Consider the following 53,417-nt stretch of genomic DNA (forward strand, 5'->3'; position numbering starts at 1 on the left):
CTCCCAGGGCGAACTGTTCGCGCAAACCCCGGAGATTGAGATGACTGCCCTGAACGTGCTGGGCACTGAGCTGGTGGCCTGCTCCTATGACCCGTTGACCGGATTTTTCCGCGACGGCTGCTGCCACACCGACGAACAGGACCACGGTACCCACGTCGTGTGCGCGCGCATGACAGCCGACTTCCTGGCCTATTCGCGCAGCCGGGGCAACGACCTTGTGACGGCACGGCCGGAGTACCGCTTTGCCGGTCTGCGTCCCGGTGACCGCTGGTGCCTGTGCGCCCTGCGCTGGAAGGAGGCCCTCGCCGCCGGCGTCGCGCCGCCGGTCCACCTGGAGGCCACGCACGCCAAGGCCCTGGAGATCGTCACGCTGGCGCAGTTGCAGGCCCACGCGATCGCCCCGGGGACCGCGGCGCGATGAACCCGCTGCACCCCAAGAAGCTGCTCCTGACGAAGTGGACCGCCGTCCAACCGCAGGCCAAGGACAAGCACTTCCTGGTGACCCGCGTGATCACGCCGGAGCTGCCCGAGGTGGCGATCCAATGGGTGGAGATCGAAGCCCTGTTTTCGAAAGCCACCCGGCGCATCGATTGGCGGGAGCTGAGGGATGAAGGGCTGTGGCGGCAGGGGTGGGTGTGACCGGCGTCAGTTGGTACTGACGAAGCACCGAGCGGGCTGGGCACAGCGTTGGCACGGCATGGGCAAAAAGCAAAACGCCCACTGTGAAGTGGGCGTCAGGCTGAGAGCGGAAATCGCTCTGCTGTTGGTTGCGCGGGCAAGATTTGAACTTGCGACCTTTGGGTTATGAGCCCAACGAGCTACCAGGCTGCTCCACCGCGCGTCAAGACTTAAATTATAGCAGCTTATTCAGCCGCGCCTTCGGCTTCGCCGGTGTTTTCTGCGGGACGGTCCACCAGCTCGACGAGCGCCATCGGGGCGTTGTCGCCCACGCGGAAGCCCATCTTCAGGATGCGGGTGTAGCCGCCCGGGCGCGCCTTGAAGCGCGGGCCGAGTTCGTTGAACAGCTTGGTCACGCTGTCGCGGTCGCGCAGGCGGTCGAAGGCCAGGCGCTTGTTCGCGAGCGTGGGTTCCTTGCTGAGCGTGATCATCGGCTCGACGACGCGGCGCAGTTCCTTCGCCTTGGGGACGGTGGTCTTGATGACTTCGTGCTCGATGAGCGAGTTCATCATGTTGCGCAGCATCGCGAGGCGGTGCTCGCTGGTGCGGTTGAGTTTACGGAGGCCGTGGCCGTGACGCATGGTGATTTCCTTTCAATTATTTAGCCGCCAGCCGGATCAGGTACTGGCGGGTCACCGATGAAAAACAAAGACGAGGCTGCACGCAGCCCCGTCATCTCTCGATTATCGCTTGTCCAGGCCGGCGGGCGGCCAGGACTCCAGCTTCATGCCGAGCGTGAGCCCGCGCGAAGCCAGCACTTCCTTGATTTCGTTGAGCGACTTGCGGCCCAGGTTCGGGGTCTTGAGCAGCTCGTTCTCGGTGCGCTGGATCAGGTCACCGATGTAGTAGATGTTCTCGGCCTTCAGGCAGTTCGCCGAACGCACGGTGAGCTCGAGCTCGTCGACCGGACGCAGCAGGATCGGGTCGAACTGCTGCGAGCTGCGCTGCACCGGCTGGTCGAAGGCGGCGAGTTCGCTGCCCTCGAGCTGCGCGAACACGGCCAGCTGTTCCACCAGGATCTTGGCCGAAGCGCGCACCGCGTCTTCGGCGGTGATGGCGCCGTTGGTCTCGATCTCGACGACCAGCTTGTCCAGGTCGGTACGCTGCTCGACGCGGGCGCTCTCGACGGTGTAGCTCACGCGCTTGACCGGGGAGAAGGAGGCGTCCAGCACGATGCGGCCGATGGACTTGGTCGGCTCGTCGGCATAGCGGCGCATGGTGCCGGGCACGTAGCCGCGGCCCTTCTCGACCTTGATCTGCATGTCGATCTTGCCGCCCTGCGACAGGTGGGCGATGACATGGTCGGGATTGATGATCTCGACGTCGTGCGGGGTCTGGATGTCGGCGGCGGTGACCACGCCTTCACCGTCCTTGCGCAGCGACAGGGTGACCTCGTCGCGGTTGTGGAGCTTGAACACCACGCCCTTGAGGTTCAGCAGGATGCTGACCACGTCTTCCTGGACGCCGTCGATGGACGAGTACTCGTGCAGGACACCGGCGATGGTGACTTCGGTCGCCGCGTAACCCACCATCGACGAGAGCAGCACACGGCGCAGGGCGTTGCCCAGGGTGTGACCGTAGCCGCGCTCGAAAGGCTCGAGCGTGACCTTCGCCCGGTTGTGGCCGAGCTGCTCCACGTTGATGGCTTTGGGTTTCAGCAGGTTGGTTTGCATGCAGGACTTCCTCTCAATACCCCCGGCTCGTTACACCGGTAAGGCTGGTGAAGCGCCCGGCGCGCGGTGCCCCACGCGCAGGGAACGGGTAATTCACTCCAGGCCGGCCCCGCACGACGCGGGGCCAGGCGCCCGCATCAGCGGGAATACAGTTCGACGATCAGCGATTCGTTGATGTCCGAGCCGAATTCGTCGCGGTCCGGAACCTTCTTGAAGGTGCCTTCGGCCTTGTCGGCGTTCACTTCCACCCAGGCCGGGATGCCGACCTGCTGGGCCAGCTGCAGGGCCTCGACGACGCGGTTCTGCTTCTTGGACTTTTCGCGCACCGCGATCACGTCACCGGTCTTGACCAGGTAGGACGGGATGTTGACGGGGTTGCCGTTCACGGTGATGGCCTTGTGGCTGACCAGCTGGCGCGCTTCGGCGCGGGTCGAGCCGAAACCCATGCGGTAGACCACGTTGTCCAGGCGGGACTCGAGCAGGAACAGCAGGTTCGCGCCGGAGTTGCCCTTGCGGCGGGAAGCCTCTTCGAAGTAACGGCGGAACTGGCGCTCCAGGATGCCGTACATGCGCTTGACCTTCTGCTTTTCGCGCAGCTGCAGGCCGAAGTCGGAGGTGCGCTGGCCCGAGGTGCGGCCGTGCTGGCCGGGCTTGGAGTCGAACTTCGCCTTGTCGCTGATGGAGCGGCGGGCGCTCTTCAGGAACAGGTCGGTGCCTTCACGGCGGGAGAGTTTGGCCTTGGGGCCGAGGTAACGTGCCACGTTGGTTTCCTTCTAGATTGCACTGCCGCGGGCTATTCCCGCGGGAGCCGCCCTGCAGGCAGGGACGGCGGTGGGCTTGGTTGAATCGGTCGCGTCGCGCCCGATCGCCGGCAAGGCGATCAGATGCGGCGGCGCTTCTGCGGGCGGCAGCCGTTGTGCGGCACAGGCGTCACGTCGGCGATGGACGTGATGCGGATGCCCAGGGCGGCCAGGGCGCGGACGGAGGACTCACGGCCAGGGCCGGGACCCTTGATCTCGACGTCCAGGTTCTTGATGCCCTGCTCGATCGCGGCGCGGCCGGCCACTTCCGAGGCAACCTGGGCGGCGAAGGGCGTCGACTTGCGCGAACCCTTGAAGCCCTGGCCACCGGAGGAGGCCCAGCTCAGGGCATTGCCCTGGCGGTCGGTGATCGTGATGATCGTGTTGTTGAAGGACGCGTGCACGTGGCAGACGCCATCGGACACGTTCTTGCGGACCTTCTTGCGCACACGCTGCGCGGCGTTGTTGACGGGAGCCTTGGCCATTTGTCTTTACTCTTTCCCGGTTTATTTCTTCAGCGACTGCGCAGCCTTGCGCGGACCCTTGCGGGTGCGGGCATTGGTGCGCGTGCGCTGGCCGCGCATGGGCAGGCCACGACGGTGGCGGAAGCCCCGGTAGCAGCCGATGTCCATCAGGCGCTTGATGTTCATCGTGGTTTCGCGGCGCAGGTCACCTTCGATGGTGTACTGGGCGATCTGGTCGCGGATCTTCTCGAGGTCGGCGTCGGACAGGTCCTTCACCTTCTTCGAGTAGGCGATGCCGCAGGCTTCGCAGATCTTGCGTGCGCGGGTGCGGCCAATGCCGAAGATTGCCGTCAGGCCGATTTCGGCGTGCTGGTGCGGCGGAATGTTGATGCCGGCGATACGTGCCATGTTCGTCCTCTAGAACTCTGAATCAGCCTTGGCGCTGCTTGTGACGCGGATCCGTGCAGATCACGCGAACGACGCCCTTGCGGCGGATGATCTTGCAGTTGCGGCAGATCTTCTTGACGGAAGCCGAAACTCTCATTTGCTTTCTCCTAATCTCTACCAATCGAGGTGCCCGAGCACCGGTTTCACTTGTGGTCCGCAACCTTGCAAATCACTTTGCTCGGAACACGATCCGCGCCCGGGACAGGTCGTAGGGCGTCAACTCAACGGTGACCTTGTCACCTGGAAGGATGCGGATGTAATGCATCCTCATCTTTCCCGAAATATGGCCGAGCACTTCGTGCCCGTTGTCCAGCTTCACCCGGAATGTGGCGTTGGGGAGGTTTTCCACCACTGCGCCTTGCATCTGGATGACGTCGTCCTTGGCCATGTCCTTTGTCGTTACGGTCAACCGCCCAGCGAGGTCTTGAAGTTCGCTTTCTTGAGCAGTGACTCGTACTGCTGGCTCATCAGGTAGTTCTGTACCTGGGCCATGAAGTCCATGGTCACGACCACGATGATCATCAGCGACGTCCCACCGAAGTAGAACGGCACGTTGTATTTCAGGATCAGGAACTCCGGCAGCAGGCAGACGAAGGTGATGTACACCGCGCCCGCCAGCGTGAGGCGAACCAGGATCTTGTCGATGTAGCGCGCCGTCTGCTCGCCCGGGCGGATGCCCGGCACGAAGGCGCCGCTCTTCTTCAGGTTGTCGGCGGTCTCGCGGCTGTTGAACACGAGCGCCGTGTAGAAGAAGCAGAAGAACACGATCGCGCTGGCGTACAGGATCACGTAGATCGGCTGGCCGGGCGTCAGCGAGGACGCGATGTCCTTGAGCCAGCGCAGGCTGTCACCGGTCGCGAACCAGCTCACCACCGTAGTGGGCAGCAGGATGATCGACGAGGCGAAAATCGGCGGGATCACGCCGGCCATGTTCAGCTTCAGCGGCAGGTGCGAGGACTGGCCCCCGTACACCTTGTTGCCGACCTGGCGCCGCGCATAGTTCACGAGGATCTTGCGCTGGCCACGTTCGATGAACACGACGAACCAGGTGACCACCGCCACCAGGGCGACGACGAAGATCGCGACCAGGATGCTCATGGCGCCGGTGCGCACCAGTTCCAGCAGGCCGCCCAGGGCGTTGGGCAGGCCGGCGGCGATGCCGGCGAATATCAGGATCGAGATCCCGTTGCCCAGGCCGCGCTCGGTGATCTGCTCGCCCAGCCACATGAGGAACATGGTGCCGGCCGTGAGGCTGAACACCGCGGTCATGCGGAAGCCGAAGCCCGGGTTCAGCACCAGGCCGGCCGTGCCTTCCAGGGCCAGGGCGATGCCCATGGACTGGAAGATGGCCAGGCCCAGCGTGCCGTAGCGGGTGTACTGCGTGATCTTGCGGCGGCCGGACTCGCCCTCCTTCTTCAGCTGCTCGAACGTCGGCAGGACGTAGGTGAGCAGCTGCATGATGATGGAGGCCGAGATGTACGGCATGATGCCCAGCGCGAACACCGTGAAGCGCGACAGCGCCCCGCCCGAGAACATGTTGAACAGGTTCAGGATGCCGCCCTGCTGGCCCTTGAACAGCTGCGCGAGCTGGTCCGGGTTGATGCCGGGCACGGGAATGTGCGCGCCGACGCGGTAGACCACGAGCGCGAGCAGCAGAAACACCAACCGCCGGCGCAGGTCGCCGAACTTGCCGGTCTTCGCGATTTGTGCAGCGTTAGTGGCCACCGTGGTCCTCAGCGATCGTTTCTGTCACGCGGTCGCGTTCAGGCCAGGCTGCCGCCGGCTGCCTCGATGGCGGCCTTGGCACCCACGGTCGCGGCGATACCGTTCAGCTTGACAGCCTTGGTGATCTCGCCGGCCTTGATGACCTTGACGTTGCGGGCCAGTTCGGGAACCAGGCCAGCCTTCTTCAGGGAGACCAGGTCCACCTCGGCGGCGCCCAGGCGCTCCAGGGCGGCCAGGCTCACCTCGGCGTTGTACTTGGCCGACTGCGACTTGAAGCCACGCTTGGGCAGGCGCCGCTGCAGCGGCATCTGGCCGCCTTCGAAGCCGACCTTGTGGTAGCCACCGGCACGGGACTTCTGGCCCTTGTGGCCACGGCCCGCGGTCTTGCCCAGGCCGGAACCGATGCCGCGGCCGACGCGGCGGCGGTCCTTGCGGCTGCCTTCCGCAGGCTTGAGGTTGTTCAGTTCCATCAGAGCACCTTCACCAGGTAGTCGATCTTGTTGATCATGCCGCGCACTGCCGGGGTGTCCTGCAGTTCGCTGACGCTGTTCAGCTTGCGCAGGCCCAGGCCGCGCACGGTGTCGCGGTGGGATTGCTTGGTGCCGATCGGGCTGCGCACCAGCTGGACCTTGACGGTCTTGGTTTCTTGGTTCGCCATTGCGAAATCTCCGGTCAGGCGGTGAACAGGTCTTCGACCGACTTGCCGCGCTTGGCAGCCACTTCGGACGGGGTCGTGGAACGGCGCAGGGCGTCGAACGTGGCACGGACCATGTTGTAGGGGTTGGTCGAACCGTGGCTCTTGGCCACGATGTCGGTGATGCCCATCACTTCGAACACGGCGCGCATCGGGCCGCCGGCGATGATGCCGGTACCCTTGGGGGCCGGGGCCATCATCACGTGCGCGGCGCCATGGTGGCCCATGACGTTGTGGTGGATGGTGCCGTTCTTGAGCGACACCTTGGTCATGTTGCGGCGGGCTTCTTCCATCGCCTTCTGCACGGCAGCGGGCACTTCCTTGGACTTGCCCTTGCCCATGCCGACGCGGCCATCACCGTCGCCGACCACGGTCAGTGCGGCGAAACCGAGGATACGGCCGCCCTTCACCACCTTGGTCACGCGGTTGACCGCGATCATCTTCTCGCGCATCCCGTCTTCGGGACCGTCACCTTGCGTCTTCGCTTGAACTCGTGCCATGACTCAAATCCTTTAGAACTGGAGGCCGGCGGCGCGGGCCGCTTCCGCCAGGGCCTTCACGCGGCCGTGGTACTGGAAACCGGCGCGGTCGAAGGCGACCTTCTCGACGCCGGCAGCCTTGGCCTTCTCGGCGATCAGCTTGCCCACCTGCTCGGCAGCGGCGACGTTGCCGCCCTTGCCCGAGCCACCCAGCGACTTGCGCAGGTCGGCCTGGGCCGTGGAGGCCGTGGCCAGCACCTTGCTGCCGTCGCCGGAGATCAGGCTGGCGTAGATGTGAAGGTTGGTGCGGTTCACCGTCAGGCGCGGCACACCCTGCGTCGCGATGCGGATGCGGGTCTGACGCGCGCGGCGCAGGCGTTGCTCTTTTTTGCTCAGCATGTTCGCCCCTTACTTCTTCTTGGTTTCCTTGATCGTGATCTTCTCATCCGCATAGCGGATGCCCTTGCCCTTGTAGGGCTCGGGAGGGCGGACCGCGCGGATTTCCGCGGCGATCTGGCCGACGCGCTGGCGGTCGGCACCCTTGATCACGATTTCGGTGGGAGCCGGCGTGGCGACCGTGATGCCGGCAGGCATCTCGATGTTCACCGGGTGCGAATAGCCGACCGTGAGGTTCAGCTTGGCGCCCTGGGCGGCGGCCTTGTAGCCCACGCCGACCAGGTTCAGCTTCTTCTCGAAGCCCTTGGTCACGCCGACCACCATGTTGTTCACCAGCTGGCGCATGGTGCCGCTCATGGCGTTCGCTTCACGCGACTCGTTCGCCGGCTCGAAGGACAGCTTGCCGTCCTTGCTGACGATCTTGACCAGGGCGTTCTGGGCCAGCGACAGCGTGCCGCCGGTGCCCTTGACGCTGATCTGGTCTTCCTTGACTTGCACGTCGACGCCCTGGGGGACGGCGACCGGCATCTTTCCGACTCGGGACATGTTCTGTTCCTTCCCGTTCAGGCCACGTAGCAGAGGACTTCGCCGCCGACGCCGCTCGCGCGGGCCTTGCGGTCGGTCATCACGCCACGGGGGGTGGTGACGATGGCCACGCCCAGGCCGTTCTGGACCTGGGGAATGTCGGTGGCGCCCTTGTAGACACGCAGGCCGGGACGGCTCACGCGCTCGATGCGCTCGATGACGGGGCGGCCGGCGTAGTACTTGAGGGCAATCTCGAGCTCGCTCTTGTTGCCGTCTTTCTTGACCTGGAAGCCGTCGATGTAGCCCTCGTCCTTCAGGACCTGGGCGATGGCGACCTTGATGTTGGAAGCCGGGACCGAGACGGTCGGCTTGGCCACCATCTGCGCATTGCGGATGCGCGTCAGCAGGTCGGCGATGGGATCACTCATGCTCATGTGTCTTCTCCTCGCTTACCAGCTGGCCTTGGTGATGCCGGGGATGTCGCCTGCGAAGGCCATCTCACGGATCTTGGCGCGGGCCAGGCCGAACTGGCGGAACGTGCCGCGCGGGCGGCCCGTGATCTCGCAGCGGTTGCGCTGGCGCGTCGGGTTCGCGTTGCGGGGGAGCTTCTGCAGGGCGAGGCGGGCGAGCATGCGCTCGTCGTCGCTCTTCTTGGCATCGTTGGCGATGGACTTCAGCTCGGCGTACTTGGCGGCGTACTTGGCAGCCAGCTTGTCGCGCTTCAGCTCACGTTGGATCAGTGCTTGTTTAGCCACGATGCACCCTCAGTTCTTGAACGGGAAACGGAAGCCCGCGAGCAGCGCCTTGCACTCTTCGTCGGTCTTGGCCGTGGTCGTGATCGAGATGTTCAGGCCGCGCAGCGCGTCGACCTTGTCGTACTCGATCTCGGGGAAAATGATCTGTTCCTTGACGCCGATGTTGTAGTTGCCACGGCCGTCGAACGCGCGGCCGGAAATGCCGCGGAAGTCGCGCACGCGGGGCAGGGCCACGGTGACGAAACGGTCCAGGAACTCATACATGCGCACGCCACGCAGCGTGACCATCGTGCCGATGGCCTGGCCTTCGCGGATCTTGAAACCGGCGATGGCTTTCTTGGCCTTGGTCACGACCGGCTTCTGGCCGGCGATCTTGGTCAGGTCGCCCACGGCGTTGTCCATGACCTTCTTGTCGGCGACGGCTTCGGAGACACCCATGTTCAGGGTGATCTTCGTCAGGCGCGGCACCTGCATCGGCGACTTGTAGCCGAACTTCTCGGTCAGCTCGGGAACGATCTTTTCCCGGTAGTGTTGTTGCAGTCGTGCCATGGTCATGCCGCCTTGATTTCTTCGCCGTTGGACTTGAAGACGCGCACGCGCTTCTCGCCCTCGACCTTGATGCCCACGCGGTCGGCCTTGCCGGTCGCGGGGTTGAAGATCGCCACGTTGGACTGGTGGATCGGCATGGCCTTTTCCACGATGCCGCCGGTGGTGCCCTTCATGGGGTTCGGCTTGGTGTGCTTCTTCACCAGGTTGATGCCGTCGACGACCACATGCGTGTCGTCCTTGCGCAGGCTCACCTTGCCGCGCTTGCCCTTGTCGCGGCCAGCGAGGACGATGACTTCGTCGCCTTTGCGGATCTTGTTCATGCTGTGCCTCGCTTAGAGAACTTCGGGCGCCAGCGACACGATCTTCATGAAGCGCTCGGTACGCAGTTCACGCGTCACGGGGCCGAAGATGCGGGTGCCGATGGGCTCCAGCTTGTTGTTGAGCAGCACGGCGGCATTGCCGTCGAACTTGACGAGGGAGCCGTCGCCGCGACGGATGCCCTTGGCGGTGCGAACGACGACGGCACTGTAGACCTCGCCCTTCTTGACGCGGCCACGGGGCGCAGCTTCCTTGACGCTCACCTTGATGATGTCGCCCACGCTGGCGTAGCGACGCTTGGAACCGCCGAGCACCTTGATGCAAAGAACGGACTTCGCACCGGTGTTGTCGGCGACTTCGAGCCGAGATTCTGTCTGGATCATTTCAAATATTTCCCAACTTGCACCCGTTGCACCCCATGGGGCACGCTCAGGTCAGTCTTGGGCCCGTCGTCGGCGCCGGCAACCGCTGGGCCTGCAGCTTGTGGGCTGCGCGGCCTGAACGCCTGTGAGCATGCGCTTTCGAATGGGGCGGAATTGCACCTGAGAAAAGCCGCTTTCCTTCGCGCATGGGCCCTGTCGACCACCAGCCAACCAGCCATGCAAAAAGCAGCCCTTTCAAAGGGCAGCCCGCGATTATTGCAAAGTGCCTGGCGGCTGTCAACTGCCCCGCATCAGCCGGGCAGCGTGAGGTAGGCCTGCGCCAGGGCCTGGGCCGCCTCCACCGCCGGGTCGCAGCCGGTTTCATCGGCCAGCACGCCGCCGACGGCGGGCGCGGCCCGGCCGGCGGCGGCGGCGTCCAGGAAGAGCAGCCGGGATCGGCGGCCCAGCACGTCGGCGGCCGTGCGCGCATATTCATGACGGGCCGCGAAGCGCACCATGGCCTCGGTCAGGCCGGGGGCGAGCTCCCGGCCGGCCCCGGGCAGGGCCTGCACGGCCGCGGCGTCGGTGCCGTACAGGTGCAGGCCGGGCGGCTCGGACAGGGGCACGCCGGGGACGGAAGGCGCCGGTGCGCCCATCAGCCGAAGGTGAGCAGTCACTTCCTTGGGGCGCGCCTCCAGCCGGCCTGCCGCCATGCAGGCGTCCAGCGTGTCCTCGGCCATGGCCCGGTAGGTGGTCCATTTGCCGCCGGTGACGGTGACCAGGCCGGTCGGGCTGGTCAGCACGGTGTGCTCGCGGCTGAGGCCCCCGGTGTTGCCGGCGTCGGCGCCGTCCGGGCGGACCAGCGGACGCAGGCCCACCCACAGGCTGCGAATGTCCGCGCGGCCGGGTGCACGGGCCAGGTAGTTGCCGGCCTCGCGCAGGATGAAATCCACTTCTTCGGGGAAGGGGCGGGGCTCGGCGGCCAGGTCCTCGCGCGGGGTGTCCGTGGTTCCCAGCACCAGCTTGCCCAGCCAGGGCACGGCGAAGAGCACCCGGCCGTCGGCGGTGCGCGGCACGATCAGGGCCTCGCGCCCGGGCAGGAACTCGCGGTCCACCACCACGTGCACGCCCTGGCTGGGGGCCACCAGGGGCGTCGCGGCCCGGCCGGCGGCGGCGCCGTCCCAGGCCCGCAGGGTGTCGACCCAGACCCCGGCGGCGTTCACCACGCAGCCCGCCCGCAGCGTGAACTCGCGCCCGCTCTCGGCATCGCGGCAGCGCAGCCCGGCCACCCGGCCGCCTTCGTGCAGCAGCGCCGTGGCCGGGCAGTAATTGACGAGCAGGGCGCCGCGGCTTTGCGCCGTGCGCGCCAGGGCCACCGCCAGGCGGGCATCGTCGAACTGCCCGTCCCAGTAGCGCACGCCCCCGCGCAGGCCGCCGGGCCGGGCGTTGGGCAGCCGGGCCAGCACGCCGCCGCGGCCCAGGAAGCGGGTGCGGCCCAGGCCGGCGCGCCCGGCCATCAGGTCGTAGAGCACCAGCCCGGCGCCGTAGAACGGCAGCTCCCACCAGCGGTAGGCCGGCATCACGAAGGGCAGCGGCTGCGCCAGGTGCGGCGCGTTGGCCAGCAGGGTGCTGCGCTCGTGCAGGGCCTCGCGCACCAGGCCCAGGTTGCCCTGTGCGAGGTAGCGCACGCCGCCGTGCACCAGCTTGGTGGCACGCGAGGAAGTGCCGCAGGCGAAGTCCCCCGCCTCCACCAGCACCACCGAAAAGCCGCGCGCGGCCGCATCCAGGGCCACGCCCAGCCCGGTGGCACCGCCGCCGACCACGGCGAGGTCCCAGGTGCGCGGGCTGGCCAGGCGGTCCAGCAATTCCTGTCGCTGCATGCCCGGATTCTGGGGCAGGTGGGCGATAGACTGCCGGGCCATGGAATCCACGATCGCATTCATCGGGGGCGGCAACATGGCCAGCGCCATCATCGGCGGCCTGCGCGGCCAGGGCCTGCCCGCTGCCCAGGTCGAGGTGGTCGAGCCCTGGGACGAGGCCCGCGCCCGGCTCGCCCAGCAGTTCGGCGTGCAGGCCCAGGCGGCGCCGGGCGAGGCGCTGCGGCGTGCCGGCGTGGTGGTCTGGGCGGTGAAGCCGCAGACCTTCCGCGAGGCCGCACAGGCCGCGGCGCCCTTCTGCGCGGACGCCCTGCACCTGAGCGTGGCGGCCGGCATCCGCTCGGACAGCATCGCGGCCTGGCTGGGCAGCGAGCGCATCGTGCGCGCGATGCCCAACACCCCGGCCCTGGTGGGCCTGGGCATGACGGGCCTGTACGCGCGGCCTTCGGTGGGCGACGCCGACCGCGCCCAGGTAGAGCGCATCGTGGCGACCACCGGCGAGTCGGTCTGGGTGGACGCCGAGCCCCTGCTGGATGGCGTCACGGCGCTGTCCGGCTCCGGCCCGGCCTATGTGTTCTTCTTCATCGAGGCCATGACCCGCGCCGGCATCGAGATGGGCCTCACGGCGGCGCAGGCGCAACGCCTCGCGGTGGGCACCTTCCGCGGCGCTGCCGAACTGGCGCACCGCTCGGACGAGCCGCCCGAGCTGCTGCGCCAGCGCGTCACCTCCAAGGGCGGCACGACCTACGCCGCCATCACCGCCCTGCAGGCCGACGGCGTGGATGCGTTGCTGGTGAAGGCGATACGCGCCGCCCAGGCGCGCGCGGCCGAACTGGGCGACGAGTTCGGGCGCTGAAGCGGGCCCGGCGGCGCCGGCCGCTTCAGCCCAGGGCGTAGCCGGCCACCACGCCGGCAAACACGGTGAAGCCCAGCCAGTGGTTGAGCCGGAAGGCCTTGAAGCAGCCCTCGCGGCTGCGCTCGCGGATCAGGGTGTAGTGCCACAGCGCCTGGGCCGCGGCCACCAGCACCGCCGCGCCCACGGCGAGCGGCGGGATGTGCGCCGAGAGCACGTCGGCCCAGACCGCCAGGTAGGCGCCATAGCAGGCCATCACCACCGGCACGTCGGCGCGGCCCAGGGTGATGGCCGAGGTCTTCATGCCGATGCGAAGGTCGTCGTCACGGTCCACCATGGCGTACTCGGTGTCATAGGCCAGCACCCAGAACAGGTTGCCCAGCAGCAGCACCCAGGCCTCCACCGGCACGTGGCCCTGCACCGCGGCATAGGCCATGGGGATGCCGAAGCTGAAGGCCACGCCCAGCACCGCCTGCGGCATGGCGAAGAAGCGCTTGGCGAAGGGGTACACCAGGCTCACCGCCAGCGCCGCGAACGACCAGGCGATGGCCGCCGCGTTGGTGGTCAGCACCAGGCCGAAGGCCAGCAGGGCCAGCAGCGCGCCCAGCACCAGCGCTTCGCGGGTGGACACGGCGCCCGAGGTGACGGGCCGGCCCGCGGTGCGCTTCACGTGGCGGTCGAAGTCGCGGTCGGCGACGTCGTTGACGCAGCAGCCGGCGCTGCGCATGAGGACGGTGCCGGCCGTGAACACCGCCAGCAGGTGCCAGCCGGGAAAGCCCCGCGCCGCGACCCACAGGGCCGAAAGCGTGGGCCAGAGCAGCAGCAGCCAGCCCGCCGGGCGGTCCCAGCGGATGAGGTCCAGGTAGAGCCGCAGGCGGCCGGGCGCAGCCATCAGAGCCCGAGCGCGCGCAGGTCGAGCCGGCCGTCCTTCAGGGGCGGGCACCAGTAGTACGCACCGTTGACCGGCCGGCTGATGCGAAAGAGGGCGTCCGTGATGCCGTCGTCCTGGCCGGCCATGCGGCGCATCTGCTGCTCGAAGGCCTGCAGCGAGCGGCCGAAGGCGACGAACTGCAGGCCGGCCTGCAGGCCCGCCATCCAGGGCATGGAGCGGCGCAGCACGAAGGCCTCGGGCTCGAAGCTCTCCTGCGCGGTGCGCTTGACATGCGCGGACTCGGGCGCATCGTCCAGTTCCTCGTTGTCGGCCAGGCGGCGGCCGATGTGATGGTCACGCGCCTCGTCCTCCAGCGCCTCGAAGGCGTCCATGTCGTGCACCCACTGCTGCACGGCGACGAAGCTGCCGCCGTCCAGGCCCGCGCCCGCGCCCTGGGTGAAGGCGGCGGCGACCGCCGCATCGCCCTCGGGGTTCTCGGTGCCGTCCTCGAAGCCGGTCAGGTCGTGGCCGTGGCCGCCGTCCCTGGCGGCGTGGCGGAAGCCGTCGAGCACCTGGCGTGCCACGAACACGGGCGCCAGCGCCTTCTGCACCTTGCGCGTGACGTGCAGCAGCTCGCCCAGGTCGTCGCCGCGCAGCCAGCACCACAGCGTGCCGGGGGTCGAGGGCACCTTCACCCCGTGGCCCGAGAAATCCGGGAACTCGTGCAGGCCCGGCACCTCGGCGCCCAGCGCCGCCACCAGCGAGGGCCCCAGGCCCACCACCACGTCGCTGCCGTCGGCCAGCGGCGACAGGCGCTGCAGCGCGGCGCGGATCGCGCCAGCGTCCGCGCCCTCGGGGCGCAGCACGAAGTGGACGTAGCGGGCGACGGCGGGAACGCCATCCAGGATGCCGGGCTGGAACTGCATGGGGGTCATCGAAGAAGGATCAGGACAGTCGTTTCACGCCGGGGAGCTCGCAGGCGTAGATCGCATTGCGCAGCGCGGCGATGGCTTCGTAGCGGGTGAAGCTGCGGCGCCAGGCCAGCACCACGCGGCGGCTGGGCGGCTCGCCCTCGAAGGGGATGTAGCGCACGAAGGACAGGTCGTCCTTGCGCCGGCGCGGCTTGCCCTCCAGGGCCTCGCGCGGCACCGACAGGCGCGGCACCAGGGTCACGCCCATGCCGGCGGCCACCATGTGCTTGATGGTCTCCAGCGAGGAGCCCTCGAAGCTCTTGCGTATGCCCTCGGCGTCGCTGGAGAAGCGCGCGAACTCGGGGCACACCTCCAGCACGTGGTCGCGGAAGCAGTGGCCGGTGCCCAGCAGCAGCATGGTCTCGGCCTTCAGCTCCTCGGCGGTGATGGTCTTGCGCACGGACAGCGCGTGGGTGCTGGGCACGGCGGCCATGAAGGGCTCGTCGTAGAGCGGCGCGATGGCCAGGCCCGTGTCCGGAAAGGGCTCGGCCATGATGGCGCAGTCGATCTCGCCGGTGCGCAGCATCTCCAGCAGCTTGACGGTGAAGTTCTCCTGCAGCATCAGCGGCATCTGCGGCGTGCGGTCGATCGCCTGGCGCACCAGGTCGGGCAGCAGGTAGGGGCCGATGGTGTAGATCACGCCCAGCTTCAGGGGGCCCGAGAGCGGGTCCTTGCCACGCTTGGCGATCTCCTTGATGGCGGCCGCCTGCTCCAGCACGCTCTGCGCCTGGCGCACGATCTCCTCGCCCAGGGGCGTCACGGTGACTTCGTTGGCGCTGCGTTCGAACAGCTTGACCTCCAGCTCATCCTCGAGCTTCTTGATCGCCACCGAAAGCGTGGGCTGCGAGACGAAGCAGGCTTCGGCGGCCTTGCCGAAATGCTTCTCGCGCGCCACGGCGACGATGTACTTGAGCTCGGTCAGTGTCATGGCGTGTGTCAGGCCTTCAGGAATTCGGATTTTCCACCCAACCAGCGTTCCACGTGGCGGCGTGCCAGCGCGGGATGGCGATCGAGCATCAGCGGCGCCAGGGCGCGCGCCCACGCCAGCAGGTCGGCGTCGGCCTCCAGGTCGGCGAAGCGCAGCAAGGGCGCGCCCGACTGGCGCGCGCCCAGGAACTCGCCCGGGCCGCGGATCTCGAGGTCGCGGCGGGCGATCTCGAAGCCGTCGTTGGTTTCGGCCATGGCCTTGAGGCGGGCCTTGGCGGTCTCGCTCACGCGGCCGTTCTCGTTGGGCGAGAACACCAGCACGCAGGCCGAGGCCGCGGCGCCGCGTCCGACCCGGCCCCGCAGCTGGTGCAGCTGCGACAGCCCGAAGCGCTCCGCATGCTCGATCACCATCAGCGAGGCGTTGGGCACGTCCACGCCGACCTCGATCACGGTGGTGGACACCAGCACGCCCATCTGTCCGCCCGAGAACAGCGCCATCACCGCCTTCTTCTCGGCCGGTGGCATGCGCGAATGCAGCAGGCCGACCATCACGCCCGGCAGCGCCTCGCTCAGGTCCTGGTGGGTCTGGGTGGCATTCGACAGGTCCAGGGCCTCGCTCTCCTCGATCAGCGGGCAGACCCAGTACACCTGCCGCCCCTCGGCCAGCTGGCTGCGTATGCGTTCTATGAGCTGCTCGCGCCGGCTGTCGGCCACCAGCCGGGTGACGATGGGCGTGCGCCCGGGGGGCAGCTCGTCGATGGTGGAGACGTCCAGGTCGGCGTAATAGCTCATGGCCAGGGTGCGCGGGATGGGCGTGGCCGACATCATCAACAGGTGCGGCTCCTGCGCCGTGTCCTTCATCTTGGCCCGCAGTGCCAGGCGCTGCGCCACGCCGAAGCGGTGCTGCTCGTCGATCACGGCCAGCGCCAGGGCCTTGAACTGCACCTGGTCCTGGATGACGGCATGGGTGCCGACCACCAGGGCGGCCTCCCCGCTTTCGACCAGCGCCAGCATCTCGCCGCGCTCCTTCTTCTTCTGGCTGCCGGTGAGCCAGGCCACGCGGCGGCCCAGCGGCGCCAGCAGCGGCTCCAGCCAGCCGATCAGCTTGCGGAAGTGCTGCTCGGCGAGGATCTCGGTGGGCGCCATCAGCGCGCACTGCCAGCCGGCGTCGATCGCCACCGCCGCCGCCAGCGCGGCCACCACCGTCTTGCCCGAGCCCACGTCGCCCTGCAGCAGGCGGTGCATGGGCACCTCGCGCGCCAGGTCGCGGGCGATCTCCTCCACCACGCGGCGCTGGGCGCCGGTGAGCGCGAAGGGCAGCTGCGCCAGCAGCGTCTCCTGCAGGCCGCCGCGCCGGGTCGCCAGGGCCGGCGAGCGCAGGGCATCGCGCTCGCGCTTGCTTTCCAGCTGCGAGAGCTGCTGCGCGAGCAGCTCCTCGGCCTTGAGCCGCTGCCAGGCGGGGTGGCTGCGGTCCTCCAGCGCGGCCAGGGCGACGTCCGGCGTGGGGTGGTGCAAGAACGCCAGCGCCTCGCGCAGGCCCCAGACCTGCGGCTGCAGCGTCTCGCTCACCCCGGGCGGGAAGGTGTCGGACAGGTCGGCCCGCGCCAGCCCGGAGAGCACGGCCTTGCGCAGGTAGGCCTGCGGCAGCGTGGCCACGGTGGGGTAGACCGGCGTCAGCGCCGTGGGCAGCGCGGCGCCGGCAGGCTTGACCACCGGGTGCACCATCTGCCAGCCCAGGAAACCGCCGCGCAACTCGCCGCGGAAGCGGTGCCGCGTGCCCACGGCCAGCGCCTTCTGCTGCGAGGGGTAGAAGCTGAAGAAGCGCATCTGGCAGCTGCCGCTGCCGTCCTCCACCGTCACCACCAGCTGGCGGCGCGGCCGGTAGGCGATCTCGCAGGCGGTCACCTCCGCCTCGATCTGCACCGATTCGCCCTCGCGCGCGTCGGCCAGGCGCAGCACGCGCGTCTCGTCCTCCCAGCGCAGGGGCAGGTGGAGGGCCAGGTCGATGTCGCGCGTGAGGCCCAGCTTGTGCAAGGCTTTCTGGGGCGCGGACAGGGCCTGTTTCTCGGGCATGGGACAATTCTGCCTTCCCCACTTGGAACGGGTCCGTCCGGCCCTCAAGCCATGCGCGAATTCACGCTGGTCGATTTCGACTTCGCCCTCCCCCCCGAACTGATTGCACAGCACCCCGCCGCGGAGCGCAGCGCCTCGCGCCTGCTCGACGGCCGCGGCGAGACGCCGGTGGACCGCATCTTCCGCGAGCTGCCCGGCCTGCTGGCGCCTGGCGACCTGCTGGTCTTCAACGACACCCAGGTGGTCAAGGCCCGCCTCTTCGGCGAAAAGCCGACCGGCGGCAAGCTGGAACTGCTGGTCGAGCGCGTCATCGGCCCGCACGAGGTCGTGGCCCACATGAAGGTGAGCAAGAAGCCGCCTGTGGGCACCGTGCTGGCCATGGCCGGCGGCTTCACGGCCACCCTGCTGGGCCGCTGGCCGGATGAAGACGGCCCGCTGTTCCGCTTCGCGTTCTCCGGCGACCCCTACACGCTGATGGAGCAGCACGGCCACGTGCCACTGCCGCCCTACATCGAGCACGAGGACACGGCCGAGGACGCCAGCCGCTACCAGACCGTGTTCGCCAAGAACCCCGGCGCCGTGGCCGCGCCCACGGCAGCCCTGCACTTCGACGAGGGCGTGCTGGCCGCCCTGGCCGACCGGGGCGTGCAGCGCGCCAGCGTCACCCTGCACGTGGGTGCCGGCACCTTCCAGCCGGTGAAGGTGGACAACATCGCCGAGCACCGCATGCACAGCGAGTGGTACCAGGTGCCCGAGGCCACCCAGGCCGCCATCGCGGCCGCCCGCGCACGCGGCGGCCGCGTGGTGGCCGTGGGCACCACCACCGTGCGCACGCTGGAGTCCTGGGCCAAGACCGGCCTGGCCAGCGGCGACACCGACATCTTCATCACCCCCGGCTTCCGCTTCCAGGTGGTGGACCGCCTCATCACCAACTTCCACCTGCCCAAGTCGACGCTGATGATGCTGGTCAGTGCCTTCGCGGGCTACGGGCCCATCATGGCGCTGTACCGCCATGCGATCGCCCATCGCTACCGCTTCTTCAGCTACGGCGACTGCATGCTGCTCGCCCGCCGCGAGGAGGACTGACCCCATGCTGCAATTCGAACTGCTCAAGACCGAAGGCCTCGCGCGCCGCGGCCGCCTCACGCTCAACCACGGCGTGGTGCAGACCCCCATCTTCATGCCCGTGGGCACCTACGGCACCGTCAAGGGCGTGACGCCGCGCTCGCTGGAGGAGATGCAGGCCCAGATCATCCTGGGCAACACCTTCCACCTGTGGATGCGCCCGGGCCTGGACGTGATCCGCCAGTTCGGCGGCCTGCACCGCTTCGAGCGCTGGGACCGCCCCATCCTCACCGACTCCGGCGGCTTCCAGGTCTGGAGCCTGGGCGAGATGCGCAAGATCAGCGAGGAGGGCGTGCGCTTCGCCTCGCCGGTGAACGGCGACAAGCTGTTCCTCACGCCCGAGATCTCCATGCAGATCCAGACCGTGCTGGACAGCGACATCGTGATGCAGTTCGACGAGTGCACGCCGTACGAGGTCAAGGGCCACCTCACCACGGACGCCGAGGCGCGCGCCTCCATGGAACTCAGCCTGCGCTGGGCGCAGCGTTGTCGCGCCGAGTTCGCGCGGCTGGAAAACCGCAACGCCCTGTTCGGCATCGTGCAGGGCGGCATGTTCGAACACCTGCGCGAGGAATCGCTCGCGGCCCTGGTGGACATGGATTTCCCCGGCTATGCCATCGGCGGCGTGAGCGTGGGCGAGCCCAAGGAAGAGATGCTGCGCATCATGGCGCACACCCCGCACAGGCTGCCGGCGCACAAGCCGCGCTACCTGATGGGTGTGGGCACGCCAGAGGACCTGGTGGCGGGCGTGGCCGCGGGCGTGGACATGTTCGACTGCGTGATGCCCACGCGCAATGCGCGCAACGGCCACCTGTTCACCCGCTTTGGCGACCTCAAGCTGCGCAACGCGCGGCACCGCGCCGACGAGCGCCCGCTGGACGAGACCTGCAGCTGCTACGCCTGCCGCGGCACCACGGCGCCCGACGGCAGCGTGGCCGGCGGTTTCTCGCGCGCCTACCTGCACCACCTGGAGCGCTGCGGCGAGATGCTGGGCCCCATGCTCTGCACCATCCACAACCTGCACTACTACCTGAACCTGATGCGGGAGATCCGCGAGTCGCTGGAGGCCGGCCGCTTCGAGGCGTTCCGCGTGCAGTTCGCGAAGGACAGGGCCCGCGGCGTCTGAGGCGGCCGGGGGGTCAGGCGGGCGCCGGGTCGCCCGGTGGACGCCCCAGGGCGCCCGCCGCGCCGTCCGCAGGGCCGGCAGCGGGGCGGACCCGGCCTGCGGGCAAGGGCGCCTGCGCGGGCGGCGGCACCGCCCCGACCCCATGGGCCTGCGCGCCGCAGCGCATGCAGTAGCGCGCGAACGCGTTCTTGCGGCTGGCGCACTGCGTGCAGCGGTCGTGCAGGCCGATGCCGCAGTGCGGGCAGTAGTCCAGCCGCTCGTCGCGCATGTCCACCGGCCGCTCGCAGCCCGGGCACACGCCCTTGGCCAGGCGCGCCAGCGCCGTGTCGTAGGCCAGCGCTTCGCGCCGCTGCGAATCGGGCAGGGCCTCGGCCGCGCGCTGGCGTTCCAGCCAGGTGTTGAGCGCGCGCATCGCCCAGCGGCCCGCCACCACCGTGAGCAGCACGCCCACGCCGTTGCGCACATAGCCGCCATAGCTGGGCAGGTAGGGCACCAGCTCGACGAAGAAGGTGAACACCGAGAAGAGCACGAAGCCCCAGGCGAAGGGCCACCAGGACCCCTTGCGCCAGCGCCGGAAGACCCACACGCCCGCCAGCAGCAAGGGCAAGGTGAACGCAAGCCGGTACAGGAACACGGTCAGCTCGACGCGCCGCGCGTCGGACTGCTGCGCCTCGCGGGCCAGGCGCTCGGCCTCGCGCTGCTCACGCTCGGCCGCCTGCCGCGCCTGCTGCGCGTCCAGCAGCGCCTGCTCGCGCTGCTGGACCCGGGCCTGGGCCTCGCGCTCGGCCTGGCGAAGGCCGTCCAGGGCGCGCGTGCGGGCCACCAGCTCCGGGTCCTGGGTGGCGAGCTGGGTGGCCTGCCGCGTGGCCAGCCAGCGGTTCAGCGAATCGCTGGCGGCCTGCGTGTCGGCGTGGGCCACGCGCAGCTGGAGCCGGGCCTGCTCGGCGGCGGCCTGCGCCTGGTCGACGGCGGTGGCGTTGGCGCGGATGCGGTCGGCGAAGGCCTTGCTGCGCGCCGGGTCCATGTAGTGCGCCCAGTCGCGGCCGGGCTCGGCCTTGGGCAGGTCGCGCATCACGGCGCTGCCCAGGCCGGACAGGAAGCCCGCGAACACCAGGGCCACGACCCACAGGCCGCGCCGGTACCAGGCCTCGGACAGGCGAAGTGTCTTGTCCATCAGGAAGTCCCTCCCTCGGGTTGGAAATCGATGCCACGCGGCGGGCCCCCGTGCCTGCCGACGTGGACGCGTGGACGCCGGGTGCTGTGCATGCAAGCTCCGCGAGCCGGCACGGTCAGCGGGCGGCAGCGGATCCCATCAGGGCCAGCACACGCTCGCGAAGCCCCTGGGGGTCCACCTGCGCGGCCTCCAGCGGCGCGCCCACGTTCAGCCCGACGCGGTTGAACATGCCGCGGCGGAAGGGCCGCACCATGGCGCCGCCGCGCTCGATGCGGCTGAAGAAGGACCCCCACAGGTCCGTGAGCGCCATGGGGACCACGGGTGCGGGCTGCTTCTCGAGGATCTTCACGATGCCGCCCTTGAAGGCCTGCAGCGTGCCGTCGCGGGTGATCGCACCCTCGGGGAAGATGCCCAGCAGGTCGCCCTCGCGCAGCACGCCCGCAGCGGCTTCGATGGCGGCCTCGTAGGCGGCCGCGTCCTCGCTGCGCGGGGCGATCGGAATCGCCTTGGCCAGCCGGAACAGCGCGCCCAGCACCGGCACGCGGAAGATTCGGTGGTCCATCACGAAGCGGATCGGGCGCGGGCTGGCGGCCATCAGCAGCACCGCGTCGACGAAGCTCACGTGGTTGCAGGCCAGCACGGCCGCGCCGTGCACGGGGATGTGCGCGGCGCCGCGCACCCGGAAGCGGTAGACCAGGCGCGAGAGCACCCAGGCGATGAAGCGCAGCAGGTACTCGGGCACCAGCAGGAAGATGTAGCCGGCGACCACCGCGTTGGCCACCGCAATGCCCAGGAACACCTGAGGGATGGTCCAGCCGGCCTTGAGCAGCGCGCCCACGATCAGCGCGCTGGCGATCATGAAGAGCGCGTTCAGGATGTTGTTGGCCGCGATGATGCGGGCCCGGTGCGTGGGCTGGCTGCGCATCTGCACCAGGGCGTACATGGGCACGCTGTACAGCCCGGCGAAGAGGGAGAGCAGCGCCAGGTCGGCCACCACCCGCCAGTGCGCGGCCACGGCGAGGAACGCGCCCACGCCCAGGGCCGCCTGCGGGGCGGCGAGGCCGCGCGAGGCGAAGTACAGGTCGGCCGCGAACACGCTCATGCCGATCGCACCCAGCGGCACCAGGCCGATCTCCACATGGCGTCGCGAGAGCACCTCGCACAGCAGCGAGCCGGTGCCTATGCCGATGGAGAACACCACCAGCAGCAGCGAGGCCACGTGCTCGTCGCCGTGCAGCACCTCCTTGGCGAAGCTGGGGAACTGGCTGAGGAACACGGCGCCGAAGAACCACATCCAGCTGATGCCCAGCAGCGATCGGAACACCACCACGTTGCCGCGGGCGAGCTGCAGGTTGCGCCAGGTCTCGGCCACCGGGTTCCAGTGGATGCGCAGGCCCGGGTCGGTGGCGGGCAGCGAGGGGATGGCCTGCGCCACGGCGCGGCCGGCCAGCGCCATCGCCACGCAGGCGACGGCAACCAGGTCGCGGCCCACGCCCGGCAGCGCCACCAGCAGGCCGCCGGCCACGTTGCCCAGCAGGATCGCCACGAAGGTGCCCATCTCCACCATGCCGTTGCCGCCGGTGAGCTCGCGCTCGTCCAGCACCTGCGGCAGGTAGGCGTACTTCACCGGGCCGAACAGCGTGGAGTGCAGGCCCATGAGGAACACGCAGGTGAGCAGCACCGGCACGCTGGCGGCCCAGAAGCCGAAGGCCGCGAGCCCCATGATGCCGATCTCCAGGTTCTTGACCAGGCGGATCATGCTGCGCTTGTCGAACTTGTCCGTCAGCTGACCGCTGGTGGCCGAGAACAGCAGGAAGGGCAGGATGAACAGGGCGCCGATCACCAGGCCCGCCAGCGAGGGCGGCAGCCAGTCCACCTGCAGCTGGTAGGTGACCATGACGGTGAAGGCGAACTTGAACAGGTTGTCGTTCGCGGCGCCGGAGAACTGGGTCCAGAAGAAAGGCGCGAAGCGCCGCTGGCGCAGGAGGGCGAACTGGTTGGGATGCGGCGCCGGCGCGGCGGCTGCGGCGCTGGCGGGAACGGGCGCGGAGGCGAGTTCGGTGTCCATGGATGCATCATGCCCGGCCGCGCGCCCTGCGCAAGAGGCGGATGAACTTGCAGCACTTTTTCGGCCCTTCGGTATCATCAGGCGATACCATGGCTTCCAGCGCCGACCTGGTCCTGGCCCTGAAGAAGGAGCTCAAGGCCGCCCGCATCACCTACGCCGCGCTCGGCGACGCGCTGGGGCTGGCCGAATCCAGCGTCAAGCGCATGTTCGCGCGCGGCGAGATGCCGCTGTCGCGCGTGGACGCGATCTGCCGCGTGCTGCGGCTGGACTTCGCCGACCTGGCGCGCCAGGTGGCCGACGCCCAGCCCCTGCTGCGCGAGCTCAGCCTCGCGCAGGAGCAGGCCGTGGTGGCCGACCGCAAGCTGCTTCTGTGCGCCATCAGCGTGCTCAGCCAGTGGACGCTGGAACAGGTGGTGGCGACCTACCGCATCAGCAACGCCGAGGCCGTGCGCTGCTTCGTGCAGCTGGACCGGCTGGGCGTGATCGAGCTGCGGCCGCAGAACCGCTACCGCCTGCGCCTGGCGAAGACCTTCCGCTGGCGGCCCAACGGCCCGGTGATGGGCTACTTCCGCGAGCACGTGCTGCAGGACTACTTCGGCGGCGGCTTCGACGGCGAGGGCGAGGCGGTGATGCTGGTCCATGGCGCGATCGGCCGCGCGCTCGCGCCCGCCTTCGTGGACCGGCTGCAGCGGGTGGCGCAGGATTTCGCCCAGCAGCACCAGACCGACCAGCGGCTGGCCGACAAGGACCGCGAGGGCTACACCCTGGTGCTGGCGATGCGCAGCTGGGAGTTCGGCGCCTTCCAGGCGCTGCGCCGCTGAAGCCCGCCCGGGCGCCCGGCCCCGGCCGCGGGGCCGCGTTCAGCCGCGGAAGACCGTGAGCACGCCGGTGTACCCGTAGAGATGGTCGCGCGCGATCTCCCCGCCGGCGAAGAAGCCCGCCAGCGGCACGTCGCCGAGCACGCGGCGGATCAGCTGCAGCTCGGCGCTGGGGCCGCCGAAGTGCGGGCCGCCGCGGCCCGCGCAGCTCACGTACACCGCCCCCAGGATGCGCCGCTCCGGCGCCGGCAGGGCGTCGGCCGCCGGTGCGGCCAGGGCCGCGGCCACGGATTCGCTGACCTCCTCGGGCTCCAGCTCCTCGCGGATCTCGGCGCAGATGCGGATCAGGTCGGCCCGCGCGGCCTGCACGTTGCGCTGGCAGAACGCCATGCGCATGCCGGCCTCGGGCCGGTCGGCGATGGCCACCGCGCGGCGGTTCGGGTCCAGGCCGATGAGGTGGCGCACCAGCACGTCGGGGCCGAAGTTGCCGGTGCGGCCGATCGCGTCGCTGCCCGGGGGCGTCAGGCCCACCAGGGTCGCACGCAGGGTGCGCAAGGCGGGCTCGGGGTCGTCCAGGGTGATGCGCAGGTCTTCCAGCAGCACGTCCAGGGCCGGCCGGCCGTCGATCTTCAGGAGGACGTTGCCGTCCACCGCATCCACCGTGCGCTGCGGCGCGACCGGCTGGCAGCCCTGGGTGACGCGCGACACCAGGGCCACCTGCTCGCCGAAGGCCACGCCCGACAGGCCGCCGTGGAAGACGCCGCGAGCGCCGCCCTGGCCGCGCATGTTGCCGTTGCCGCTGACCGCGAACTGCACCGATTCGCCCCGGCTGGAGGCCAGGCCGCCGAACAGGTAGCCGGTGGTGGTGCGGCCGGCCATCTCGGTGACCAGGTCGGCCAGCTCGGGGGTCTGCGCGTCCGCGTGCACCAGCGCGGTGAAGGGCTCGAAGCCCATGCCCTCGCCGGTGCCCAGCGGCGCCACGCCCGAGAACACGCGGTACTGGTCGCTGGGCAGTTCGCAGAGCATGACGACCAGGCCGGGCTCGTCGAAGTACTCCACGCCCGAGGAGCACACGCCCACGCCCACGGTCCCCGCCCAGTCCGTCACCTCCGGCAGTTCGGCCGAGAGGTGATCCAGCAGGTCCTGCGCTTGCGCAGCGTAGTGGTCGGTGATGTAGACCAGGCCCAGGGTGGGCGCGCTGGCATAGCCGTGCAGGGCCATCTGCGCGCGCAGCTGCGCCAGCACCAGGTTGGCGGCCATGGGCCACTGCGGGTGCGTGGCGTGGCCGAAGGGAAAGAGCTTCATGGCCGCCCGGTCCGGGCCGCGGGCCGGCGGCGGGCCGGTGCCTTCGCCGCCTTGGCGGCCGCCCGTTTCTTGGGCGCTGGCGCCGCGCGGCCCGTTGCCGCCTTGGCCATGCCCGTGGCGGCCTTGACCGCTTCCCGGGCCATGCCGCCGGCGACGTTGCGCGCCGTGTCCAGCGCGGTCTGCGCGGCGGCGTCCTTCATCGCGTCGGTGGCGATCTGCTGGAACTGCTGCGTCAGCGCGCCCCACCATTGCAGCGGGTCCACCACGCCGGTGCCGCCCGCGCCTGCGGATGCTGCGGCTGCGTCCCGGTCGGCGGATTTTCTGCGCGAAGCCGGTCGCCGGGGCGCCGGCGCTTCCTCCGGCGCCGGGTCCGCGGCCTCTGGCGCGGGCGTGTCGTCCGCCGCCGGGCGCGCCGCGGCACCGGCCGCCATCTCGCCCGCCTTCTGCAGGGTCTCGGCCGTCTTCATGCGCAGGGCGTCCGCCACCTCGGCCATGTTGAAGTTCATGCCGCGCAGCGTGGCCAGGGTCATCTTCTGGACCTCCAGCGCCTGGATGGTGGCGCCCAGGGCCTTGGAGTTCTGGTCCAGCCAGAAGTGCACGGCCTTGAGCTCGCCGATGCGCTTGTCCAGCTCCTCGACGTTGAGCGTGGGGGCGACCCAGCTGGAGAGGTTGGGCACCTGGGGCAGGCCCTGGGTGGCGCCCTTGGCCAGGTTCTGCAGGAAATCGAATCCCGGCACGAATTTTCCGAAGCCGAAGTTGTGGTTCTCGCTCATGGCCGTGCCTCCGTCGTCAACGGCGCCAGCTTACCGCAAGGCCGCCCGGGCGGGCGGCGGTTCTTCAGTGCGGCTGCGTGGGCAGGCCCTGCGGCGCCATGACGGCGACCGGCAGCTGCAGCGCGACGGTGCGCTCCACGCCCTGGGCATCCTTGAGCACCAGGGTGACCGGCACCTGCGACCCGGCCGGCAGCGGGCGCTTCAGGTCCATCAGCATCAGGTGCAGACCGCCGGGCTTGAGCTCCAGCGGCTGGCCGGGCTGCAGCGCAATGGCACCGGCTGGGCGCATGCGCATGACGCCGCCTTCCATCTTCATCTCGTGCACCTCGGCCTCGCCCGCCACCGGCGTGCGAACCGCCAGCAGCTGCATGGGCTCGCGCGTGGTGATGCGCATGAAGGCGCCCGTGCCCTGCTGGCCGGCCACCGTGGCGCGCACCCAGCCGCCCTCGACCTGCGCGGCCGCGGCCTTCGCGTTGCTGGCGGCGGACGCGGCGGGTGCGGAGGTGCCCTGGGCCGACGCGGCCGTGGCGCCGGACGCCCACAGCACGGCGGCCAGGGCAGGAAGAGCGAGGCGGGACAGGGCGGAGCGGCGCGGGATGTGCATGGGCCGGATTATCCCCGGCGGCCCCGGCCCCTGTGCGTGCGGGGGCAGGCCTCAGTAGCGCGGCGGCCGCCGCTCGCGCAGCGAGGCGATGCCTTCGGCCACATCCGGGCCGGCAAAGCCCATGAACTCCAGCGCCAGCGAGGTGTCGAAGGCCGGCCCGGCCTGGCGCAGCCAGTTGTTGAGCGAGTACTTGGTCCAGCGGATCGCGCTTTGCGCACCGCTGGCCAGGCGGTCCGCGATCTCGTAGGCGCGCGGCAGCAGTTCCGCGTCCTCCACCGCGAGCGAGACCAGGCCGATGCGCTCGGCCTCGGCGCCGCTCACCGGCTCGCACAGCATGAGGTAGTACTTGGCCTTGGCCATGCCACACAGCAGCGGCCAGACAATGGCCGCGTGGTCGCCGGCGGCCACGCCCAGCCGGGTGTGGCCGTCCACGATGCGCGCGGTCTTCGCCGCCACCGAGATGTCCGCCAGCAGGCCGGCGACCAGCCCCGCGCCCACGGCGGGCCCGTGCAGCGCGCTGACGATGGGCTTGTCGCAATTGATGACGTTGTAGACCAGGTCGCGAGCCTCCTTCCAGACCCGCGAACGGACCTCGAAGTCCTGCGCCATGTCCTGCACCAGGGCGAGGTCGCCGCCGCCCGAGAAGCCCTGGCCTTCGCCGCGCAGCACGGCGCAGCGCACGCTGTCGTCGGCACTGACGTCGCGCCAGATCTCGGCCAGCTCGCGGTGCCCCTCGTGCCCGGCCGTGGGCAGCTTGCCGTTGGCCGCACGCATCTGGATGTCGAGCACGGTGTTGCCGGGACCCCGGCGCGTGATCGACAGCGTCTGGTAGCGGGAATAGTCCATGGTCTCCAGGTCCTCGGTTACGCTTGTGTGATGCGGAGCTTATTCCACCTCTCCTTCAACGTGACCGACCTGGACCAGGCACGCCGCTTCTATGCCGGCGTGCTGGGCTGCCGCGAGGGCCGCAGCGCCGCGACCTGGGTGGATTTCGACTTCGCCGGCCACCAGCTCTCGCTGCACCTGGGCGAGCCCTTCCGCACCCAGCCGACCGGCCAGGTCGATGGCAAGGCCGTGCCCATGCCGCACTTCGGCCTGGCGCTGGAAGCGCCGGCGTGGCACGCGATGGCGCAGCGCCTGCGCGAGGCCGGGACGTCTTTCATCCTCGAGCCTCACCTGCGCTACCCGGGGCTGCCCGGCGAGCAATGGACCATGTTCTTCTGCGACCCCTTCGGCAACCCCATCGAGGTCAAGGGCTTCCGTTCGCTGGACACCGTCTTCGACACCTGAGTCCGCGGCCCTGTAGGACGGCGCCTACAGGCCTTGGGGTCGGCCCCCGCTGTGCAGGCCGCCCCGGCCCTGCTAGGGTTGAATCGCATGAACCTGGCGGACATGCTGGCGCCCTCGTGCGCGCTCTTCCTCGACTTCGACGGCACCCTGGTGGATCTGGCACCCCAGCCCGAAGACGTTCTGGTGCCGGACGGCCTCGTCGATGCGCTGCAGGCACTGCATCGCGCCCTGGGCGGCGCCCTGGCGATGGTGTCCGGCCGCCCCATCGCCGAGATGGACGCCTTCCTGCACCCCCTGCGGCTGCCCGCGGCCGGGGTGCACGGCGCCCAGCGCCGCGGCGCCGACGGCGTGCTGCACCAGGCGGAGCCTCCCCCCCTGGACGAGGCCCTGGCGGCAGCCCATGCGCTGGCCGCGCGGGACGAGCGCCTGCGCGTCGAACTCAAGCCCGGCTCCATCGCCCTGCATTACCGCCAGGCGCCCGAGCGCGAAGCCGAGTGCGTGGCCGTGATGCAGGCGGCGGTGGCTCGCTCGCGCGGGCTGGCCTTGCTGCGCGGCAAGATGGTGGTCGAGGCCAAGCCCGGCGGTGCCACCAAGGGCCGGGCCATCGAGGCCTTCCTGCATGAGCCGCCCTTCGCCGGCCGCGTGCCGGTCTTCGTGGGCGACGACGTCACCGACGAGGCCGGCTTTTCCGCCGTGCAGCGCCTGCGCGGGCTGGGCGTGAAGGTGGGCGAAGGCGACACCGTGGCCTCGCGCCGCATCGCCTCGCCGGCCGACTTCCGCGCACAGCTGGCGCAGGCCGCCGCCGCGCTGGGCACGGGAGCCCCGGCATGAATGCCGCGGCGCCGGCGGCCAGCCCGTCCCTCAACCTCGGCCTGATCGGCAACTGCGCGTACAGCGCGCTGGTGGACGCGCGCGGCAGCATCGTCTGGTGCTGCCTGCCGCGCTTCGACGGCGACCCGGTGTTCAACGCCCTGCTGGACCCCGGCGAGGACGGCGGGGTGTGGTCCATCGAGCTGGAGGACTTCGCCCGCAGCGAGCAGGCCTACGAGCCCAACACCGCGGTGCTGCGCACGCGCCTGTACGACAGCCGCGGCCAGGGCATCGAGCTGACCGATTTCGCGCCGCGCTTCTGGAACCGGGGCCGCACCTTCCGCCCCCTGACGCTGGTGCGGCGGCTGCGCGTGCTGGCTGGCTCGCCGCGCATCCGGGTGCGCATGCGGCCGCGCTTCGACTGGGGGCGGGCGAAGCCGCAGATGACGCAGGGCTCGACCCACGTGCGCTACATCGGCCCGGCGCAGACGCTGCGCATGAACACCGACGCGCCCATCAACTACATGCTGGCGGAGACCTTCTTCGTCGCCGACCGGCCGCTGAACTTCATCCTCGGCCCGGACGAGACCCTGCAGGGCGGCATCGAGGACACGGCGCGCGGCTTCGAGCAGGAGACGGCCGCCTACTGGCGCCACTGGACGCGCGCGCTGGCCTTGCCGCTGGAGTGGCAGGACGCGGTGATCCGCTCGGCGATCACGCTCAAGCTCTCGCTCTACGAGGACACGGGGGCGATCGTCGCCGCCATGACCACCAGCATCCCCGAGGCGCCGGGCAGCCAGCGCAACTGGGACTACCGCTACTGCTGGCTGCGCGACGCCTTCTTCGTGGTGCGCGCGCTCAACAGCATCTCCGAAGTGGCGACCATGGAGGAGTACCTGCGCTGGCTCAACAACGTGGTGGTGCGATCGGCGGGCGGCCATATCCAGCCGCTCTACGGCATCGGCCAGGAGGAGCAGCTGCCCGAGCAGGTGCTGGACCACCTGCCGGGCTACCGCGGCATGGGCCCGGTGCGGGTGGGCAACCAGGCGCAGGAGCATTTCCAGCACGACGTGTACGGCAACGTGGTGCTGGCGGCGGCGCAGGCCTTCCACGACCACCGCCTGCTGCGCCGGCCCGGCAAGGCCGAGTTCGGCCACCTGGAGGCGGTGGGCGAGCAGGCCTTCCGCGTCTACGACACGCCCGACGCCGGCATGTGGGAGCTGCGCACACGCGCCCGCATCCACACCTCGTCCGCGCTCATGGGCTGGGTGGCCTGCGACCGCCTGGCCAAGGTGGCGGCCACGCTGCGCCTGCCCGACCGGGTGCAGTTCTGGCGCCAGCGGGCGGAGGTGATCCGCGAACGCATCCTGCGCGAGAGCTGGTGCGAAGCGCGGGGCGCCTTCGCCGAGAGCTTCGGCGGCCGCGACCTGGACGCCAGCGCGCTGCTGATGGCCGAGGTCGGCTTCCTGGAACCCTCCGACCCGCGCTTCATCGGCACGCTGCAGGCCCTGGAGACGCACCTGTGCGACGGCCCGTACATGCGCCGCTACGAGGCGGCGGACGACTTCGGCAAGCCCGAGACCTCCTTCAACATCTGCACCTTCTGGCGCATCGACGCGCTGGCGCGCATCGGCCGGCGCCAGGAGGCGCGCGAGATCTTCGAGGTGATGCTGAAGAACCGCAATCCGCTAGGCCTGCTGTCGGAGGACACGCACCCGGTGACGGGCGAGATGTGGGGCAACTTCCCGCAGACCTATTCCATGGTCGGCGTGATCAACGCCGCGGTGCGGCTGTCGGCGCCCTGGGACAGCGTGATATGAGCCGCCTGGTGGTGGTCTCCAACCGCGTCGCCGACCCGCGCAAGACGGCGGCGGGCGGCCTCGCCGTGGCGCTGGCCGAGGTGCTGAACAACACCGGCGGCCTGTGGTTCGGCTGGAGCGGGCGCATCGTGGAGGACGGCGGACAGCCCTCGCTGCACACCCAGCACGCGGGCCCGGTGACGCTGGTGACGGCCGACCTGGGCCAGTCCGACCACGCGGCCTATTACGTGGGCTATTCCAACGGCGTGCTGTGGCCGGTCTTCCACTACCGGCTGGACCTGGCCGACTTCGACGACGGCTACATCGCCGGCTACCGTCGCGTGAACCAGCAGTTCGCGCGCCAGCTCGCGCCGCTGCTGCGCGAGGACGACATCATCTGGGTCCACGACTACCACCTGATCCCGCTGGCGGCCGAGCTGCGCGCCCTGGGCTGCACGCAACGCATCGGCTTCTTCCTGCACATCCCGCTGCCGCCGCCGCTGATCCTGGCCGCGATCCCCGGCCACGACTGGCTGATCCGCGCCCTGTTCGCCTATGACGTGGTCGGCTTCCAGGCCGAGGCCGACCTGCTGCACTTCGACAACTACGTGGCGGCCGAGGCGCACGCCCAGCCGGTGGGCGAGCACCGCTGGCGCGCCTTCAACCGCACTGTGCAGGCGGGCGCCTACCCGATTGGCATCGACGTGGACGAGTTCCAGGGCCTGGCGCAGGCGCACGAGGGCCGCGAGATGTTCGAGCGCATGCGGCGCGAGTACTCGCGCCGCAAGCTGCTGGTGGGCGTGGACCGGCTGGACTACTCCAAGGGCCTGCCCCAGCGGCTGAAGGCCTTCCGCGCGCTGCTCACCCGCTACCCCGAGACGCACCGCAGCGCGACCCTGATCCAGATCGCCTCACCGAGCCGGGAAGACGTGAGCGCGTACACGGACATCCTGCACGAGCTGGAGAGCCTGTGCGGCTCCATCAACGGCAACTTCGGCGAGCTGGACTGGATGCCGGTGCGCTACATGCACCGCACCGTGGCGCGGCCGCGCCTGCCCGGGCTGTACCGCGCGAGCCGCGTCGCCCTGGTGACGCCACTGCGCGACGGCATGAACCTGGTGGCCAAGGAATTCATCGCCGCGCAGGACCCGGCCGATCCGGGCGTGCTCGTGCTCTCGCGCTTCGCCGGCGCGGCCGAGCAGTTGAAGGAAGCGCTGATGGTGAACCCCTACGACGTGGAGGGCACCGCCAACGCGATACACCTGGCGCTGCAGATGCCGGTGGAAGAGCGGCGCGTGCGGCACGAGTCGCTCATGGCCACCATCCGCCAGTACGACGTGCACTGGTGGTGCAACGCCTTCCTGGACACCCTGGCGCAGGCCGAATCGGCCGAGAGCGGCACGCCCTGGCTGCGGCTCTAGGGTCGGCCGTCACGCGGGCGGCGCGGCCAGGACAGGCCGGCCCGGCCACGGCGATACTTCGGCCATGAACAAGCCCCTCACGCGCGCCGAGGTCGCCCCCGAGCAGACCTGGAACCTGCAAGACCTGTACGCCACCCGCGAGGCCTGGCTGGCCGAGATGGCGGCCCTCGAGGCCGACCTGTCCACCGTCACGCGCCACCAGGGGCGGCTGGCGAGCGCCGCCGCCACCCTGCTGGCCTGCCTGGACGCACGCGACCGACTGCTCGCCCGGCTGCAGCGGGCCACCACCTTCGCCGCCCTGCGCAACGCGCAGGACGGCGGCGACCCGCAGGGCCAGGCCGACCTGGCCCACGCCGCGGCCGTGGAGGCGCGGGTGCGGGCGGCCCTGAAGTTCGTCGACACCGAGATCCTCGCCATGCCCGAGGCCGACCTGCAGGGCCTGCGCGCGGCAGAGCCGGGCCTGGCGGTGCACCGCACCGAGCTCGACGAACTGGCCCGCCTGCGGCCGCACATGCTGTCGGCCGAGACCGAGCGCGTGCTGGCCGCCCTGGGCGAGGTGCTGCACGCACCCCTCATGACCTACGAGCGCAGCAAGAGCGGCGACCTGCGCTTCGAGCCCTTCACGGCGGCCGGCCGCGAGCACCCGAACTCCTTCAACCTGTACGAGTGGAGCTATGAGGGCAGCGCGGACGTGCAGGTGCGCCGGGCGGCCTGGGCCTCGTTCTGCAAGGGGCTGGTGCCCTACCAGAACACCTACGCGGCCACCTTCGCCACCGAGATCAGCAAGAACATCGTGCTGGCACGCGCCCGCGGCTACGACAGCACCGAGCAGTTCCTGCTGCACGGGCACCAGGTGCCCTTCGCGCTGTACAGCAACGTGCTGGACACCATCCAGGCCGAGCTCGCGCCGCACATGCGCCGCTACGCCCGGCTGCGACAGCGCGTGCTGGGCCTGGACCGCCTGCTCTACTGCGACATCAAGGCACCCCTCGACGCGGACTACGCCCCGGCGCTGGACTTCACGCAGGCCGCCGGGCTCATCCAGGCCGCGCTCGCCCCCATGGGCGAGGACTACCAGGCCCTGGTGCGCGAGGCCTTCGAGCGGCGCTGGATCGACCGCGCCGACAACCTGGGCAAGTCCTCGGGCGCCTTCTGCGCCTCGCCCTACGGCGTCCATCCCTACATCCTCATGACCTGGACCGGCACCATGCGCGACGCCTTCGTGCTGGTGCACGAGCTGGGCCATGCCGGGCATTTCCTGAATGCGCAGCGCCACCAGCGCTTCGTCAACACGCGGCCGTCCATGCCCTTCGTGGAGGCGCCGTCCATCATGAACGAGGTGCTGCTCGCGCGGCACATCCTGCAGGACGAGCGCGACGCGCGCATGCGCCGCTGGGTGCTGATGCAGGTGCTGGGCACCTACCACCACAACTTCGTCACCCACCTGCTGGAGGCCGAGTTGCAACGCCAGGTCTACCGGCTGGCCGAGGGCGGCCAGTCCGTCACGGCGGCGATGCTGAACGAGCGCAAGGCGGCCATCCTGCGCGGCTTCTGGGGCGACGCGGTGGTGATCGACGAGGGCGCGGCCATGACCTGGATGCGCCAGCCGCACTACTACCTCGGCCTGTACCCGTACACCTACTCGGTCGGGCTGGTCGCTGCCACGGCGCTGGCCGAGAAGGCCAGGCTGGAGGGAGACGGCGTGTTCGCGGGCTGGCTGCAGGTGCTGCGCGCGGGCGGCACCCTGCCGCCGCTGGACCTGATGCGCCAGGTGGGCATCGACCTCGCGTCGCCCGAGCCGGTGCGGGCGGCCGTGGCCCACGTGGGGCGCATGGTCGACGAGCTCGAAGCGAGCTTCTGAGGGCAGGCCGCGCCGCGGCCGCCTTCAGCGGGGAAGCCGGCTGACAGCCTGGTCGATCGCGCCGAACACGCTCTGGCCGTCACGGCCCTTCATCTCGATGCGCACCGTGTCGCCGAACTTCATGTAGTCGGTGGCGGGCTGGCCGTCCAGGATGGTCTCGATGGCCCGCTTCTCGGCGATGCAGCTGTAGCCCTTGACCCATTCCTTCTTGCCATCCTTCTCGACGGCCTTGTTGCTCACGGTGCCGCTGCCGACGATGGAGCCGGCACGCACGTTGCGGGTCTTGCAGATGTGGGCGATGAGCTGGCCGAAGTGGAAGGTGACGTCCTGGCCCGCGTCGCACAGGCCCACGGTGCGGCCGTTCCACTGCACCTGCATGGGCAGGTGCAGCTTGCCGCCCTGCCAGGCCTCGCCGAGTTCGTCCGGGGTCACGGCCACGGGGCTGAAGGCGGTGGCGGGCTTGCTCTGGAAGAAGCCGAAGCCCTTGGCCAGCTCGTCCGGGATCAGGTGGCGCAGGCTCCAGTCGTTGGCCAGCATCACCAGGCGGATGGACTCCACGGCCTCGTCGGGGCCGGTGGCCATGGGCACGTCGCCCGTCACCACCGCCACCTCGGCCTCGAAGTCGATGCCCCAGTCCTCGCTGACGAAGTGCGGCGTGTCGCAGGGGCCCAGGAAGTCGTCGCTGCCGCCCTGGTACATCAGCGGCTCGCTGTAGTAGTTGTCCGGCACCTTGGAGTTGCGCGCCAGGCGCACCAGCTCCACGTGGTTGATGTAGGCCGAGCCGTCCGCCCACTGGTAGGCACGCGGCAGGGGCGCCATGCAGCGCGCGGGATCGAAGGGGAAGGCATGGCGCGACTTGCCGCCGTTCAGGGCCTCGTACAGGTCCTGCAGCTGGGGCGCGATGAAGTTCCAGTCGTCCAGGGCCTGCTGCAGCCGCTCGGCGATGCCGGTCGCATAATGGGCCGTGCTGAGGTCGCGCGAGACGACCACCAGCTGGCCGTCGCGGGAACCGTCCTTGTAGGTGGCGAGCTTCATCGTTGATCCGGGGAGGGTCATGCGCTAGAGTCCGCCGGACTCATTACGCATGGTGAAATGAATTTACCTAATCGAAATCATAGCGGAAGCCGCCCGTGGTGAAGGAGCGCGCAGGCATACAGTCCGTCGAGGTCGGCTTCGGGCTGCTCGAGGTCCTGTCCCGATCGCCGGGGCCGCTCATGCTGCGCGACCTCGCCTCGCAGGCGGGGATGAGCGCCGCCAAGGCGCACCGCTACCTGGTGAGTTTCCAGCGGCTGGGCCTGGTCACGCAGGACGCGGGCAGCACGCGCTATGACCTGGGCCCCGCCGCGCTCAAGCTCGGCCTGGCCTCGCTGTCGCGCCTGGACGCGGTCAAGCTCGCACGCGAGCGCATCGCCGGCCTGATGGAACGAATCGGCCACACCCTGGCTCTAGCCGTATGGGGCAACCACGGCCCGACCATCGTCCACTGGGAGGAATCCCCGCAGGCGGTCACCGTGAACCTGCGCCTGGGCGACGTGATGCCGCTGCTGACCTCGGCGACGGGGCGCTGCTTCGCCGCCTGGCTGTCCCGCGAAGCCATCACGCCCATGCTCAAGGAAGAAATCGCCCGCGCCCAGCGCCAGGGCCGCAACGACGTCCCCACCACCCTGGCCGAGGCGCGCGCCCTGCTGGCCGAGGTACGCGGCCAGGGCATCTCTCGCGTGGTGGACACGCTGCTGCCGGGCATCGTCGGCTTCTGCGCCCCGGTCTTCGATTCGGATGGCCACATGGTGCTGGGCCTGGTGGCGCTGGGCCCCAGCGGCACCTTCGACCCGGCCTACGGCGGCAGCGTGGCCCAGCCGCTGCGCGAGGCCGCTACCCGGCTGTCCGGCGACCTGGGGTGGCAGGGATGAGGCACGGCGCACGCCTGGCCGGGCTCGCCGCCGCGGTGCTGGCCGCGCACGGCCTGCTGCTGTCCTCGGTGGGCGGCGCCCGCCCGGCCGCGCACCGGCCGTCGCCCTGGGTGGCCCGCACGCTGGACGCCGTGCTGCCGGCGGCACAGGCCATGGAGGCGCCCCCCGCGGGCCAGCCGCAGGCCGCGCCGGCGCAGCGGGCGGCCGCCGCCCGACCCGGGGTGCGCCCTGCTGCCCACAACGAAGCGGCCGCCGGCGTGCCGCCGGGCGGCATGCTCCCGGACTCCGCCGCGGCCCCGGCCAGCGATGCGCCGGTGGCCACCCGCCCGGCATCGTCGCGGGCCGCGAATCCCGGCCTGCAGGTCGCCGCTGCCGACGCCGACGCGGCCGTCGCCACCCCGCCGCACAAGGCCTCCGTGCGGCCCATGCATTTCAAGGTCCACCCGGCCGCGACCTTCCATTACCGCGTGGTGGCCGCGTCGCGCGGCTTCGAGCTGCAGGGCGAGGGCGAGCTGGAATGGAAGCGCGACGGCGAGGGCTACGAGGCCCGGCTGACGGCCCGGGCGCCGCTGATCCGCCCGCGCGAGCAGCGCAGCACCGGCCGGGTGACCGCGCAGGGCGTGACGCCGGACCGCTTCTCCGACCGCAGCCGCAGCGAGGAGGCGGCCCACTTCCAGCGCGAGGCGAACAAGATCAGCTTCAGCAACAACCAGCCCGACGTCCCCCTGGAGCCCGGCGCCCAGGACCGCCTGAGCATCATCCTGCAGCTGGGCGCCATCCTCGCGGGCGAGCCGCGCCGGCACCCCGCCGGCAGCACGATCACGATCCAGACCGCCTCCACCCGGGGCGCGGAGCCCTGGGTCTTCACGGTCGAGGGCGAGGAAGGGCTGCACCTCCCCGGGGGCGAACTCACCGGGGTGAAGCTGGTGCGCAACCCGCGCGAGGAGCACGACACCAAGGTCGAGCTCTGGCTGGCTCCCGGCATGGATTACGCGCCGGTTCGCCTGCGTCTGACACAGCCGAATGGGGATTGGGTCGACCAGCAGTGGTCCGGCACCGACAGGGGATGAGCTGGCCCGGGGCGCACCATGGGCCTCAGTTCATCGCAGCGTTTTCCCGGTCCACCTTGAAGCGGGTTCGAACGTTGCCATATGAGAAGGCAAAGGATTCCCACCATGCAAATGCTTTATGACTCCGAAGCTTTCGTTGTCGTGCACATGCAGGCCAACGAACCCGCCGAGGGCGAGCCCGAGCCGAACGTGCCCCGGCACGGCTTCGAGATCGTCGACAAACGCTCCAACAAGGAGGTCTACCTCGACGGCACCTGGGCCGATGCCTTCCAGCGCCAGATCAACGCCTGGCAGCTGAACACGCCCACGCAGGAAGAAGTCGAGGAGACGCTGGACGGCTACGCCGAGCTGGCGCAGAACCCGCTCATCATGCATTGACGCCGCGCCGGCGCGGGGCCTGGCGGCTCGCGCCGCGCCCTCGCATCTCCGCCCCTACCGCAGCCAGCCGCGCCGGAACAGGGGCTCGACCAGCACCAGCACGGCCACCAGCCGGCAGACCTGGAAGGCGGTCACCACCGGAACCCCCAACTGCAGCACCTTGGCCGTGATGGACATCTCGGCGATGCCGCCCGGCGAGGTGCCGAGCACCAGGGTCGCCCAGTGCAGGCCGGTCGCCTTCGACAGCACCCACGCAAAGCCCGCGCACACCGCCACCAGGCCCAGGGTGGCCATCGCCACCGAGGCCAGCCAGCGCGGCGCGGTGTGCACGAACTCCCGGGAAAAGCGGACGCCCAGGCTGACGCCGATCAGCAGCTGCGCCGTGCTGCTCATCCAGACGGGCATGGCCGACAGCTCGATGCCGGCCATGGTCAGGCCCATCGCCGCCAGCAGCGCGCCCATGAACCAGGGGTTGGCGCGGCCGGTGCGCGTCATCAGCCAGGCGCCGCCGCCGGAGGCCAGCAGCAGCAGGGCCAGGCCCGGCATCGAGACCTCGCGGGCGCCGGGCAGGCTGGGGTCCAGCCCGTGCAGGCCGACGGCCGTCAGCGCGAAGGGCACGGTGAGCGTGACGATGAGCAGGCGCAGGCTGTGCGCCGCGGCCACCAGTTCGGTGCGCCCGCCGTGGCGCTCGGCCAGCAGGGTCATTTCCGAGGCACCGCCGATCGCGCCGGCGAACCAGGTGGTGGCACGGCGCGCCTGGTCGCTGCCGCCGATCTCCGCCCCATGGCGGCGCTCCAGCCAGCGCCCGCTGGCCCAGCCCAGCCCCAGCGCCCAGGCGATGGCCAGCAGGATCGCCCACCAGCGCGAGGCCACCAGGGCGGACACCTGCGGCGTGAAGTACAGGCCCAGCGAGGTGCCGATGATCCATTGGCCCAGGTTGCGCAGCGGCGCGAAGCTGCGCGTGGGCCGGCCGGTGATGGAGGCCAGCGCGGTGGCCGAGAGCGGCCCGATCATCCAGGGAATGGGCGTGTGCAGCGCCCGGCAGCCCAGCGCGGCGGCCAGGGCGAGCAGCAGCGTCATCGCGACGCGGAAGGGAAAAGTCTGGCTCATGCGCCGGTTCGGGGTCGGCCGTAGTATCGCCGCATGAAAGCTGTCCTTCTGTTGTGGTTCGCCACATGCCTGGCGGGCTGCGCCGCCCTCGCGCCCCAGCCCGACCTGCTGCTGCTGGGCGAGCAGCACGACGCACCCTCGCACCAGGCCCTGCACCGGCAGGTGGTCGAGGACCTGGCCGGTCGCGGGCAGCTGGCCGCGCTCGCGCTGGAGATGGCCGACGACGGCCATGACACGCGCGGCCTGCCGCGCAACGCCAGCGAGGACCAGGTGCGCCAGGCGCTGGCCTGGGACGAGGCCGGCTGGCCCTGGGCCGCCTACGCCCCGGTGGTGATGGCCGCGGTGCATGCGGGGGTGCCGGTGTTCGGCGCCAACCTGCCCATGCCGCGCCTGGCCGCGTCCATGGACCAGCCGGCCTGGGACACACGCGTGCCGCCCGCGGCCCTGGAGGCACAGCGCCAGGCCGTGCGCGACGGCCACTGCGGCCTGCTGCCGGAGTCCCAGGTGCCGCGCATGGCGCGCGCCCAGGTGGCGCGCGACGCCCAGATGGCGGGCGTGCTGCGGCGGCTGGCGCAACCGGGGCGCACCGTGGTGCTGGTGACCGGCCAGCACCATGCGGACACCGCCGTCGGCATCCCGCTCGACCTGCGGGACAGCGGGCTGCGCGTCGAGAGCCGGATCTGGCCGGCACAGCCGCCGCAAAAGGACTACTGCGCCGAACTCAAGGCGCGCATGAAGCACTGAGCCGCCGCCGGCGCGGCTTCAGCCGAAGGCGTCGTCCAGCCAGCCGGCGGAGGTCTGCGAGCCCTCGTGGGCATGGTAGATCGCGGTGTGCCGGGACGAGATGCGGCAGCGGAACCGGGGCATGGTGACGTGGGCCACCACGTTGTCGGTGTAGTGGTGCTGCGTGTCGGCCTCGATGTCGGCCAGCAGCGCGGCCGCGAACACCCGGTTGAAGCACATGGTGGCGCTCATGCCGCCCGGCGCATGGGCATTGAAGTGCACCTCGGGGTTGTAGCGGTAGTCGTGCGCCCGCGTGAACAGCAGGCCGCAGTCGGGCGAGACCGAGAAGTCCGCCTCTGCCAGGTCGGCGAGGCCCAGCGCCACGTGGTTGCTGAGGTACAGGTCGTCGTGGTCGATCCAGAAGAAATGCGTGCAGCCCGCGTCCAGCAGCCAGCGCAGCGGACGCGCGTACCACTGGTGCTGGGGCAGCTGCTGCGGCGTGTGCAGCCAGGCCACGCGGGGGTGGATCGCCAGGTCGGCCACCGCCCACTCGTAGGAATCCGGGCTGCCGTTCTGGTGCACGCAGATGAGGTCCGGCGGCCGGCTCTGCGCCGCCAGTTGCAGCACGCAGGCGCGCAGGAGGTCGGGCCGGCGGTAGGTCGGCACCAGGGCGCCGACCCGTTCCTCAGGCATGGGCGCGTATGGAATCGGCCAGCGTGTTCACCAGGGTGTCGATGTGCGACTTCTCCACGATGTAGGGCGGCGCGATCACCAGCACGTCGCCGGCCGGCCGCACCAGGGCGCCCTTCTTGAAGCAGTCCAGGTAGATCTGGTAGGCCCGCTTGCCGGGGCTGCCCGCGATGGGCGCGAGTTCCACCGCGGCGGCCAGGCCCAGGCTGCGGATGCCGATCACGTTGGGCAAGCCCTTGAAGATGGAATGGAAGGCATCGCCCAGCACCTTGCCCATCTCGCCGGCGCGCTGGAACAGGTTCTCCTGCTTGTACAGGTTGAGGGTGGCGATGGCGGCGGCGCAGGCCACCGGGTGGCCGGAGTAGGTGTAGCCGTGGAAGAACTCGACCACGTGCTCCGGCGCCTCGGTCTTCATCATGGCGTCGTAGAGCTTGTCGCGGCAGATCACCCCGCCCAGCGGGATCACGCCGTTCGTCACGCACTTGGCGAAGTTCAGCATGTCGGGCACCACGCCGTAGTAGTCGGCGGCGAAGTTGGTGCCCATGCGGCCGAAGCCGGTGATCACCTCGTCGAAGATCAGCAGGATGCCGTGCTTGTCGCAGATCTCGCGCAGGCGCTGCAGGTAGCCCTTGGGCGGCAGGTACCAGCCCGCGCTGCCGGCCACCGGCTCGACGATGATGGCCGCGATGTTGCTCGGGTCGTGCAAGGGCAGGATGCGGTTCTCCAGCTCGAGCAGGATGTCCTCCTGCCAAACCGGCTCCTGGTTGTGGATGTAGGCGTTGTTCACCGGGTCGTGGATGAAGCGCATGTGGTCCACGCGCGGCAGCAGCGCGGTGCCGTACACCTTGCGGTTGGCCGGGATGCCGCCCACGCTCATGCCACCGAAGCCCACGCCGTGGTAGCCGCGCTCGCGGCCGATGAAGACGTTGCGATGGCCTTCGCCGCCCGCGCGGTGGTAGGCCAGCGCCACCTTCAGCGAGGTGTCCGCGGCTTCCGAGCCGGAATTGCAGAACAGCACCTTGTTCAGGTCGCCGGGCGCCATGGCGGCGATCATCTCGGCGGCCTCGAAGGCCTTGTCGTTGGAGGCCTGGAAGGCGGTGGAATAGTCCAGCGTGTCCAGCTGCTTCTTGATCGCCTCGTTGATGGGCGCGCGCGCATGGCCGGCGCCCACGCACCACAGGCTGGAGATCCCGTCCACCACCTTGCGGCCGTCGTGCGTGGTGAAGTGCATGCCCTCGGCACCCACGAACACCCGCGGCTCCTTGCGGAAGTGGCGGTTGGGGGTGAAGGGCAGCCAGTGGTTGTCCATGTTGAAGTCTTTGTAGGCCATGCGTGTCTCCTGGGTCTGCTTCGGTCGTTTCATTGTCGCGCGGAAAAAGCGCGTTGCGGGCGGTGCGGCGGCACGCGGCCCCGGCCGTCGGCATGCGGGGGGTCCGCCCTGCATGCCCATGGCACCTGCCCGGCAGCAAGGGCGGTTGTTTTGACTTACGATTGAAACTGGTTTCAGACAAAGACAGCCAGGAGCCCCCTTGCCGCCACCGCCCGCCCGGCCCGAAGGCCGGACCACGATCGCCGACGTCGCCCGAGAGGCCGGTGTGTCCAAGGCGACGGTGTCCCGCTTCCTCAACCATCGCGACACCCTGCTGTCGCCGCAGATCGCGACGCGGGTCGAGAAGGCCGTGCAGGCCCTGGGCTACATGCCCAGCCCCATGGCGCAGGCGCTCAAGCGCGGCCGCTCGCGCCTGATCGGCCTGGTGGTGGCGGACATCGCCAACCCGTTCTCGGTCGCCGTGCTGCGCGGCGCCGAGAAGGCGGCGCAGCAGGCCGGCTACCTGGTGATGCTGTTCAACCTGGGCAACGAGAGCGAGCGCGAGCGCGAGGCGATCGAGGCCCTGGCCGCCTACCAGGTCGAGGGCTTCATCCTCAACACCCTGGGGGCCGACCCGCACGCCGCCGACGAGGTGGCGCGGCATGGCAAGCCGGCCGTGCTGGTGGACCGCAAGCACGCCGGCATGCAGGCCGACTTCGTCTCACTGGACAACGCCGACGCGGTGCGCCAGGGCGTCTCGCACCTGCTGGCCGCCGGCTGGCGCGAGCTGCTGTACGTGAGCGAGCCGGTGGCGGGCGTGAGCTCGCGCGCGGAGCGGGTCGCCGCCTTCCGCGAGTTCACGCGCGCCCAGGGGGTGGGCGGCCATGTGGCCGAGGCCGCCGAAGGCCAGGGCGAGGCCCTGCAGCAGGCGCTGCGCGAACTGCGCCGCGGCGCCGGCCGGCGGCCGGTCGCGGTGCTGGCCAGCAACGCGCTGGTGACGCTGCGCGTGTCGGACGCCGCCGCGGCCCTGGGCTGGCAGTTCGGCCGCGACCTGGGCTTCGTGGGCATCGACGAGACCGAGTGGGCGCACCTGGTGGGCCCGGGCCTGTCCACCATCGCCCAGCCCACCGACGACATCGGCCGCATCGCGGCCAGCTGCCTGATCGAGCGCCTGCAAGGCCGCGACTTCCCACCCCGGCAGATCCTGCTGGCGGGGCGGCTGCTGGCGCGCGGCTCGTCCCAGCGCGCACCCTGAGCGGCGGCCCGCGCGCGACACGCAGCGCACGGGCGACATCCACGCAATGCCTCGCCCGGCCGGGCTGCCGCGCCGTCCGGGTTAACCCGTACATCCAGCCTGAAACCGGTTTCCTACAATAGAAACCGGTTTCAGCCCGGCGTTCCGGGCGTCCCCCCACCCGTGAACTACAGCTTTCAATTCGACGACGTGCTGGCGGCCTGGCCGCTGCTGCTCCAGGGCAGCTGGGTCACGGTGCAGCTGTCGCTGACCGCCACCCTGCTGGGCCTGCTGGTGGCCATCGCCTGCGCCTGGGCCAAGACCTCGGGGCCGCGCCCGCTGCGCTGGGCGGTGCAGGCCTACATCGAGCTGATCCGCAACACGCCCTTCCTGGTGCAGCTGTTCTTCTTTTTCTTCGCGCTGCCCGCGATCGGCCTGCGCTGGACGCCGCACACCGCCGCCCTGGTGGCCATGGTGGTCAACCTGGGCGCCTACGCCACCGAGATCATCCGCGCGGGCATCGAGTCGGTGCCGCGCGGGCAGGTCGAAGCGGCGCGCGCGCTCAGCCTGCGGCCGCACCAGGTGTTCCGCCTGGTGGTGCTCAAGCCAGCGCTGCGCGCGATCTTCCCCGCGCTCACCAGCCAGTTCATCCTGCTCATGCTCAGCTCGGCGGTGGTGTCCGTGATCTCCGCCGACGACCTCACCTCGGTCGCCGCCAACCTGCAGTCGCAGACCTTCCGCAGCTTCGAGATCTACATCGTGGTCACCGCCATCTACCTCGCGCTGGCGCTGCTGTTCTCGGCGCTGTTCCGCGGCGTGCAGCGGCGCTGGCTGTCCTACCCGGACCGCCGCTGAAGGCCGGACCCGCATGCGCAATTTCGGCCTCCACGACCTCTGGTTCATCATCGAAGCGGCGCGCTGGACGCTGCTGCTGTCGGCGATCGCCTTCGCCGGCGGCGCGCTCGGCGGCCTGGCGGTGGCCCTGGCACGCACGTCCGACAGCCGCCTCGCCCAGCGGCTGGCCACCGTCTTCATCCAGGTGTTCCAGGGCACGCCGCTCCTGATGCAGCTCTTCCTGGTGTTCTTCGGCGCCCCGGTGCTGGGCCTGGACGTGAGCCCGCTGGCGGCCGCGAGCGTGGCGCTCATCCTCAACACCAGCGCCTTCCTGGGCGAAATCTGGCGCGGCTGCATCCAGGCCGTGCCGCGCGGCCAATGGGAGGCGGCCGAGGCCCTGGGCCTGCACTACGGCAAGCGCATGCGGCTGGTGGTCCTGCCCCAGGCCTGGAAGATCGCACTGCCGCCCACCGTGGGCTACATGGTGCAGGTGGTCAAGGGCACCTCGCTCACCGCGATCATCGGCTTCACCGAGATCACCCGCGCCGGCCAGATCATCAATAACGCCACCTTCCAGCCGCTCGTCGTGTTCAGCGCGGTGGGCGCCGTGTACTTCGCACTCTGCTGGCCGCTGTCGCTGTGGGCCGGCCGCATCGAGAAACGCCAGGCGGCCGCGCAGGCCCGCTGAACCCATTCCACCCAAGGAGACCCGAGATGACACCCATCACCCGCCGCACCCTGTTCACGGCCCTGGCCGCCGCGTCGCTGTTCGCCGCCCTGCCCGCCGCCCACGCGCAAACCGTGGAGGAGCTCAAGAAGAAGGGCACCGTGAACATCGGCCTGCTGGTCGATTTCCCGCCCTACGGCCAGGTGGATGCGTCCAACAACCCTGACGGCTACGACGCCGACGTCGCGAAGCTGATGGGCAAGGACCTGGGCCTGAAGGTCAACCTGGTGCCCGTCACCGGCCCCAACCGCATCCCGTTCCTTCTGACCAACAAGGTCGACCTGCTGGTGGCCTCGCTGGCCGTGACGCCCGAGCGCGCCAAGCAGGTGCAGTTCTCGCGCCCCTACTCGGCCGCCACCATCGTGCTGTACGGCCCGAAGAAGACCGCCATCAAGACGCCGGCCGACCTGAAGGGCCTGCGCGTGGCCGTGGCCCGCGCCTCCACCCAGGACACCGCGCTCACCGCGATGGCACCGGCCGGCACCGACATCCGCCGCTTCGACGACGACGCCTCGGCGATGCAAGCCCTGCTCTCCGGCCAGGTCGACGCGATCGGCTGCTCCACCACCGTGGCGGCGCAGATCGCCAAGCGCACCGGCGACCAGTACGAGGACAAGCTGGTGCTCAAGCAGCAGTTCATGGCCGTGGCCATGCGCCAGAACCAGCCGGAGCTGCTGAAGACGGTGAACGACTTCATCGCCAGGAACACGGCCAACGGCGAGCTGAACAAGCTCTACCGCAAGTGGCTCTCGGCGGACCTGCCGCAGATGCCTGCCAACTGACCCGTCGCGCGACGCCATGAGCACCGAGCCCATCATCCGCATCGAGAAGGCCAGCAAATGGTTCGGCGCCTTCCAGGTGCTGACGGACATCGACCTGCAGGTGAAGGCCGGTGAACGCATCGTCATCTGCGGCCCCTCGGGCTCCGGCAAGTCCACCCTGATCCGCTGCATCAACCACCTGGAGACCGTGGGCCGGGGCCGCATCGTGGTCGACGGCATCGAGCTCACCGGCCACCAGCGGCGCAACATCGACGCGGTTCGGCGCGAGGTGGGCATGGTGTTCCAGCAGTTCAACCTGTTCCCGCACCTCACGGTGCTGCAGAACTGCACGCTGGCGCCCATGCACACCCGCGGCGTCTCGCGGGCCGAGGCCGAGGAGACGGCCATGAAGTACCTGCGCCGCGTGCGCATCCCCGACCAGGCGGCCAAGTACCCCAGCCAGCTCTCCGGGGGCCAGCAGCAGCGCGTGGCGATCGCCCGCGCGCTGTGCATGAACCCCAAGGTCATGCTGTTCGACGAGCCGACCTCGGCGCTGGACCCCGAGATGGTCAAGGAGGTGCTGGACACCATGATCTCGCTGGCCGAGGACGGCATGACCATGCTGTGCGTGACGCACGAGATGGGCTTCGCGCGCAGCGTGGCCGACCGCGTGATCTTCATGGCCGACGGCCGCATCCTGGAGCAGGCGCCGCCGCAGCCGTTCTTCTCCAACCCCACGCACCCGCAGCTGCGGGCCTTCCTGGGGCAGATCCTGAGCGCCAGCACGCACCATGCCTGAGTCCGCTCCCCTGCTGGTTTCGCTCTCCTCGTTCGGCGCCGACGAAGTGCGGCGCCACGGCCAGGCCGGATTCGCCCGGCTCGCGCTGGCGGCGGGCGCCGACGGCGTCGAAGTGCGCGGGGAACTCCTGCAGGGCGAGGACGGCGAACTCGCCGCCATTGCCGCCGCCGTGCCCCGGGCACTGCGCGTGTTCTCCAGTCCCGCGCCGCTGTGGACGGACACCGGCGAGATGGACGCGCAGGCGCTGGACCAAGGCCTGCGCCAGGCCCGCGCACTGCAGGCCACGCGCCTGAAGATGTCCATCGGCCACGCCGCCGCCGCGTCGGCGCAGGCGCTGCGCGCCATGGCGGCGCAGGTGGAGGCCAGCGGCGTCGAACTCGTGATCGAGAACGACCAGACGCCCGCCGCCGGCACCGTGCCCGCGCTGCAGCGCTTCTTCGCGGCCGCCGGGGAGGCCGGCTGGTCGCCGGGCATGACCTTCGACATGGGCAACTGGCACTGGCAGGGCGAATGCCCGCAGCAGGCGGCCCGGGCCTTTGCGGCGCAGGTGCGCTACGTGCACTGCAAGGGCGTGCAGCGCCAGGCCCAGCGCTGGGTGGCCGTGCCGCTGGCACAGTCCGCCGCGCCGTGGCGCAGCGTGCTGCGCAGCCTGCCGGCGAACACGCCCTGGGCGATCGAATACCCGCTCGCGGGCGACGACCTGGAAGCCGTCACCCGGCGCGAGATCGACCTGCTGCGCGGCCTGCAGGCCGGCACGGCATGACGGGCGCAGCGTCCGCCCCGTCGCAGCACGCCGGCTCCGCGGATGGAGGGCCCGGGCCGCGCGCGCTGGACGTCGCCACCTTCGGCGAAGCCATGATGCTGCTGGTGGCCGACCGCCCGGGGCCGCTGGAGGACGCGCAGTCCTTCAGCAAGCGCACCGCGGGCGCCGAAACCAACGTGGCCATCGGCCTGGCCCGCCTGGGCCTGGCCGTGGGCTGGGCCAGCCGGCTGGGCACCGATTCCATGGGCCGCTACCTGCTGCGCGAGATGCAGCGCGAGGGCATCGACTGCTCGCGCGTGGTGTGCGAGGCCACGCAGCGCACCGGCTTCCAGTTCAAGGGCCGGGTGGCAGGCGGCGGCGACCCGCCGGTGGAATACCACCGCCAGGGCTCCGCCGCGAGCCGCTTCGAGCCCTCGCAGGTGGACGCCGGCTGGCTCACCGGGGCGCGTCACCTGCACGCCACCGGCGTCTTCCCCGCGCTCTCGCCGGGCTGCCACGCCACCGCGCAGCGCACGCTGGCGCTGATGCGCGAGGCCGGCCGCAGCATCTCCTTCGACCCCAACCTGCGGCCCACGCTCTGGCCCTCGGCGCAGCACATGCGCGAGGCCATCAACGCCCTCGCGCTGCAGGCCGACTGGGTGCTGCCGGGCATCGAGGAAGGTCGCTTCCTGACGGGCTTCGACACCCCCGAGGCGATCGCCAGCTACTACCGCGGGCGCGGCGTGAAGCTGGTGGTCGTCAAGCTCGGCGCCGAGGGCGCCTACTTCGACGGCGACACCGCCGGCCGCGGCCGCGTCGCGGGCTTTCCCGTCGCGCAGGTGGTGGACACGGTGGGCGCGGGCGACGGCTTCGCGGTGGGCGTCATCAGCGCCCTGCTGGAGGGCCGCAGCGTGCCCGAGGCCGTGCGCCGCGCCTGCTGGATCGGGGCCCGCGCGGTGCAGGTGCTGGGCGACACCGAAGGCCTGCCGACGCGGGCCGAACTCGAGGCGGCGGGCCTGTGACACGGCGCCAGGTGCTGGTCTTCCGCGAGCTGCCGCCCGGGGTGATGGCGCGGATCGAGGCCGAGCACGATGTGACGGTGGCCAATCCGCGCATGGCCGCGCAGCGCGAGGCCTTCTTCGCCGCCCTGCCGCGGGCCGAAGGCCTCATCGGTTCCAGCTTCGCCATCGACGCGGCCGTGCTCGCGCAGGCGCCGCGGCTGCAGGTGGTCTCCAGCGTGTCGGTGGGCGTGGACAACTACGACCTGGCCGCGCTGCGCCAGCGCGGCATCGTGCTGTGCCACACGCCGGGCGTGCTGACCGAAACCACGGCCGACACCATCTTCACCCTGGTGCTGACGGCGAGCCGCCGCGTGGTCGAGCTGGCGACGCTGGTGCGCGAGGGCCGCTGGACGCGCAACATCGGCGAAGACCTGTTCGGCTGGGACGTGCACGGCAAGACCCTGGGCATCGTGGGCTTCGGCCGCATCGGCCAGGCCGTGGCACGGCGCGCCGCGCTGGGCTTCGGCATGCCGGTGCTGTTCCACAACCGCAGCCCGGTGCAGGCGCCCGGCTTGCAGCAGCACGCGCTGCAGCTGCCGCTGCCCGCGCTGCTCGCGCAGTCGGACATCGTGGTGCTCACCGCGCCGCTGACCGAGGCGACCCGGCAGATGATGGATGCCAGTCGCTTCGCCGCCATGAAGCCCGGCGCCGTGTTTGTCAACGGCTCGCGCGGCGGCCTGGTCGACGAGGCCGCCCTGCTCGCGGCGCTGGACAGCGGCCACCTGCGCGCCGCCGGCCTGGACGTGTTCGCCACCGAGCCCCTGCCGCTGGAGTCGCCGCTGCGCACGCACCCGCGCGTCACCGCCCTGCCTCACATCGGCTCGGCCACGCACGAGACGCGCCACGCCATGGCCGCGATGGCGGCGGAGAACCTGCTTCGCGTGCTGCGCGGCGAGGCCCCGCTGGCGCGCGCGGCCTGAGGCCGCCGCCGGGCTTCAGCCGGCCACGCGCAGCACGATCTTGCCGGTGTGCCGGCCGGCCTCCATGTGCGCCTTGGCCTCGGGCAGGCGGTCGAAATCGAGCACCTGGTCGACCACGGCACGGATGCGGCCCTGCTCGAAGAGCGGCAGCACCTGGGCCCGGAAGGCGGGCACGGCGGCGGATTTCTGCGCCTTGGTGCGCAGGCGGTTCGACACGCCGAAGACCACCAGGCGCTTCGCGTGCAGCGCCTCCAGGTCGATCTCGGCGCGCAGCACCCCGTCCACGTGGCCCACGGTGGCGAGGCGACCCTCGAAGGCCATCACGCGCAGGGCCTCGGCGAACACCGAACCGCCGACCGCGTTCACCACCAGGTTCACGCCCTGGCCCTGCGTGGCCGCCATCACGGCCGCCTCGAAACCCGGGCCGCGCGTGCACACGCCCACATCCAGTCCGAGCGGTGCCAGCGCATCCAGCTTGTGCTGCGCGCTGGAGGTGCCGATCACCCGGGCCTGCAGCGCCTTGGCCAGCTGCAGGGAGGCCACGCCCACGCCGGACGACACCCCGTTGACCAGCAGCCATTGGCCGGCACGCAGGCCGCCCTGCAGCACCAGCATGTCGAAGGCCACCAGCCAGGTGAGCGGCAGGCTGGCGGCCGCCTCCCACGAAAGCGCGGCCGGGCGCGGCATGGCCTCGGCCGTGTCCATCAGCACGTACTCGGCGAAGGCGCCGTTGCAGCGACCCATCACGGCATCGCCGGGCGCGAAGCCCTGCACCCCAGGCCCGACCGCGACCACCTCGCCGGCCGCCTCGCCGCCGATCGCCTTCCAGGGCACGCCCTGGCCGCCGGCTGCGGGCGCGGCATGGCCGGCACTGAACTCGCCGCGGTTCAGGCCCGCCGCATGCACGCGCACCAGCAGCTGCCCGGCCGCCGGTTCGGGCCGCGCCACGTCACGCAGTTCCAGCGTGGCACCAGCCGGACCGGATTGCATCCACCAGGATTTCATGGGTTCTCCTTGCACGGCGCCTTCAGTGACCGGCGCCCGGGTTCAGTCCTGCGCCAGCCGTGCCACCACGGCCTGCGTGAAGCTCTCCGTGCCTCCTTGGCCCCGAACGTCGCCGGTGCGGGCCTGGGGGTCCGCCAGCGCAGCGGCGGTGGCGTCGGCCATGCTGCGCGCCATGGCCACCGCGGCCGGGTGGCCCCGGCTGTGGCCCAGCCATTCGAACATCATGCGGGTGGACTCGATCATCGCGTAGGGGTTGGCGATGCCCCGGCCGGCGATGTCGGGCGCCGAGCCGTGCGTGGCCTGCGCCATGGCCACGTCGCCCTCGCCGATGCACAGGCCGGGCGCCATGCCCAGGCCGCCCACCAGCCCCGCCGCCTCGTCGGAGAGGATGTCGCCGAACATGTTCGTCGTGACCACCACGTCGAAGGATTGCGGGTCGCGCACCAGCCGCATGGCCATGGTGTCGACGATCACGTCGTCCAGCAGCACGTCCGGGTACTCGGGCGCCAGCTTCCTGCACTCCTCCACGAACATGCCGCAGCCGAGCTTGAACACCGTGTCCTTGTGCACGCAGGTGAGGTGGCGGCGGCGCTGGCGCGCCAGCTCGAAGGCGGCCCGCGCGACGCGGCGGCTGCCGGTGCGCGTGATCACCCGCATCGAGAGCGTCACCTCGTCGTTGGGACGGAACTCGGCGTTGCCCAGCAGCATGTTGCGGTCGGGCTGGAAGCCCTCGTTGTTCTCGCGCACGATGACCAGGTCCACGTCGTCGAACAGGCAGCCGATGCCCGGGTAGGAGCGTGTCGGCCGCACGTTGGCGAACAGGTTGAAGCGCTTGCGCAGGATGGGATGCGGGTTGATCGCCTCGGGCACCTTCGGGTAGGCGCGGTGGCCGATGGGACCCAGGATCCAGCCGTCCAGCGCGGGCAGCGCCTCCAACGTCGCGGGCGGCAGTGTGTGGCCGTGCGTGTCCAGCGCGCGCCGGCCGATCGGCAGGGGCTGCCAGTCGATGGCCACGCCGTGCCGGAGCGCGGCGGCGCGCGCCACCTCGACCGCCGCGGGCACGATCTCCAGCCCGATGTCGTCGCCGTCCAGGACGCCGATGCGCAGCGCCGGCGCGGCCGCTTCGCTCATGCGCCGGGCCGGCACAGGGCCGTGAGCTGGCGCATGTCAGCCAGGCCGGCGATGCGGCCGCAGGCGGCCGTGATCTCGGCCGCACGCGCGGCGCCCAGCACCGGCGTCACCAGCGACTCGAACTTGGCTTGCAACTGCGCGTCGGACAGCGGCCGCTGCAGCGAGCCGATCGCATGGTCCACGCGCACCTCGATGCGCGCGCCGTCCTTGAGCACGGCCGTCATGTGCACGGCCTCCTCGTCGATGCTGTCGTCCACCGTGGCCTGCACACGGGCGCGCAGCGCGACCATGGCCGGATCGTTCACCACCGCGTCGGAGAACTCGTCCTCCCCCGCGCGGCCGTACACCAGGCCGGCCGCCACGCCGTGGTAGACGCTGAACTTGCCCTGCAGGCCGTCGCGCGGCTCGCGCTTGCCGGTCAGTTCCAGCACCAGCGAATGCACGCGCAACTCGATGCGCTCCACCTGCCCGGGCGTGACGCCGCGCTCGCGCAGTTGCGTGGCGGCGTCGATGCTGGGGTGGATCACGATGCCGCAGGCGAAGGGCTTGTAGCTGTTGAAGGAGATCTCGAAGCGCTCGCCGAGCTCGTCGGTCACCTCGTGCCAGGCCCGCTTGTCGGAGACCACCTGCACGAAGCCGCGCGGCGCCTCCAGGGCGCGCGGGCTGGCGGTGAAGCCGGCCTGCGCCAGCAGCGCCGACATCAGCCCGGCGCGCGCCGCGCCACCGGGGTGGAACGGCTTGGTCATGGTGCCGAACTGCTCGCGCACGCCCACGGGCTGCGAGGCGGCGATGCCCAGCGCCATGGCGGTCCTGTGCGCGTCCAGCCCCAGCAGCCGGGCGCAGCCGGCCGCCGCCCCCAGCATGCCGGTGGAGCCGGTGATGTGCCAGCCGCGGTCGTAGTGGTCCGGGTACATGGTGTTGCCGACGCGGCAGGCCACGTCGATGCCCAGCACCAGCGCGTCCAGCACGGCGCGGCCGCCCTGCCCGTTCTTCTCGGCCAGCGCCAGCACCGCCGAAGCCACCGGCCCGGCCGGGTGGATGATGGTCTTGAGGTGGGTGTCGTCGAAGTCGAAGGTGTGCGAGCTGATGCCGTTCACCAGCGCGGCGCTGGCGATGTCGACGCGCTCGTTGCGGCCCAGCACCGTGGCCTGCGGCGCCGGCTGCAGCACCTGCACCGCGGCGACGGCCGCCTCGGCGGCCTCGTGCCGCGCTGCGCCGATCGCGCAGCCCAGCCAGTTGTAAAAGGTTCGCTGCGCCTCGCGCTCGACCGCGTCGGACCAGCCCCGGGAGGGGTGCGTCGCGGTGAAGCGCGCCAGCAGCGCGGTGATGGGCGGGGCCGAGGTGTCGGCGGGGATGGAGGTGTTGCGGGCCACGGTGTCAGTCGTCGAGGTGGATGTTGCGCGCCTTGGCCAGCGCGCCCCAGCGCGCGATCTCGGAGCGGATGTACTGCCCGAACTGCTCGGGCGTCATGGGTTGCGGATCAACGGCCTCGCCGGCGAATTTCTCGGCCAGTTCGGGCGCCTTCAGCACGGTGTTCAGGGTGTCGTTGAGCCGCTTCACCACGTCGGCCGGCATGCCGGCCGGCCCCACGCAGCCGTACCACTGCATGGCGTCGAAGTTGCGGAAGCCCAGCTCTTCCAGCGTGGGCACGTCCGGCAATTGCGGGCTGCGCGTCTTGCCGGTGATGGCCAGGGCGCGCATCTTGCCAGCGCGCAGGTGGGGCAGCGCAGCCGCGAGGCCGGGAAACATGGCCTGCGTCTGGCCGGCCAGCAGGTCGATGATGGCGGGGGCGATGCCGCGGTAGGGGATGTGGACCATGAACGCGCCGGTCTGCTGCTTGAACAGCTCCATGGTCAGGTGCGTGAGCGAGCCCTGGCCAGCGGTGCCGTAGCTGATCTTGCCAGGGTTGCGCTTCACGAAGTCCACGAACTCCTGCACGTTCTTCGCCGGTACCGCGGTGTTCACCACCAGCACGTTGGGCGTGGCGCCGATCAGGCCGATGGGCGTGAAATCGCGCACCGGGTCGTAGCTCACCTTGCGCGTGGCCGGGTTGGTGCCGTGCGTGGCCACGTAGCCCTGCAGCAGGGCGTAGCCGTCCGGCTTGGCCTGCAGGATGTTCTGGCAGGCCACCACGCCGCCGCCACCGCTGATGTTCTCGACCACGAAGGTCTGGTTGAGCTGGCGGCCCCAGAGTTCGGTGACCGTGCGCCCGATCATGTCGGCGCCGCCGCCGGCGGCCACGGGCACGACGTAGCGGATCGGCCGGCTGGGATAGGACTGCGCGATCGCGAATCGCGGCAGCAGGGCGGCCGCGAGCGCGGCCCGCGCGAGGGCACGGCGTTGCATGGTCTGTCTCCTTGTTTGCGCGCATGGTGGGCCTTGCCGCGACTGCTGTAAATTGCAAGCTTCTGAGCCATTGATGCAGTTCCTGCATGAAAACGCCGCCATGCCGAAACCCTCGCTCGCCGACCTGCGTGCCTTCGTGACCGTGGGCGAACAGGGCAGCTTCGCCGCCGCCGCCCAGGCCCTGCACATCTCCCAGCCCGCCCTGTCGCGGCGCATCTCGCACCTGGAGGACCAGCTCGGCGTGCGCCTGTTCGACCGCACCACGCGCAGCGTCGCGCCCACGCTGCTCGGGCGCCGCTTCCTGGAGCAGATGCGCGGGCTGCTGCAGGAGGTCGACCGCTCGGTGACCGAGTTGCACGACTCGGCGCAGCTGGAGTCGGGGGACGTCACCGTGGGCTGCGTGTTCTCCGCGGTGCACCACTTCCTGCCCTCGGTGATCCGCGAGTTCCGGCGCCTGCACCCGCGCGTGCTGGTGCGCATCATCGAGGAGGGCGCCGACGAGGTGCTGGAGGCGGTGAAGCACGGCGAAGCGGACTTCGCGCTCAACTACATCGGCATGCAGGACCCCGAGGTCGAGTTCACCCCCCTCTTGAAGGAGCCCTACGTGCTCGCGGTGCCCGCCGGCCACCCCTTGGCGCGGCGCAGATCGGTGCGCTGGGAGGAACTCGCAGGCTTCCCGCTGGCCCGCGTCTCCAACGCCAGCCGCAACCGGCTCTTCATCGACCAGGCGCTGGCTGACCTGCCGCCGCTGCCGCGCCCGGTGTGCGAAGTGCGGCACGTCTCCACGCTGGTCGGGCTGGTGGAGATCGGCCTGGCGCTGGCGGTGGTGCCGCGGCTTGCCCTGCCGCCGCGACCGGGGGCGGTGCGCGGCGTGAAGCTGGATCAGCCCGCCGTGACACGCACGGTGGGCATCATCCGGCGCACCGGCCGCAGCCTGTCGCCAGCGGCCGAGGCCTTCTCGCGCCTGCTGCTGCAGGCCGGCCGCGCCACCGGCGGGGCCACCCGCTGACACCGGCGCCACGGACGCGCCACCTGCGACAATCGGAGCCGGACCAT

General features: G+C 70.5%; 62 protein-coding genes and 1 tRNA gene (1 of these 63 running past the window's edge). 25 read left to right on the forward strand and 38 right to left on the reverse strand.

Annotated features, from left to right (window positions below; all coding sequences use genetic code 11):
- Positions 1-40 precede the first annotated feature (40 nt).
- Together IM725_RS03890 and IM725_RS03895 are read left to right on the forward strand one after the other, a co-directional pair.
- Positions 41-421 (forward strand): DUF2237 family protein, encoded by a 381-nt coding sequence (locus IM725_RS03890; RefSeq protein WP_193779265.1) that lies wholly within the window; start codon positions 41-43, stop codon positions 419-421.
- Positions 418-639: a TIGR02450 family Trp-rich protein gene (locus tag IM725_RS03895; protein WP_193779266.1), complete on the forward strand. Its 222-nt coding sequence runs from the start codon at positions 418-420 to the stop codon at positions 637-639. Before IM725_RS03890 ends, IM725_RS03895 begins: the two co-directional genes overlap by 4 nt.
- A gap of 125 nt (positions 640-764) precedes the next feature.
- Here IM725_RS03895 and IM725_RS03900 read toward each other — a convergent pair.
- The 20 genes from IM725_RS03900 to IM725_RS03995 all read right to left on the reverse strand — a co-directional run bounded on the left by IM725_RS03900 (position 765) and on the right by IM725_RS03995 (position 11,745).
- Positions 765-841, reverse strand: a tRNA-Met gene (locus IM725_RS03900).
- A gap of 22 nt (positions 842-863) precedes the next feature.
- Positions 864-1,259, reverse strand: coding sequence for a 50S ribosomal protein L17 (rplQ, locus tag IM725_RS03905; RefSeq protein WP_193779267.1), 396 nt, complete (start codon positions 1,257-1,259; stop codon positions 864-866).
- 102 nt (positions 1,260-1,361) lie between these two features.
- The gene (locus IM725_RS03910) at positions 1,362-2,351 is read right to left on the reverse strand and encodes a DNA-directed RNA polymerase subunit alpha (RefSeq protein WP_193779268.1); all 990 of its coding nucleotides are present in this window, start codon (positions 2,349-2,351) and stop codon (positions 1,362-1,364) included.
- A gap of 137 nt (positions 2,352-2,488) precedes the next feature.
- Complete coding sequence (rpsD, locus tag IM725_RS03915) at positions 2,489-3,112, reverse strand: 30S ribosomal protein S4 (protein ID WP_193779269.1); 624 nt, start codon at positions 3,110-3,112, stop codon at positions 2,489-2,491.
- Positions 3,113-3,231: 119 nt separating this feature from the next.
- On the reverse strand, positions 3,232-3,636 hold the full coding sequence (gene rpsK, locus IM725_RS03920; protein ID WP_193779270.1) for a 30S ribosomal protein S11: 405 nt from the start codon (positions 3,634-3,636) through the stop codon (positions 3,232-3,234).
- Positions 3,637-3,657: 21 nt separating this feature from the next.
- A complete protein-coding gene (gene rpsM / locus IM725_RS03925) occupies positions 3,658-4,023 on the reverse strand; it encodes a 30S ribosomal protein S13 (RefSeq protein ID WP_193779271.1) in 366 nt (121 codons plus the stop codon).
- 22 nt (positions 4,024-4,045) lie between these two features.
- Positions 4,046-4,159, reverse strand: coding sequence for a 50S ribosomal protein L36 (gene rpmJ / locus IM725_RS03930; RefSeq protein WP_011481465.1), 114 nt, complete (start codon positions 4,157-4,159; stop codon positions 4,046-4,048).
- A gap of 72 nt (positions 4,160-4,231) precedes the next feature.
- Entirely contained in the window at positions 4,232-4,450 is a 219-nt protein-coding gene (gene infA, locus IM725_RS03935) for a translation initiation factor IF-1 (RefSeq protein WP_193779272.1), read from the reverse strand.
- A gap of 17 nt (positions 4,451-4,467) precedes the next feature.
- Entirely contained in the window at positions 4,468-5,787 is a 1,320-nt protein-coding gene (secY, locus tag IM725_RS03940; RefSeq protein ID WP_193779273.1) for a preprotein translocase subunit SecY, read from the reverse strand.
- Between the two features lie 38 nt (positions 5,788-5,825).
- A complete protein-coding gene (gene rplO / locus IM725_RS03945) occupies positions 5,826-6,257 on the reverse strand; it encodes a 50S ribosomal protein L15 (protein ID WP_193779274.1) in 432 nt (143 codons plus the stop codon).
- Positions 6,257-6,445 (reverse strand): 50S ribosomal protein L30, encoded by a 189-nt coding sequence (rpmD, locus tag IM725_RS03950; protein WP_193779275.1) that lies wholly within the window; start codon positions 6,443-6,445, stop codon positions 6,257-6,259. Before rpmD ends, rplO begins: the two co-directional genes overlap by 1 nt.
- Positions 6,446-6,459: 14 nt before the next feature.
- The gene (gene rpsE / locus IM725_RS03955) at positions 6,460-6,981 is read right to left on the reverse strand and encodes a 30S ribosomal protein S5 (protein ID WP_193779276.1); all 522 of its coding nucleotides are present in this window, start codon (positions 6,979-6,981) and stop codon (positions 6,460-6,462) included.
- Between the two features lie 12 nt (positions 6,982-6,993).
- Positions 6,994-7,359 carry a 50S ribosomal protein L18 gene (gene rplR / locus IM725_RS03960; RefSeq protein ID WP_193779277.1) on the reverse strand — a complete coding sequence of 122 codons (366 nt, stop codon included), beginning with the start codon at positions 7,357-7,359 and terminating at the stop codon, positions 6,994-6,996.
- 9 nt (positions 7,360-7,368) lie between these two features.
- Complete coding sequence (gene rplF / locus IM725_RS03965; RefSeq protein ID WP_193779278.1) at positions 7,369-7,902, reverse strand: 50S ribosomal protein L6; 534 nt, start codon at positions 7,900-7,902, stop codon at positions 7,369-7,371.
- A gap of 17 nt (positions 7,903-7,919) precedes the next feature.
- Positions 7,920-8,315: a 30S ribosomal protein S8 gene (gene rpsH, locus IM725_RS03970; protein ID WP_193779279.1), complete on the reverse strand. Its 396-nt coding sequence runs from the start codon at positions 8,313-8,315 to the stop codon at positions 7,920-7,922.
- Positions 8,316-8,330: 15 nt separating this feature from the next.
- Entirely contained in the window at positions 8,331-8,636 is a 306-nt protein-coding gene (gene rpsN, locus IM725_RS03975) for a 30S ribosomal protein S14 (protein ID WP_193779280.1), read from the reverse strand.
- 9 nt (positions 8,637-8,645) lie between these two features.
- Complete coding sequence (gene rplE / locus IM725_RS03980) at positions 8,646-9,185, reverse strand: 50S ribosomal protein L5 (RefSeq protein ID WP_193779281.1); 540 nt, start codon at positions 9,183-9,185, stop codon at positions 8,646-8,648.
- 2 nt (positions 9,186-9,187) lie between these two features.
- Complete coding sequence (rplX, locus tag IM725_RS03985; protein WP_193779282.1) at positions 9,188-9,505, reverse strand: 50S ribosomal protein L24; 318 nt, start codon at positions 9,503-9,505, stop codon at positions 9,188-9,190.
- Between the two features lie 12 nt (positions 9,506-9,517).
- Positions 9,518-9,886, reverse strand: coding sequence for a 50S ribosomal protein L14 (rplN, locus tag IM725_RS03990; RefSeq protein ID WP_061498327.1), 369 nt, complete (start codon positions 9,884-9,886; stop codon positions 9,518-9,520).
- Between the two features lie 290 nt (positions 9,887-10,176).
- Entirely contained in the window at positions 10,177-11,745 is a 1,569-nt protein-coding gene (locus tag IM725_RS03995; RefSeq protein ID WP_193779283.1) for a glycerol-3-phosphate dehydrogenase/oxidase, read from the reverse strand.
- A gap of 40 nt (positions 11,746-11,785) precedes the next feature.
- On the opposite strand from IM725_RS03995, the gene proC reads away from it, so the two are divergent.
- A complete protein-coding gene (gene proC, locus IM725_RS04000; protein ID WP_227753556.1) occupies positions 11,786-12,598 on the forward strand; it encodes a pyrroline-5-carboxylate reductase in 813 nt (270 codons plus the stop codon).
- Positions 12,599-12,623: 25 nt separating this feature from the next.
- Here the strand turns inward: proC and ubiA are convergent, their stop codons facing one another.
- Genes ubiA through recG form a run of 4 tightly spaced genes read right to left on the reverse strand, consistent with a single transcriptional unit; the run spans position 12,624 to position 17,437 of the window.
- Positions 12,624-13,487 (reverse strand): 4-hydroxybenzoate octaprenyltransferase, encoded by an 864-nt coding sequence (gene ubiA / locus IM725_RS04005; RefSeq protein ID WP_193779285.1) that lies wholly within the window; start codon positions 13,485-13,487, stop codon positions 12,624-12,626.
- Positions 13,487-14,401, reverse strand: a complete 915-nt coding sequence (locus tag IM725_RS04010; RefSeq protein ID WP_227753557.1) for a Dyp-type peroxidase — start codon at positions 14,399-14,401, stop codon at positions 13,487-13,489. The genes ubiA and IM725_RS04010 overlap by 1 nt, the downstream gene beginning before the upstream one ends.
- A gap of 10 nt (positions 14,402-14,411) precedes the next feature.
- Positions 14,412-15,365, reverse strand: a complete 954-nt coding sequence (locus IM725_RS04015; RefSeq protein WP_193779286.1) for a LysR substrate-binding domain-containing protein — start codon at positions 15,363-15,365, stop codon at positions 14,412-14,414.
- Between the two features lie 8 nt (positions 15,366-15,373).
- Positions 15,374-17,437 carry an ATP-dependent DNA helicase RecG gene (gene recG, locus IM725_RS04020; RefSeq protein WP_193779287.1) on the reverse strand — a complete coding sequence of 688 codons (2,064 nt, stop codon included), beginning with the start codon at positions 17,435-17,437 and terminating at the stop codon, positions 15,374-15,376.
- Positions 17,438-17,488: 51 nt separating this feature from the next.
- Between recG and queA the strand changes: the two genes are divergently transcribed.
- Positions 17,489-18,523: a tRNA preQ1(34) S-adenosylmethionine ribosyltransferase-isomerase QueA gene (gene queA, locus IM725_RS04025; RefSeq protein ID WP_193779288.1), complete on the forward strand. Its 1,035-nt coding sequence runs from the start codon at positions 17,489-17,491 to the stop codon at positions 18,521-18,523.
- 4 nt (positions 18,524-18,527) lie between these two features.
- A complete protein-coding gene (gene tgt / locus IM725_RS04030) occupies positions 18,528-19,688 on the forward strand; it encodes a tRNA guanosine(34) transglycosylase Tgt (RefSeq protein WP_193779289.1) in 1,161 nt (386 codons plus the stop codon).
- Positions 19,689-19,701: 13 nt separating this feature from the next.
- Here tgt and IM725_RS04035 read toward each other — a convergent pair whose 3' ends face one another.
- Together IM725_RS04035 and IM725_RS04040 are read right to left on the reverse strand one after the other, a co-directional pair.
- A complete protein-coding gene (locus IM725_RS04035; RefSeq protein WP_193779290.1) occupies positions 19,702-20,862 on the reverse strand; it encodes a zinc ribbon domain-containing protein in 1,161 nt (386 codons plus the stop codon).
- Positions 20,863-20,977: 115 nt separating this feature from the next.
- Positions 20,978-22,930, reverse strand: coding sequence for an MFS transporter (locus tag IM725_RS04040; protein ID WP_193779291.1), 1,953 nt, complete (start codon positions 22,928-22,930; stop codon positions 20,978-20,980).
- An 89-nt stretch (positions 22,931-23,019) separates the two neighbouring features.
- Here IM725_RS04040 and IM725_RS04045 point away from each other — a divergent pair, with 89 nt between their 5' ends.
- Positions 23,020-23,751 carry a helix-turn-helix domain-containing protein gene (locus tag IM725_RS04045; protein ID WP_193779292.1) on the forward strand — a complete coding sequence of 244 codons (732 nt, stop codon included), beginning with the start codon at positions 23,020-23,022 and terminating at the stop codon, positions 23,749-23,751.
- A gap of 39 nt (positions 23,752-23,790) precedes the next feature.
- Here IM725_RS04045 and IM725_RS04050 read toward each other — a convergent pair whose 3' ends face one another.
- The 4 genes from IM725_RS04050 to IM725_RS04065 form a co-directional block, all read right to left on the reverse strand.
- Positions 23,791-25,053 carry an FIST signal transduction protein gene (locus IM725_RS04050; protein ID WP_193779293.1) on the reverse strand — a complete coding sequence of 421 codons (1,263 nt, stop codon included), beginning with the start codon at positions 25,051-25,053 and terminating at the stop codon, positions 23,791-23,793.
- Entirely contained in the window at positions 25,050-25,826 is a 777-nt protein-coding gene (locus tag IM725_RS04055; RefSeq protein ID WP_193779294.1) for a PhaM family polyhydroxyalkanoate granule multifunctional regulatory protein, read from the reverse strand. Before IM725_RS04055 ends, IM725_RS04050 begins: the two co-directional genes overlap by 4 nt.
- A gap of 64 nt (positions 25,827-25,890) precedes the next feature.
- Positions 25,891-26,430 carry a copper chaperone PCu(A)C gene (locus IM725_RS04060; protein ID WP_193779295.1) on the reverse strand — a complete coding sequence of 180 codons (540 nt, stop codon included), beginning with the start codon at positions 26,428-26,430 and terminating at the stop codon, positions 25,891-25,893.
- Between the two features lie 51 nt (positions 26,431-26,481).
- On the reverse strand, positions 26,482-27,276 hold the full coding sequence (locus IM725_RS04065; RefSeq protein WP_193779296.1) for an enoyl-CoA hydratase/isomerase family protein: 795 nt from the start codon (positions 27,274-27,276) through the stop codon (positions 26,482-26,484).
- A 30-nt stretch (positions 27,277-27,306) separates the two neighbouring features.
- Between IM725_RS04065 and IM725_RS04070 the strand changes: the two genes are divergently transcribed.
- The 5 genes from IM725_RS04070 (at position 27,307) to pepF (ending at position 33,611) form a co-directional block, all read left to right on the forward strand.
- Complete coding sequence (locus tag IM725_RS04070; RefSeq protein WP_193779297.1) at positions 27,307-27,720, forward strand: VOC family protein; 414 nt, start codon at positions 27,307-27,309, stop codon at positions 27,718-27,720.
- 87 nt (positions 27,721-27,807) lie between these two features.
- Complete coding sequence (gene otsB, locus IM725_RS04075) at positions 27,808-28,551, forward strand: trehalose-phosphatase (RefSeq protein WP_193779298.1); 744 nt, start codon at positions 27,808-27,810, stop codon at positions 28,549-28,551.
- The gene (locus IM725_RS04080; protein WP_193779299.1) at positions 28,548-30,350 is read left to right on the forward strand and encodes a glycoside hydrolase family 15 protein; all 1,803 of its coding nucleotides are present in this window, start codon (positions 28,548-28,550) and stop codon (positions 30,348-30,350) included. The genes otsB and IM725_RS04080 overlap by 4 nt, the downstream gene beginning before the upstream one ends.
- Positions 30,347-31,750, forward strand: coding sequence for an alpha,alpha-trehalose-phosphate synthase (UDP-forming) (otsA, locus tag IM725_RS04085; RefSeq protein ID WP_193779300.1), 1,404 nt, complete (start codon positions 30,347-30,349; stop codon positions 31,748-31,750). Before IM725_RS04080 ends, otsA begins: the two co-directional genes overlap by 4 nt.
- 64 nt (positions 31,751-31,814) lie before the next feature.
- Positions 31,815-33,611, forward strand: coding sequence for an oligoendopeptidase F (gene pepF / locus IM725_RS04090; RefSeq protein ID WP_193779301.1), 1,797 nt, complete (start codon positions 31,815-31,817; stop codon positions 33,609-33,611).
- 24 nt (positions 33,612-33,635) lie between these two features.
- Here pepF and IM725_RS04095 read toward each other — a convergent pair whose 3' ends face one another.
- Entirely contained in the window at positions 33,636-34,646 is a 1,011-nt protein-coding gene (locus IM725_RS04095; RefSeq protein ID WP_193779332.1) for a fumarylacetoacetate hydrolase family protein, read from the reverse strand.
- 95 nt (positions 34,647-34,741) lie between these two features.
- Here IM725_RS04095 and IM725_RS04100 point away from each other — a divergent pair, with 95 nt between their 5' ends.
- The 3 genes from IM725_RS04100 to IM725_RS04110 all read left to right on the forward strand — a co-directional run bounded on the left by IM725_RS04100 (position 34,742) and on the right by IM725_RS04110 (position 36,969).
- On the forward strand, positions 34,742-35,521 hold the full coding sequence (locus IM725_RS04100) for an IclR family transcriptional regulator (RefSeq protein ID WP_193779302.1): 780 nt from the start codon (positions 34,742-34,744) through the stop codon (positions 35,519-35,521).
- A complete protein-coding gene (locus IM725_RS04105) occupies positions 35,518-36,591 on the forward strand; it encodes a DUF3108 domain-containing protein (protein WP_193779303.1) in 1,074 nt (357 codons plus the stop codon). Before IM725_RS04100 ends, IM725_RS04105 begins: the two co-directional genes overlap by 4 nt.
- 105 nt (positions 36,592-36,696) lie before the next feature.
- Positions 36,697-36,969, forward strand: coding sequence for a BTH_I0359 family protein (locus IM725_RS04110; RefSeq protein WP_193779304.1), 273 nt, complete (start codon positions 36,697-36,699; stop codon positions 36,967-36,969).
- Positions 36,970-37,023: 54 nt separating this feature from the next.
- On the opposite strand, the gene IM725_RS04115 is transcribed toward IM725_RS04110, so the two are convergent.
- Positions 37,024-38,079 (reverse strand): AbrB family transcriptional regulator, encoded by a 1,056-nt coding sequence (locus tag IM725_RS04115; protein WP_193779305.1) that lies wholly within the window; start codon positions 38,077-38,079, stop codon positions 37,024-37,026.
- Positions 38,080-38,112: 33 nt separating this feature from the next.
- Between IM725_RS04115 and IM725_RS04120 the strand changes: the two genes are divergently transcribed.
- Positions 38,113-38,823, forward strand: a complete 711-nt coding sequence (locus tag IM725_RS04120; protein ID WP_193779306.1) for a ChaN family lipoprotein — start codon at positions 38,113-38,115, stop codon at positions 38,821-38,823.
- 18 nt (positions 38,824-38,841) lie between these two features.
- On the opposite strand, the gene IM725_RS04125 is transcribed toward IM725_RS04120, so the two are convergent.
- Complete coding sequence (locus tag IM725_RS04125) at positions 38,842-39,495, reverse strand: glycosyltransferase family 2 protein (RefSeq protein WP_193779307.1); 654 nt, start codon at positions 39,493-39,495, stop codon at positions 38,842-38,844.
- Positions 39,488-40,822 (reverse strand): aminotransferase class III-fold pyridoxal phosphate-dependent enzyme, encoded by a 1,335-nt coding sequence (locus tag IM725_RS04130; protein ID WP_193779308.1) that lies wholly within the window; start codon positions 40,820-40,822, stop codon positions 39,488-39,490. The genes IM725_RS04125 and IM725_RS04130 overlap by 8 nt, the downstream gene beginning before the upstream one ends.
- A 199-nt stretch (positions 40,823-41,021) precedes the next feature.
- Between IM725_RS04130 and IM725_RS04135 the strand changes: the two genes are divergently transcribed.
- The 8 genes from IM725_RS04135 (at position 41,022) to IM725_RS04170 (ending at position 47,879) form a co-directional block, all read left to right on the forward strand.
- Entirely contained in the window at positions 41,022-42,056 is a 1,035-nt protein-coding gene (locus IM725_RS04135) for a LacI family DNA-binding transcriptional regulator (RefSeq protein ID WP_193779309.1), read from the forward strand.
- A 162-nt stretch (positions 42,057-42,218) separates the two neighbouring features.
- Positions 42,219-42,890, forward strand: a complete 672-nt coding sequence (locus IM725_RS04140; RefSeq protein WP_193779310.1) for an amino acid ABC transporter permease — start codon at positions 42,219-42,221, stop codon at positions 42,888-42,890.
- Between the two features lie 13 nt (positions 42,891-42,903).
- Positions 42,904-43,557, forward strand: coding sequence for an amino acid ABC transporter permease (locus IM725_RS04145; protein WP_193779311.1), 654 nt, complete (start codon positions 42,904-42,906; stop codon positions 43,555-43,557).
- A gap of 26 nt (positions 43,558-43,583) precedes the next feature.
- A complete protein-coding gene (locus tag IM725_RS04150) occupies positions 43,584-44,378 on the forward strand; it encodes a transporter substrate-binding domain-containing protein (RefSeq protein WP_193779312.1) in 795 nt (264 codons plus the stop codon).
- A gap of 16 nt (positions 44,379-44,394) precedes the next feature.
- Positions 44,395-45,156 (forward strand): amino acid ABC transporter ATP-binding protein, encoded by a 762-nt coding sequence (locus IM725_RS04155; RefSeq protein WP_193779313.1) that lies wholly within the window; start codon positions 44,395-44,397, stop codon positions 45,154-45,156.
- Positions 45,149-45,919, forward strand: coding sequence for a sugar phosphate isomerase/epimerase family protein (locus IM725_RS04160; RefSeq protein ID WP_193779314.1), 771 nt, complete (start codon positions 45,149-45,151; stop codon positions 45,917-45,919). The genes IM725_RS04155 and IM725_RS04160 overlap by 8 nt, the downstream gene beginning before the upstream one ends.
- A complete protein-coding gene (locus tag IM725_RS04165; RefSeq protein WP_193779315.1) occupies positions 45,916-46,920 on the forward strand; it encodes a sugar kinase in 1,005 nt (334 codons plus the stop codon). Before IM725_RS04160 ends, IM725_RS04165 begins: the two co-directional genes overlap by 4 nt.
- Positions 46,917-47,879, forward strand: a complete 963-nt coding sequence (locus IM725_RS04170) for a 2-hydroxyacid dehydrogenase (protein WP_193779316.1) — start codon at positions 46,917-46,919, stop codon at positions 47,877-47,879. Before IM725_RS04165 ends, IM725_RS04170 begins: the two co-directional genes overlap by 4 nt.
- 15 nt (positions 47,880-47,894) lie before the next feature.
- On the opposite strand, the gene IM725_RS04175 is transcribed toward IM725_RS04170, so the two are convergent.
- From IM725_RS04175 to IM725_RS04190, 4 genes are read right to left on the reverse strand one after another with little or no spacing between them, the layout of a single operon-like run.
- Positions 47,895-48,884, reverse strand: a complete 990-nt coding sequence (locus IM725_RS04175) for a zinc-binding dehydrogenase (RefSeq protein ID WP_193779317.1) — start codon at positions 48,882-48,884, stop codon at positions 47,895-47,897.
- A gap of 42 nt (positions 48,885-48,926) precedes the next feature.
- Positions 48,927-50,015: an isocitrate/isopropylmalate dehydrogenase family protein gene (locus IM725_RS04180; RefSeq protein WP_193779318.1), complete on the reverse strand. Its 1,089-nt coding sequence runs from the start codon at positions 50,013-50,015 to the stop codon at positions 48,927-48,929.
- Complete coding sequence (locus tag IM725_RS04185) at positions 50,012-51,388, reverse strand: MmgE/PrpD family protein (protein WP_193779319.1); 1,377 nt, start codon at positions 51,386-51,388, stop codon at positions 50,012-50,014. The genes IM725_RS04180 and IM725_RS04185 overlap by 4 nt, the downstream gene beginning before the upstream one ends.
- 4 nt (positions 51,389-51,392) lie before the next feature.
- Positions 51,393-52,361, reverse strand: coding sequence for a Bug family tripartite tricarboxylate transporter substrate binding protein (locus tag IM725_RS04190; RefSeq protein ID WP_193779320.1), 969 nt, complete (start codon positions 52,359-52,361; stop codon positions 51,393-51,395).
- Between the two features lie 73 nt (positions 52,362-52,434).
- Between IM725_RS04190 and IM725_RS04195 the strand changes: the two genes are divergently transcribed.
- Positions 52,435-53,370 (forward strand): LysR family transcriptional regulator, encoded by a 936-nt coding sequence (locus tag IM725_RS04195; RefSeq protein WP_227753558.1) that lies wholly within the window; start codon positions 52,435-52,437, stop codon positions 53,368-53,370.
- 45 nt (positions 53,371-53,415) lie between these two features.
- On the forward strand, positions 53,416-53,417 hold a 2-nt sliver of the coding sequence (gene purU, locus IM725_RS04200; RefSeq protein ID WP_193779321.1) for a formyltetrahydrofolate deformylase. Its footprint extends 844 nt past the window's final position; only 2 of the gene's 846 nt are visible here; its start codon straddles the right edge of the window (only 2 of its three bases are visible, at positions 53,416-53,417); the stop codon falls past the right edge of the window.

Source organism: Ramlibacter aquaticus (genome assembly GCF_015159745.1).
Taxonomy (GTDB): domain Bacteria; phylum Pseudomonadota; class Gammaproteobacteria; order Burkholderiales; family Burkholderiaceae_C; genus Ramlibacter; species Ramlibacter aquaticus.

Bases quoted from the DNA above. Each gene is read 5' to 3' on its own strand.
- IM725_RS03890 (WP_193779265.1), top strand. From the start codon at position 41: ATGACTGCCCTGAACGTGCTGGGCACTGAGCTGGTGGCCTGCTCCTAT.
- IM725_RS03895 (WP_193779266.1), top strand. From the start codon at position 418: ATGAACCCGCTGCACCCCAAGAAGCTGCTCCTGACGAAGTGGACCGCC.
- rplQ (WP_193779267.1), bottom strand. From the start codon at position 1,259: ATGCGTCACGGCCACGGCCTCCGTAAACTCAACCGCACCAGCGAGCAC.
- IM725_RS03910 (WP_193779268.1), bottom strand. From the start codon at position 2,351: ATGCAAACCAACCTGCTGAAACCCAAAGCCATCAACGTGGAGCAGCTC.
- rpsK (WP_193779270.1), bottom strand. From the start codon at position 3,636: ATGGCCAAGGCTCCCGTCAACAACGCCGCGCAGCGTGTGCGCAAGAAG.
- rpsM (WP_193779271.1), bottom strand. From the start codon at position 4,023: ATGGCACGTATCGCCGGCATCAACATTCCGCCGCACCAGCACGCCGAA.
- rpmJ (WP_011481465.1), bottom strand. From the start codon at position 4,159: ATGAGAGTTTCGGCTTCCGTCAAGAAGATCTGCCGCAACTGCAAGATC.
- infA (WP_193779272.1), bottom strand. From the start codon at position 4,450: ATGGCCAAGGACGACGTCATCCAGATGCAAGGCGCAGTGGTGGAAAAC.
- rplO (WP_193779274.1), bottom strand. From the start codon at position 6,257: ATGGAACTGAACAACCTCAAGCCTGCGGAAGGCAGCCGCAAGGACCGC.
- rpmD (WP_193779275.1), bottom strand. From the start codon at position 6,445: ATGGCGAACCAAGAAACCAAGACCGTCAAGGTCCAGCTGGTGCGCAGC.
- rpsE (WP_193779276.1), bottom strand. From the start codon at position 6,981: ATGGCACGAGTTCAAGCGAAGACGCAAGGTGACGGTCCCGAAGACGGG.
- rplR (WP_193779277.1), bottom strand. From the start codon at position 7,359: ATGCTGAGCAAAAAAGAGCAACGCCTGCGCCGCGCGCGTCAGACCCGC.
- rplF (WP_193779278.1), bottom strand. From the start codon at position 7,902: ATGTCCCGAGTCGGAAAGATGCCGGTCGCCGTCCCCCAGGGCGTCGAC.
- rpsH (WP_193779279.1), bottom strand. From the start codon at position 8,315: ATGAGCATGAGTGATCCCATCGCCGACCTGCTGACGCGCATCCGCAAT.
- rplE (WP_193779281.1), bottom strand. From the start codon at position 9,185: ATGGCACGACTGCAACAACACTACCGGGAAAAGATCGTTCCCGAGCTG.
- rplX (WP_193779282.1), bottom strand. From the start codon at position 9,505: ATGAACAAGATCCGCAAAGGCGACGAAGTCATCGTCCTCGCTGGCCGC.
- rplN (WP_061498327.1), bottom strand. From the start codon at position 9,886: ATGATCCAGACAGAATCTCGGCTCGAAGTCGCCGACAACACCGGTGCG.
- IM725_RS03995 (WP_193779283.1), bottom strand. From the start codon at position 11,745: ATGCAGCGACAGGAATTGCTGGACCGCCTGGCCAGCCCGCGCACCTGG.
- proC (WP_227753556.1), top strand. From the start codon at position 11,786: ATGGAATCCACGATCGCATTCATCGGGGGCGGCAACATGGCCAGCGCC.
- ubiA (WP_193779285.1), bottom strand. From the start codon at position 13,487: ATGGCTGCGCCCGGCCGCCTGCGGCTCTACCTGGACCTCATCCGCTGG.
- IM725_RS04010 (WP_227753557.1), bottom strand. From the start codon at position 14,401: ATGACCCCCATGCAGTTCCAGCCCGGCATCCTGGATGGCGTTCCCGCC.
- IM725_RS04015 (WP_193779286.1), bottom strand. From the start codon at position 15,365: ATGACACTGACCGAGCTCAAGTACATCGTCGCCGTGGCGCGCGAGAAG.
- recG (WP_193779287.1), bottom strand. From the start codon at position 17,437: ATGCCCGAGAAACAGGCCCTGTCCGCGCCCCAGAAAGCCTTGCACAAG.
- queA (WP_193779288.1), top strand. From the start codon at position 17,489: ATGCGCGAATTCACGCTGGTCGATTTCGACTTCGCCCTCCCCCCCGAA.
- tgt (WP_193779289.1), top strand. From the start codon at position 18,528: ATGCTGCAATTCGAACTGCTCAAGACCGAAGGCCTCGCGCGCCGCGGC.
- IM725_RS04035 (WP_193779290.1), bottom strand. From the start codon at position 20,862: ATGGACAAGACACTTCGCCTGTCCGAGGCCTGGTACCGGCGCGGCCTG.
- IM725_RS04040 (WP_193779291.1), bottom strand. From the start codon at position 22,930: ATGGACACCGAACTCGCCTCCGCGCCCGTTCCCGCCAGCGCCGCAGCC.
- IM725_RS04045 (WP_193779292.1), top strand. From the start codon at position 23,020: ATGGCTTCCAGCGCCGACCTGGTCCTGGCCCTGAAGAAGGAGCTCAAG.
- IM725_RS04050 (WP_193779293.1), bottom strand. From the start codon at position 25,053: ATGAAGCTCTTTCCCTTCGGCCACGCCACGCACCCGCAGTGGCCCATG.
- IM725_RS04055 (WP_193779294.1), bottom strand. From the start codon at position 25,826: ATGAGCGAGAACCACAACTTCGGCTTCGGAAAATTCGTGCCGGGATTC.
- IM725_RS04060 (WP_193779295.1), bottom strand. From the start codon at position 26,430: ATGCACATCCCGCGCCGCTCCGCCCTGTCCCGCCTCGCTCTTCCTGCC.
- IM725_RS04065 (WP_193779296.1), bottom strand. From the start codon at position 27,276: ATGGACTATTCCCGCTACCAGACGCTGTCGATCACGCGCCGGGGTCCC.
- IM725_RS04070 (WP_193779297.1), top strand. From the start codon at position 27,307: ATGCGGAGCTTATTCCACCTCTCCTTCAACGTGACCGACCTGGACCAG.
- otsB (WP_193779298.1), top strand. From the start codon at position 27,808: ATGAACCTGGCGGACATGCTGGCGCCCTCGTGCGCGCTCTTCCTCGAC.
- IM725_RS04080 (WP_193779299.1), top strand. From the start codon at position 28,548: ATGAATGCCGCGGCGCCGGCGGCCAGCCCGTCCCTCAACCTCGGCCTG.
- otsA (WP_193779300.1), top strand. From the start codon at position 30,347: ATGAGCCGCCTGGTGGTGGTCTCCAACCGCGTCGCCGACCCGCGCAAG.
- pepF (WP_193779301.1), top strand. From the start codon at position 31,815: ATGAACAAGCCCCTCACGCGCGCCGAGGTCGCCCCCGAGCAGACCTGG.
- IM725_RS04095 (WP_193779332.1), bottom strand. From the start codon at position 34,646: ATGAAGCTCGCCACCTACAAGGACGGTTCCCGCGACGGCCAGCTGGTG.
- IM725_RS04105 (WP_193779303.1), top strand. From the start codon at position 35,518: ATGAGGCACGGCGCACGCCTGGCCGGGCTCGCCGCCGCGGTGCTGGCC.
- IM725_RS04110 (WP_193779304.1), top strand. From the start codon at position 36,697: ATGCAAATGCTTTATGACTCCGAAGCTTTCGTTGTCGTGCACATGCAG.
- IM725_RS04115 (WP_193779305.1), bottom strand. From the start codon at position 38,079: ATGAGCCAGACTTTTCCCTTCCGCGTCGCGATGACGCTGCTGCTCGCC.
- IM725_RS04120 (WP_193779306.1), top strand. From the start codon at position 38,113: ATGAAAGCTGTCCTTCTGTTGTGGTTCGCCACATGCCTGGCGGGCTGC.
- IM725_RS04125 (WP_193779307.1), bottom strand. From the start codon at position 39,495: ATGCCTGAGGAACGGGTCGGCGCCCTGGTGCCGACCTACCGCCGGCCC.
- IM725_RS04130 (WP_193779308.1), bottom strand. From the start codon at position 40,822: ATGGCCTACAAAGACTTCAACATGGACAACCACTGGCTGCCCTTCACC.
- IM725_RS04145 (WP_193779311.1), top strand. From the start codon at position 42,904: ATGCGCAATTTCGGCCTCCACGACCTCTGGTTCATCATCGAAGCGGCG.
- IM725_RS04150 (WP_193779312.1), top strand. From the start codon at position 43,584: ATGACACCCATCACCCGCCGCACCCTGTTCACGGCCCTGGCCGCCGCG.
- IM725_RS04155 (WP_193779313.1), top strand. From the start codon at position 44,395: ATGAGCACCGAGCCCATCATCCGCATCGAGAAGGCCAGCAAATGGTTC.
- IM725_RS04160 (WP_193779314.1), top strand. From the start codon at position 45,149: ATGCCTGAGTCCGCTCCCCTGCTGGTTTCGCTCTCCTCGTTCGGCGCC.
- IM725_RS04165 (WP_193779315.1), top strand. From the start codon at position 45,916: ATGACGGGCGCAGCGTCCGCCCCGTCGCAGCACGCCGGCTCCGCGGAT.
- IM725_RS04175 (WP_193779317.1), bottom strand. From the start codon at position 48,884: ATGAAATCCTGGTGGATGCAATCCGGTCCGGCTGGTGCCACGCTGGAA.
- IM725_RS04180 (WP_193779318.1), bottom strand. From the start codon at position 50,015: ATGAGCGAAGCGGCCGCGCCGGCGCTGCGCATCGGCGTCCTGGACGGC.
- IM725_RS04190 (WP_193779320.1), bottom strand. From the start codon at position 52,361: ATGCAACGCCGTGCCCTCGCGCGGGCCGCGCTCGCGGCCGCCCTGCTG.
- IM725_RS04195 (WP_227753558.1), top strand. From the start codon at position 52,435: ATGCAGTTCCTGCATGAAAACGCCGCCATGCCGAAACCCTCGCTCGCC.